Genomic DNA, 53,214 nt, shown 5'->3' with positions numbered 1-53,214 from the left:
ACCCCGACATGCCGTTCGACCCGGCCAAGGATTTCGCGCCGCTGTCGATGGTGTTCACCACGCCCAACGTGATCGCGGTGCGCAAGGATGCCGAGGCCCGGACCCTGCAGGACCTGTTCTCCCAGGCGCGCGCCAACAAGAACCGGCCCATCAGCTACGCCACGCCGGGCATCGGTTCTTCCGTGCACCTCACGGGCGCCTATCTGGAGCAGGCGGCCGGCATCCAGATGCTGCATGTGCCCTTCAAGGGCGTATCGGGGTCCATGCCCGCGCTGATCGGCGGCCAGGTCGACGTGCTGATGGACAACCTGCCCACCACGCTCAGCCAGCTCAAGGACGGCGCGCGGGTGCGCGCGCTGGCGGTCACGTCGGCCACCCGCTCGCCGGCGCTGCCCGACGTGCCCACGGTGGCCGAATCGGGCCTGAAGGGCTTCGACGTGACGGCCTGGTTCGCGCTGTATGCGCCGGCCGGCACGCCCGCCGACGTACAGGCCGCCCTCATCGACGCGGCCGGCAAGGCGCTGGCCACGCCCGCGGTCAAGGCGCAGCTGACCGCGCTGGGCGCCACGCCCGGCACGCTCTCGGGGCAGGCGCTGTCCGAGTTCGAGGCGCGCGAGCGCCAGCGCTGGAGCGCGCTCATCGCCGAGCGCCACATCTCGGCCAACTAGCCGCGGCGCCGGCCGGCCTCGCGAGGCCGGCCGCATCGCGCCCCGCCCGGCTTGCGGATCGCGGACGCCGATGCCTACTATCGGTGTCCGATCCGATCACCCCGCCGGGAGCAAGTCCGAATCATGCGCCGTATCCGAACGCCGAGCATGGCTGCGCTGAGCGCTTTCGAGGCTGCGGCGCGCCATGAAAGCTTCACGCTGGCCGCACGCGAACTCTCCGTCACCGAAAGCGCGATTTCGCGGCAGATCAGTCTGCTGGAGGAAAACCTCAACGTCTCGCTCTTCGTTCGGGTCAAGCAGAAAGTGGTGCTGACCCGGCCCGGGCGGCTCTACAGCGAGCAAGTGCGCGACGCGCTGCGCGCGCTGGAAAAGCACACCCTGGCCGTGGCCGCGCACGGCAGCGGCCGCGGCAGCCTGGAGCTGGCCGTGCTGCCGACCTTCGGCATGGAATGGCTGATTCCGCGCCTGCCGCGGTTCTACGAGAAATACCCCGCCATTCGCATCAATATGGGCGTGCGGACCAGCCCCTTTTCTTTCGAGGAGGAGCACTTCGACGCCGCCATCCACCACGGCAAGCCGATCTGGCCGCACGCCACCTCGGAATGCCTGTTCGGCGAGACGATGGTGACGGTGGCGCGCCGGGATCTGATCGGCCGCCAGCGGGAACGCGCCGCAGACCTGCTGCGCTATCCCTTGCTGTATTCGACCACCCGGCCGGAGTCGTGGAAACAGTGGTTCGCGGCCGCCGGCATGCCCGACAGCCTGGGCCAGGCGCAAAGCGCCGGCTTCGAACTGCAGGCCATGGTGGTGCGCGCGGCGGAATCGGGACTCGGCATTGCGCTGGTGCCGGAATTCTTCGTGCCCCGCGCGGCGTGGCGCGGCGGCCTCATCCGCGCCCATCCCCTGGCGATCCCGGGCGAGGATTCCTACCATCTCGTGTATCCCAGCAATATGCGCGCCAGCTATCCGCTGGAATGCTTCCGCGAGTGGATACTGGAAGAAGCGCGCCGCTTCGCCGGACAGGCCGGCCGCGCCGCATAGGCGGGGGCCGGGCTCAGTCCGCGGACGGGCCGGCGTCGTGGCGCTGCACGTAGATGGCGCTGATCGCCTCGCACAGCCGCGGCGGCGCCTCGAACAGGCGGGACACCGGCAGGCAGCCCTGGACGGTGGCGAACACCGCGCGGGCGGCGGGCTCCGCCTGCACTTCGGCGCGGCTCACCGTGCCGGCCCGGGCGCCGTCGCCGGCTGATAAAATTGCTTCCCATTTCCGGATCGGATTCCGATTTCCTATGCGTGCGCCTCGGGCTGCCCAGCGCCGGATCAGCTGGACACTGCTCTTCGCCTTTCTCTTTGCGACGCTGCTCCCGGTTCTGGGGCTGGCCAGCGGCGAGCCCGCTGCTGCGCGCAAGGTGCTGGTGCAGTTCTGCGGCGTTGGCGAACACGAGTTCGCGCTTGAGCTCCCGGCGGGCGACGCGCCGCAGAAAAAGGCCGGCGCCTCGCCGACGCATGCCGGCTTCTGCCTGCTGTGCGTCTCGCCGGCCACCCTGCCCGAGCTCGCCGCGCCCACTTTCATTCCGGGACTCTCCGGCCCTGTTTCGTGGGCCATGCCCGTCCCGTCCGCGCCGCGCGAGCCCGCATGCTGGAACGTCGCGCTCGCCCGGGCTCCGCCTCTGGTCTGACCGTCCCGCCGCCGGCCGATGCGCCGGCTCCAGACGCTTTTCCCGTTATTCCGCCGCCGTCCCGCGCGGCCGGGCCCGTGCGCGGCCTGGCCGCGCGGACGGCCGCGCACACAGGAACCCAGACCTCATGGCCATCTTCGCCAAGACGAGGAACGCGCGCGCGCTGGCCGCGCCGCGCCCCCTCTTTGCCCTTTTCCCGCTCGCGCTGGCGGCCGCGCCTGCCGCCGCGCCTGCCGCCGCGCAGCAGTCCGCACCCGCCGAACTCTCGCCCATCGTCGTGTCCGCCGGCGCGGAATCCCCGCTGAACCAGCCCGCCGCCACCGGCTCCAACCTCGGGCTCACGCCCATGCAGACGCCCGCCAGCGTCGACGTGATCTCGCGCGAACAGATCGAGTCGCGCGGCGACGCGAGCGTGCTGCAGGCCATCACGCGCGCGCCCGGCATATCGGCCATGCCCCATCCCGGCAACGGCAACAGCGCCCTGTCCTCGCGTGGCTTCACCGACAGCGCCTCGGTCATGCGCCTGTACGACGGGCTGCGCCAGTACGGCGGCGTGGGCGTGACCTTTCCGTTCGATACATGGTCGGTGCAGAGCATCGAAGTGCTGCGCGGCCCGGCGTCGGTGATCTACGGCGACGGCGCGATCGGCGGCGTGGTCAACGTCATCCCCAAGAAGCCCACGCGCGGCCCCATCGAAAACGAAATCCAGGCCACCCTCGGCACGCAGGACACCGCCCGGCTGGGGCTGGGCAGCGGCGGCGCGCTGAGCGACACCCTGTCGTACCGGCTCGACCTGAGCGGCAACTACACCGACGGCTGGGTGGACCGCGGCCAGTCGGGCGACGCCACGTTCTCCGGCGCGCTGCGCTGGGATCCCTCGCCGCAATGGACCACCACGCTCAGCTACGCCTATGGCTACCAGCGCCCCATGCGCTACTTCGGCACGCCGCTCATCGACGGCCGACAGCGCGATGCGGTCCGGCGCGAGAACTACAACGTCAGCGACAGCTTCATGCGCTTTCGCGACCAGTGGACCCAGCTCGATTCCACCTGGACGCCGAACGACGTCGCCACGGTGCGCGCGCGGCTCTACCACATCGACAGCCAGCGCGACTGGCGCAACGCGGAACGCTACGTCTACAACCCGGGCACCGGCCTCATCGACCGCTCCGACAATACCGCGATCACCCACGACCAGGACCAGACCGGCCTGACCATGGACGCGGCCTTCAAGGGCAAGCTGGCGGGCCTGGACAACACGCTGTCGATCGGCTTGGACGTCAACCACAGCACCTTCAGGCACACCAACAACACCTACACCGGCAGCTCCGGCCCGGTGGACCCGTATGACCCCGCGCACGGCCGCTTCGAAAGCGAGATTCCCACGATCCCGCGCTACCGCAACAAGGCCGACCAGTACGCGCTCTTCGCGGAGAACCGGCTGGCGCTGAACGCGCGCTGGTCGGTAATCGGCGGGCTGCGCTACGACCACGCCCGGATCGTGCGCGACGACCTCGTCACCGGCACGCGCGCGTTGTCCAAGACCTACGCCGACGCCGGCTGGCGCCTGGGCACGGTGTTCGACCTCACGCCGGACCTGGCGCTCTACGCGCAATACGCCGAGGCGGCCGACCCGGTCAGCGGCCTGCTCATGCTGAGCCCGGCCAACAGCGGCTTCGACCTGTCCAAGGGCAAGCAGATCGAAGTGGGGCTGAAACAGAACTTCTGGAGCGGCAAGGGCGCATGGACGCTGGCGGCCTATCACATCCGCAAGTCCGGCCTGCTCACGCGCGACCCCGACGATCCCAGCCTGCGCAAGCAGGTCGGCGAGCAGTCGTCGCGCGGCCTGGAAGCCTCGCTGGCGCTGGCCTTCGCGCCCGGCTGGAAGCTCGAAGCCAACGCGGCGATGCTGCGCGCGCGCTACGACGACTTCACCGAATCGGCCGGCTCGCCCGCCGTCGCCGTCTCGCGCGCAGGCAAGGTGCCGCCCAACGTGCCGCAGCGCCTGGCCAACCTGTGGATCAGCTGGAACTTCCTGCCGCGCTGGACCGCCATGGGCGGCCTGCAGTACGTGGGCAAGCGGTACGCCGACAGCGCCAACAGCCTCGAACTACCGTCCTACACCACGACCGATCTCGCCCTGCGCTGGGACGTGAACAAGAACACCACGATCACCGCCCGCGGCTACAACGTCTTCGACCGGGCCTACTTCGCTACCGCGTACTACACCAGCACGCAGTGGCTGTACGGGCCCAGCCGGCGGTTCGAGCTGACCCTGAACCACCGGTTCTGAACGGGAGACCGCCATGTCGATGCCTGCTCGCCTGCGGCGCCTGGCGTTCCTGGCGCACCGCTGGCTGGGAATCGGCGGGTGCGTGCTGATGCTGCTGTGGTTCGGCAGCGGCATCGTCATGCTCTACGTCGGCTACCCCAAGCTGACGCCCGCCGAACGCCTGGCCCGGCTGCCTCCGCTCGACCCCGCCGACTGCTGCGTCGGGCTGCGGGCGCTGCCGCCGCCGGCGGACGGCGCCGTTCTCACCTCGGTGCGCGGGCGCCCGGCCTACGTGCTGGGCACGCGCACCTACGCGGGCGACACCGGCGCGCCCGAACCCGCAACGTCGCCCGCGCTGGCGCTGGCCGCCGCGCGCGCGTTCTCGCCCGGCGCCAGCCCTAGGCTCGACGGCCGGATCGTGGAAGACCGCTGGACGCACTCGGGCGGCCTGAATCCGCACCGCCCGCTGTACCGCGTCCAGGTCGACGCGCCCGAGCCCGCCACGCTGTATGTATCTTCGGCCACCGGCCAGGTCGTGCTGGACGCGCCGCTGGCGCAGCAGCGCTGGAACTATGTGGGCGCCTGGCTGCACTGGCTGTACCTGTTCCGCAACCGGCCCGCCGATCCGGTCTGGACCTGGCTGGTCATTGCGCTGTCGGGCGCCTGCACCCTGGTCGCCGCCAGCGGCGTGCTGGTCGGCATCTGGCGCTGGCGCTTCCGCGGCCGCTACAAGTCCGGCAGCCGCAGCCCCTACCGCGAACCATGGATGCGCTGGCACCACATCCTGGGCCTGGTCTTCAGCCTGTGCACCTGCACCTGGATTTTCAGCGGCCTGATGTCCATGAACCCGGGCGGCGTGTTCGCCGCCCCCGCCCCGGCGCCCGACCGCGTGGCCTACGCCGGCCCCGCCGGCGACGCGCCGCGCCCGGACGATCCGCGGCCCGTGCTCGCAGCCTTGCGCGCCGCGGGCTTCGCCCCCGTGGAACTGCGCTGGCGGCGGCTCGGCGGCGAAAGCTACGTCCTGGCCTACGACGCGCACGGCGACAGCCGCATCGTGCGCGCCGGCCCGCGCGGGCCGCGCATCACACGCCACTGGCAGCCCGAAGAAGTCCTGCCCGCGGCGGCCGCGCTCTTTCCCGGCTGGCGCTGGCGGTCCACGGTGCTGACCGACTACGACGCCTACTACTATGGCCGGCACGAAGCCGCCATGAACGGCGGCGCGCCGCGCGGCCTGCCCGCCCTGCGCCTGGCGGGAGACAACGGCGTGCTCGCCTACATCGACCTGCGCTCGGGCGACCCGGTCCTGATCCTGTCGCCCTCGCAGCGCGTGGGCCGCTGGCTCTTCTACTTCCTGCACAGCTGGGACCTGCCGCCCCTGCTGCGCGCCGCCACGCTGCGCGACGTCCTGCTCATTCTGCTGAGCGCGGGCGGCATCCTGCTGTCGGCCACCGGCTGCGTCATCGGCTGGCGGCGGCTGCGCACCAAGGCCGCGGCACGGCACCCGCCCGGCCCGCGCCGCGCGTAGCGGACCGCCGCGCCGCAAAGCAAAAGCCCTGCCGCACGTTGCGGCAGGGCCTGTTTGCTGTGGCGGCGCGGGCCGTCGGAAGGGTCAGAACGGAATGTCGTCGTCCATGTCGGCCAGGTTGGCGCCGCTGCTGGCCGGGGCGGCCTGCGGGGCGGGGCGCTGCTGGGGCGCGGGACGCTGGGCCGGGGCGCGCTGCTGGCGCGGGGCCTCGTCGTAGCCGCCGCCATAGCCGCCACCGCCTTCGCCGCCGCTGTCGCGCCCGCCCAGCATCTGCATCTGGTCAGCCACGATTTCGGTGCTGTAGCGGTCGGCGCCGGTGTCCTTGTCTTGCCACTTGCGCGTCTTGAGGCGGCCCTCGATGTAGACCGAGCGGCCCTTCTTGAGGTATTCGCCGGCGATTTCGGCCAGGCGGTTGTACATGACGACGCGGTGCCATTCGGTTTCTTCGCGGCGCTCGCCCGTGGCCTTGTCCTTCCATTGGGAAGTGGTGGCCACGGACATGTTGCAGATGGCGGCCCCGTCGGGGCTGTAGCGGATCTCGGGGTCGCGGCCCAGATTGCCCACGAGGATGACTTTGTTAACCGATGCCATGATGTCCCTCTGTTGTTGACGGCCTGCGCCCGCGCGTTGCCGCGGGCACGCCGGCAACAACGTCAAAGCGTTGTTGAAGACGGGTTTCATGAAACTCGCCGGTCACCTTGACGATGACCGGCGAGCCTGTATGAAACCGCAATATGGTTCGTATTATCGACGAAAAGCCGGCGGCGCGCCAACGCCCCTGATGATGGAAGCGTCCCGCATATTGCCGGCATTTGGCCATATCTGGAGGCGATTGCGCCCAAACCGGCTCCGCCGGCGTGCGCTCAGGGCAGCGGCCGCAGCGCCCAGGTCACGGCCAGCCACAGCACGGCCAGCGCGGCCGCGCCCGCGAAGACGGCATGCGCGCCGGAATGGGACGCGAGCCAGCCGCCCAGCGCGCCGCCCGTGAACAGGCCGGCGGCCTGGGCGGTGTTGTAGAAGCCCAGGGCCAGCCCCTTGTAGGCCGGCGGCGCCACCCGCGACACCAGCGAGGGCTGCAGCGCCTCCAGCACGTTGAAGGCCACGAAGAAGGCGGTCAGCGCAATGGCCAGCGTATAGAAGCCCTGGCTGGCCGCGGGCAGCAGCGCACAGACGACCGCCAGCCAGGCCACCGAGGCACGCAGCGCGCCGCGGTGCGCGCGGCGCTTTTCCGCCAGGAACACCACCGGCACCATCAGCACGAACGACACCAGGATGACCGGCAGGTAGACCTTCCAGAGTTCGCGCGCGTCCAGCCCGCCCGCGTGCGCGAGCAGCGCGGGCACGACCACGAAGAGCGACACCTGGATCAGGTGCAGCGAGAACACGCCGAAATTCAGCCGCAGCAGGTCGCGGTGGGTGAGCACCTCGCGCGGGCGCACGCCCTGCAGGCTGCGCGCGTCGGTGCGCGGCGCGGCCGGCACGACCCAGCCGGCCACGCCCAGGCAGATCAGGCCCAGGCAGGCGATGGTCCAGAACAGCCCCGAAAGCCCCCACCAGCCGACCAGCACGGGCGACAGCACGAGCGAGACCGCGAAAGACAGGCCGATGGAGCCGCCGACCATCGCCATGGCGCGGGTGCGCACTTCGCTGCGGGTGGCGTCGGCCAGCCAGGCCGTGACGGCGGCGGATATCGCGCCCGCGCCCTGGATGGCGCGGCCGATGGTGATCCAGTACACGTCCGGGGCGCGCGCGCAGACGATGCTGCCGATGACGAACAGCAGCAGCCCGAACAGCACCACCGGGCGGCGCCCCCAGCGGTCGGATGCCAGGCCGAAGGGAATCTGCATGAAAGCCTGCGTGAGGCCGTACATGCCCAGCGCCAGGCCGACGCGGGCCGGGTCCTCGCCGCCGGGCAGGCCGCGCGCAGCCACGGCGAAGACCGGCAGCAGCAGGAACAGGCCCAGCATCCGCGCGGCGAACAGGCCGGACAGCGCCACACTGGCACGACGTTCGGAGGGAGTCAGCTTGAGTTTCGGTTCTGCCGGCATGCGGAGGGTCACCATGTCCAAAGCCGCGCGCCTCATGGGGGACGCGCGCATGATCCGAGCGCGCTGCGCGCGCCGCAACGGCGGCGCAACGCGAGGAGATTCGGCGCGCTATAGTACCAAGTTGGCCTTTGAAACGCCTGAAAAGAGCCCGCTTGGCGTGACCATACCGTGACCATACGCATTCGGGGTGCGCGCACCCACAATCTCAAGAACGTTTCCCTGGACCTCCCGCGCCACAAGCTCGTGGTGGTGACCGGCCTGTCCGGCTCGGGAAAGTCATCGCTGGCCTTCGACACGCTGTACGCGGAAGGGCAGCGGCGCTACGTAGAGAGCCTTTCGGCCTATGCGCGGCAGTTTCTGCAGCTGATGGACAAGCCCGATGTGGACCTCATCGAGGGGCTGTCGCCGGCGATCTCCATCGAGCAGAAGGCCGCGGGCCACAACCCGCGGTCCACCGTGGGCACGATTACCGAAATCCACGATTACCTGCGCCTGCTGTACGCGCGGGTCGGCACGCCCTACTGCCCCGACCACGGCCTGCCGCTGCAGGCGCAGAGCGTGAGCCAGATGGTCGACGCGGTGCAGTCCTGGCCGGCCGAGACGCGGCTGGCGGTGCTGGCGCCCATCGCGCGCGGCAAGAAGGGCAGCTTCGAGGACGAATGCGCCAGCCTGCAGGCGCAGGGCTACGTGCGCCTGCGCGTGGACGGCCAGATGCAGGAAATCGACGGCATGGCGCCGCTGAAGAAAACCGAGAAGCACGACATCGACGTCGTCATCGACCGCCTGCGCATCAGGCCGGAGAGCAAGCAGCGCCTGGCCGAGAGCTTCGAGACCGCGCTGCAGCTGGCCGAGGGCCGGGCGCTGGCGCTGGACATGGACAGCGGGCGCGAACAGGTGTTCTCCAGCCGCTACGCCTGCCCGGTGTGCAGCCACAGCCTGCCCGAACTGGAGCCGCGCCTGTTCAGCTTCAACAATCCCATGGGCGCCTGCCCGAGTTGCGACGGCATCGGGCACGTGGGTTTCTTCGACCCGAAGCGTGTGGTGGCGTTTCCGGAACTCAGCCTGGCGGCCGGCGCGATCCGCGGCTGGGACCGCCGCAACGCCTTCACGCACTCGCTGCTGGCCAGCCTGGCCGCCCATTACGAATTCGACATCGAGCAGCCTTTCGAGGAACTGCCCGACGCCATCCGCGACAAAGTGCTCTACGGGTCGGGCGAGGAGGAAATCTCCTTTCTCTACCTCAATGAAAAGGGCCGCAGCACCGTCAAGCGCCACACCTTCGAGGGCGTGATCCCCAACCTGGAGCGGCGCTGGCGCGAGACCGACTCGGCCACGGTGCGCGAAGAGCTGGGCAAGTACCGCAACGTCAAGGTGTGCCCGGATTGCGGCGGCTCGCGGCTGCGCGCCGAGGCGCGCAATGTGCTGATCGGCCCGGAGCCGCGCGGCGGCGAGCGTCGCGGCCAGGCCATTTACGAGGTCGAGGCCATGCCGCTGTCGACCTGCCTGGCGTGGTTCCGCGCGCTGACGCTCGGCGGCGCCAAGCAGGAGATCGCCCAGCGCATCGTGCGCGAGATCGAGGCGCGGCTCAGTTTCCTGAACAACGTCGGGCTGAACTACCTTTCGCTGGACCGCAGCGCCGACACCATCTCCGGCGGCGAGGCGCAGCGCATCCGGCTCGCCAGCCAGATCGGCTCGGGGCTGACGGGCGTGATGTATGTGCTGGACGAGCCGTCCATCGGCCTGCACCAGCGCGACAACGACCGCCTCATCGGCACGCTGCAGCACCTGCGCGACCTCGGCAACAGCGTCATCGTGGTCGAGCACGACGAAGACATGATCCGCATGGCCGACTGGGTGATCGACATGGGCCCGGGCGCCGGCGAGCACGGCGGCCAGGTCGTGGCCCAGGGCAGTCCCGAGGACGTGCAGCGCGACCCCGCCTCGCTCACCGGCCAGTATCTGAGCGGCCAGCGCGCCATCGCCATCCCGGCGCGGCGCGCCGTCACCGACGACCAGCCCTGGCTGGAACTCACCGGCGCCAGCGGCAACAACCTCAAGCACGTCGACCTGCGCATCCCGGCCGGCCGGCTGGTGTGCGTGACCGGCGTGTCCGGCTCGGGCAAGTCCACCCTGGTCAACGACACGCTCGCGGTGGCGGTGGCGCGCCAGCTGCACCACGCGCAGAGCGAGCCCGCGCCCTACACGGCCATGCACGGGCTGGAGAATTTCGACAAGATCATCAGCGTGGACCAGAGCCCCATCGGGCGCACGCCGCGCAGCAATCCGGCCACGTACACGGGCCTGTTCACGCCCATCCGCGAGCTGTTCGCCGGCGTGCCCGAGGCGCGCAGCCGCGGCTACGATCCGGGCCGCTTCAGCTTCAACGTCAAGGGCGGGCGCTGCGAGGCCTGCCAGGGCGACGGCGTGGTCAAGGTGGAGATGCACTTCCTGCCCGACATGTACGTGCCCTGCGACGTCTGCCACGGCAAGCGCTACAACCGCGAAACCCTGGAGATCCGCTACCGCGGCCGCAACATCAGCGAAGTGCTGGACCTCACGGTGGAGCAGGCGCTGGAATACTTCGACTCCGTGCCCGCCATCGCGCGCAAGCTGCATACCCTCATCGACGTGGGCCTGTCGTACATCCGGCTCGGCCAGAGCGCCACTACGTTGTCGGGCGGCGAGGCCCAACGCGTGAAGCTGTCGCAGGAACTGTCCCGGCGCAGCACCGGGCGCACCCTGTACATCCTGGACGAGCCCACCACCGGCCTGCACTTTCGCGACATCGAGCTGCTGCTGCAGGTGCTCAACCAGCTGGTCGACAGCGGCAACACCGTGCTCATCATCGAGCACAACCTGGACGTCATCAAGACCGCCGACTGGCTCATCGACATGGGCCCGGAAGGCGGCGACGGCGGCGGCCGGGTGGTGGCGCAGGGCACGCCCGAGGACGTGGCGGCCTGCGAAGCCAGCCACACCGGCCGCTATCTCGCCCGGCTGCTGAACCGGACGAACGCCTGCGCCGAAACCATGTTCGTGCCGCAGGACGAGCCCCACCGCAAGCACCGCTGAACGGCGCGGGTCAACCCATTTCGAACAGGCGGCGGTGCTCGCGGATGGCGTAGCGGTCGGTCATGCCGGCGATGTAGTCGGCGATGGCGCGGGCCTGCTCGTTGAAGCCCTCGCGCCGGTAGTCGGGCGGCAGCAGGCGCGGGTCGTCCAGGAAGGTGGAGAACAGCGCCTTGACGATGCGCCGCGCCTTGGCCGTCATGCGCAGCACGCGGTAGTGGCGGTACAGGTTGTCGAACAGGAAGCGCTTGAGTTCGTCGGCCTCGCGCCGCAGCGGCTCGGAAAACCCCGCCAGCGGCGGCGCGCGCCGCACGTCGTCGGCGCTGGCCGGCGCGTGTTCGCGGATGCGCGCCAGCGAGGTGCGGGTGAGGTCCACGATGAGGGAGTTGATCATGCGCCGTATGGTTTCCGACGTCGCGCGGCGCGGCGCCAGGCCGGGATACCGGCGCTGGACCTCGGCATAGTGCCGCTCGAAGATGGACACTTCCAGCAGTTGCTCCACGGTGATCAGGCCCGAGCGCAGCCCGTCGTCGATGTCGTGGTTGTTGTAGGCGATTTCGTCGGCCAGGTTCGCCACCTGGGCCTCCAGCGACGGCTGGCTGCGGTTCAGGAAGCGTTCGCCCACGTCTCCCAGCTGGCGCGCGTGCGCGGCCGAGCAATGCTTCAGGATGCCTTCGCGCGTCTCGAAGCAGAGGTTCAGGCCGTTGAATTCGGCGTAGCGTTCTTCGAGCTCGTCCACCACGCGCAGGCTCTGCAGGTTGTGCTCGAAGCCACCGGCCTCGGGCGCCATCGCGCGCATGCAGGCGTTGAGCTCGTCCTGTCCGGCGTGGCCGAAAGGCGTGTGGCCCAGGTCGTGCGCCAGCGAAATGGCCTCGGTGAGGTCTTCGGACAGCCCCAGGTTGCGGGCCAGCGTGCGCGCGATCTGCGCCACCTCCAGGCTGTGCGTGAGCCGGGTGCGAAAGAGGTCGCCCTCGTGGTTCACGAACACCTGCGTCTTGTACTCCAGACGCCTGAAGGCGCTGGAATGCACGATGCGGTCGCGGTCGCGCTGGAACTCGCTGCGGTTCTCGGGCGCGGGTTCGGCGTGGCGGCGTCCCCGGGTGCGGGACGGGTCCGATGCATAGGAAGCCAGTTCTTTCATCTGCAACGCCGTCCCTCTCCGTTCATCCGGTGGTGCGGGCCAGGACGGCGCGCACCGCAGCGTCGGGAACCGGCTGCGTGACGGCCTGCCCGATGCGGTTCATGAGCACATAGCGGATCTGCCCGCCCTCGGTTTTCTTGTCCACCTGCATCAGCGCCAGCCAGCGGTCCGCCCCCAGGTCGGGCGCCGTGACCGGGCAGCCGATGGCCTGGACCAGCGCGCGCACGCGCGCCGCGTCGGCCGCCGGAAAGTCCGCCACGTCGGCCGACAGCTCGGCCGCCTGGACCAGGCCGCAGCCTACCGCCTCGCCGTGCAGCCATTCGCCATAACCCAGGCCGGCCTCGATGGCATGGCCGAAAGTGTGGCCCAGGTTGAGGATGGCCCGCAGGCCCGATTCGCGCTCATCCTTGCCCACCACCTGCGCCTTCAGCTCGCAGGAGCGGCGGATGGCGTAGGCAATGGCCTGCGGGTCGAGCTGGCGCAGCCGCGCGGCGTTGTCCTCGCACCAGGCCCAGAAGTCCGCGTCCAGGATGAGGCCGTACTTGACGACCTCGGCCAGCCCGGCCGACACCTCGCGCGGCGGCAGCGTGGCCAGCACGTCGGTGTCTATCTCCACGGCCTGCGGCTGGTAGAACGCGCCGATCATGTTCTTGCCCAGCGGGTGGTTGATGGCGGTCTTGCCGCCCACCGAGGAATCGACCTGCGCCAGCAGCGTGGTGGGCACCTGCACGAAGCGCACGCCGCGCATGTACACCGCGGCCGCGAAGCCGGTCATGTCGCCGATGACGCCGCCGCCCAGCGCCACCAGCACGCAGCGGCGGTCCAGCCGGTTGCCCAGCAGGGCGTCGAAGATCAGGTTGAGCGATTCCCAGCCTTTGTGGGCTTCGCCGTCGGGCAGCTCGATGCGCAGCACGCGCTTGCCGGTGCGGGCCAGCGCCGCCTCGGCGCGCTCGCCGTACAGGGCCGCCACCGTGGGATTGGTGACCAGCGCGATGGCGGTGGCATCGGCCGGAATGGACTGGTCCAGGGCATCCATGCGGCCCGGCCCGATATTGATGGGATAGCGCCCACCCGGGGTATCGACCTCGACGACGTTCATAAGTGCTTCTCGAAAGCTTGCAGTTGTGGCAGCAGCCCCTTGACCAGGGTGTGGATGGAGGCGGAGCCCGTTTCCACCACCAGGTCGGCCACCTCTTTGTAGAGCGGTTCGCGCAGGGTCAGCAGGTCGCGCAGCGTGCCGCGCGGGTCAGCGGTGGCCAGCAGGGGCCGGTTGCGGTCGCGGCAGGTGCGGCGGAACAGTTCGTCCACGCTGGCGCGCAGGTACACCACGATGCCGCGCTCGCGCAGGCGGCGGCGGTTCTCCTCCGCCAGGATGGCTCCCCCGCCGGTGGCGAGAATTATGTTCCGACGTTGGGTACACTCTTCCAGTGCGGCGGATTCCCGGCGGCGAAAGCCGGCCTCGCCCTCGATTTCGAAGATTACCGGCACCCGTACGCCGCAACGTGCCTCCAGCTCATGATCCAGATCGATGAATTCGCGCCCCAGGGCGCGCGCCAAGCCGCGACCGATGGTCGTCTTGCCGGCGCCCATCATGCCCACCAGGAATACGGGCAGGTCATGCGGCAGGGTCGCAGTCCGGCCCGCGCAGGCCGGCGCGCCGCAGGAAGTATCGGGCGTTCCGCTGTCGGACGCCGCATCCGGACCGGCATCCGGACATGAAGAGGCGGAAAAGTTCATGCCGGCATTATCCCATTGCCGCCCGCCACCCGAGCGCCACGCCCTGAACGATCTTGTTACAGAAACCGGAGGCCCCTTCCCGGGCCGGCCCTGAGATACCCGTAAAATCGCCGCGATGAGTAAGCCCCAGAATTCCTCCAAGAAAGACAAGCCCGCCAAGAGCGGTTCGCCATTTCTGCGATTTTTCGTAAAGGCCGGCATTCTCTGTGTCGGCCTTGCGCTGTGCGGCGTGCTGCTGGCCGGCATGGCGCTGGCGCTGGCCTGGCCCAACCTGCCCGACCTGCACGCCATGACCGACTACCGGCCGCGCGTGCCGCTGCGCGTCTATACCGCCGACAAGGTCCTCATCGGCGAGTTCGGCGAAGAACGCCGCAACGTGCTGCGCTTCAACGAAATCCCGGACATCATGAAGTCGGCCGTGCTGGCCGCCGAGGACGACCGCTTCTACCAGCATGGGGGCATCGACTGGATGGGCGTGGTGCGCGCGGGGCTGGCCAACATCACCAGCATGTCCAAGTCCCAGGGCGCCAGCACCATCACCATGCAGGTGGCGCGCAACTTCTACCTGTCGTCCGAAAAAACCTACTCGCGCAAGTTCTACGAACTGCTGCTCACGTTCAAGATCGAGTCCCAGCTCACCAAGGACCAGATTCTTGAGCTCTACATGAACCAGATCTACCTGGGCCACCGCGCCTACGGCTTCGCGGCCGCCTCGCGCACCTATTTCGGCAAGCCGCTGTCCGAGATCACCCCCGCCGAGGCCGCCATGCTGGCCGGCATTCCCAAGGCCCCCTCGCGCTTCAACCCGATCGCCAACCGTCCCCGTGCCGAGCTGCGCCAGCGCTACGTGCTCAACCGCATGCACCAGCTCGGCTACCTCACCGACGCCGAATACCAGCAGGCGCTGGCCCAGCCCATCGTCATGAAGTCGGCCGAGGGCACGCCGGCCGGCGGCTACGCCATCCACGGCGAATACGTGGCCGAACTGGCGCGCCAGCTCCTGTACAACGTGTACCAGGACAACGTCTATTCGCGCGGCATCAATATCTACACCACGGTCCAGTCCAAGGAACAGGAGGCGGCCTACCGCGCCGTGCGCGAAGGCGTGCTCGACTACACCCGCCGCGCCCCCTACCCCGGCCCCGAGGAACAGCTCGACCTGCCCGCCGGCATCGAGAACAACGCACAGGCGCTGGACGACTTCCTGGACGGCGTGTTCGACAAGTTCAGCGACAGCGGCGACCTGCTCACCGCCGTGGTGCTCTCGGCCAGCCCCACCGAGGTCAGGCTGGCGCGCAGCTCGCGCGAGATCATCACCATCACCGACAAGAAGGTGCTGGGCGTGGTCGCACGCGCGCTGAACGACAAGGCCAAGCCCGAGAAGCGCATCAAGCGCGGCTCGGTGGTCTATATCCGCAAGTTCGGCGACAACTGGGAAATCATCAACCTGCCGGCGGTGCAGGCCGCGTTCGTGGCGCTCTCGCCGCAGGACGGCGCCATCCACGCCATGGTCGGCGGCTTCGACTTCTATCGCGGCAATTTCAACCGCGTCACGCAGGCATGGCGGCAGCCGGGCTCCAACATCAAGCCCTTCATCTACGCCGCCTCGCTGGAGCGCGGCCTCACGCCCGCCACGCAGATCTCCGACCAGCCCTTCATGCTCACGGCCGAGCAGACCGGCTCCAAAGCCTGGGCGCCCAAGAACTACGGCAACCAGTACGAGCCCATGCTGACGCTGCGCCAGGCGCTGTACAAGTCGAAGAACATGGTGTCGATCCGCATCCTGCAAGCCATCGGCCCGCAATACGCGCAGGACTACCTCACCCGCTTCGGCTTCGACAAGGCGCGCCAGCCGGCCGTGCTGCCGCTGGCGCTGGGCGCGGGCTCGGTCACGCCCCTGCAGCTCGCGGGCGCCTATGCGGTGTTCGCCAACGGCGGCTACCGTGTCACGCCCTACCTGATCGACCGCGTCACCGACAGCAGCGGCAAGGTCATCATGCAATCCAAGCCCGTGGTGGCCGGCGACGCCACGGCCCGGGCCATCGACCCGCGCACGGCCTGGGTCATGGACGACATCCTGCGCGGCGTGGCCACCTACGGCACGGCAGCCCGCGCCCGCGTGCTGCTCAAGCGCAGCGACATCGCCGGCAAGACCGGCACCACCAACGAATCGGTGGACGCCTGGTTCTCCGGCTACACCCCCAGCCTGGTGGCCACCGCCTGGTTGGGCTTCGACCAGCCCAGATCCCTGGGCTCGCGCGAAACCGGCGGCGGAGTGGCCATGCCGATCTGGGTGGACTTCATGAAAGAAGCGCTCAAGGGCGTGCCTGAAGACAAGCAGCGCCCGCGCCCCGACGGCCTGCTCGTGGAAAACGGCGAATACTATTTCTCGGAGTTCCCGCCCGGCCAGGCCGTCGCGCGCCTGGGCCTGCCGGAAGCCGACACGCTGGGCGAGTTCCTCAATGGCCTGACGAGCGGCGCCGGCAACGAGGACAACCGCATCAAGGTGGCGCCCGGGGCAAGAGTGGGCGGCGAAGCCTCTTCCTGGTCGCAGAAGATTCCGTTCTGAAGAAAAGGCGGCGCCGCAACCGTTTCCCGGTGACGGCGTTCCGGAAGGCGGATGCGCAAAGGCCGGTTCCCGGGAACCGGCCTTCGGCTTTGGAGGCGCCTGCCGGACGCCAGCAAGCGGGCGGCTACAGGCGCACGGTGACGGGGACGCCCGCGGCCTCGGAGCAGATCTGCGACAGCGCGTCCGGCAGCGGCGGGCCGCCGCGCGTGTCGTTCCAGTGCTTGCCGTCATAGCGGTAGTGAAAGCCGCCGCTGCGCGCCGCCACCCAGAGCTCCTGCACGGCTGCCTGGCTGTTCACCACGACGTGGGTACCGTCCTCGAATACCAGCGTCAGCACGTTGCCGCTGCGGCTGGTTTCCACATCGACGTCGAGCGAAGCCGCCCAGTCGTCGGCCTGGCTTTCGATGCTTTCCAGCACCTGGTCGATCAACGCAAGAAATTCGGATTCGGTCATAATCGAGCCTGCAAGAATTACGGAGTTCCCAGTGTCCCACATGGCATTTCGCCGCATGGCTCTTCGCATTGTAGCCACGCTTGCAACCGCTGGCATGGTCGCGGCTTGCGGGTATAAGGGCCCGTTGTACATGCCCACGCCCGACGGCAAGCCGCCGGCGCGCACCCAGCAGCACAAGACCACCAGCATTCCCCCCGCGCCGGTGCTGCCATGAATCCGCCCCTGGCAGCGCTGCCCCAGCCGGCGGGCTCTCCCTACTTCCAGTACCGCAACAGCGTTCTGTATGCGGAGGATGTCCCGCTGGACCACCTGGCCGCGCTGCTGGGAACCCCTCTCTACGTGTATTCGCGCGCCGCGCTCAAGGGCGCCTGGAACACCTACCGTTCGGCCATCGGCCCGCACAAGGTGCTGGTGTGCTACGGCATGAAGGCCAATTCCAACCTGGCCGTGCTCAAGGAATTCGTCCGGCTGGGCGCGGGCTTCGACATCGTCTCCGGCGGCGAGCTCGAGCGCGCGCTCGCCGTGGGGGCCGACCCCGCCCGCATCGTGTTCTCGGGCGTGGGCAAGCAGGCCTGGGAGATGCGCGCGGCCCTGGAAGCCGGCGTCAAAAGCTTCAATGTGGAATCCGAAGCCGAATTGCGGCGGCTCTCTGACGTGGCCTCGCACATGGGCCGCGTCGCGCCCGTGTCGCTGCGCGTGAATCCGGACGTGGATCCCCAGACCCACCCCTACATTTCCACCGGCCTGAAGGAAAACAAGTTCGGCATCGCCATCGGCCAGGCACGCGACGCCTACCGGCTGGCGCACGCCCTGCCCGGCCTGCGCATCGCGGGCGTGGACTGCCACATCGGCTCGCAGCTCACCGACATCAGCCCTTATCTCGACGCCCTGGACAAGCTGCTCGACCTGATCGACGCGCTGGCCGCCGACGGCATCCGCATCGGGCATCTCGACCTGGGGGGCGGGCTGGGCATCCGCTACTCGAACGAAACCCCGCCCTCGCCGCGCCACCTGCTGGCCCCGGTGCTCGACCGGCTGCGCGCGCGCGGGCTGGATCATCTGGAGCTGGTGCTCGAGCCCGGCCGTTCGCTCATCGGCAACGCCGGCGTGCTGCTGACCACCGTGCAATACCTCAAGCACGGCGAGGCGCGCAACTTCGCCATCGTGGACGCGGCCATGAACGACCTGCTGCGCCCGGCCCTCTACGAAGCCTGGCAAGGGGTGCTGCCGGTACGGCCCCGCCCGGGCGCCAAGGCGTGCAACCCATACGATCTGGTCGGCCCCGTGTGCGAAAGCGCCGACTGGCTTGCCCGCGGCCGGGTGCTCGACCTGCAGCAAGGCGACGTGCTGGCCATCGAATCGGCCGGCGCCTACGGCATGACCATGGCCAGCAACTACAACACGCGCGGCCGGCCCGCCGAGGTCATGGTCGACGACGGCAGGTTCTACCTGGTTCGCCAGCGCGAAACCCCGCGCGACCTGTACCGCGGCGAATCGACCCTGCCGTAGCCGGGGCCGCCGCCCCGGGGCCCGCGGTCAGAGCTGCCCGTAGGAGTGCAGCCCCGACAGGAACATGTTCACGCCCAGAAACGCAAAGCCGGTGATCAGCAGGCCCGTCAGCGCCCAATAAGCCGCCATGGCGCCTCGCAGCCCCTTGATGAGCCGCATGTGCAGCCAGGCGGCATAGTTCAGCCACACGATGAGCGCCCAGGTTTCCTTCGGATCCCATTGCCAGTAGGCGCCCCAGGCGTCGGCGGCCCACAGCGCGCCCAGGATGGTCGCCACGGTAAAGAACGCGAAACCGACCGCGATGGCGCGGTACATGATGTCGTCCAGCACTTCCAGCGAAGGCAGCGCGGCCGCGATGCGCCGGCGCCCCAGCAGGATGGCGCCCACGATCACCGCGCCGATGCCGAAATACAGCATCCACGTGGCCGAAAGGCCGTCGGTGCGGAACACCATGGGCTCGGCGCAAAGCAGCACGCCCAGCACGAACAGCGGCGCCAGCCGGGCCCAGGAAGCCGTATTGCCGTGCTGCTTGACCAGGTAGGCAAAGCCCACCATGGCGGCCAGCGAGAAGGTGCCGTAGCCGATGAAGTTGGCCGGCACGTGCAGCTTCATCCACCAGCTCTTGAGGGCGGGCACCAGGGGCTGGATCTGGCCCGCATCGCGCGTGAACGAATACCACAGCAGGAACACCACGGCCGAGGTCACCACCAGCAGCACGAAGCCGCCCAGCGCGCGCGTGGTGTACTTGCGCTCGTAGTAGAGGTAGAACAGCGCCGTGATCAGCGAAAACAGCACGAAAACTTCGTACAGGTTGCTTACGGGAATGTGGCCGAGATCCGGCCCCATGAGATGACCTTCGCGCCATCGCACCAGCAGCCCGGTCAGGCCCGCGAACACCGCCCCCCAGGTCAGCGCCGTGCCCAGCCAGGCCGCCGTGGGGCTGAACACGCCGATCCAGTAGCACACCGTAGCCAGCGCGAAGAGCGCGCTCATCCACAGAATGGCCGACTGCGACGAAAACAGGTATTTCAGGAAGAACACCTGTTCGGCGCGGCCCAGGTCATTGCCGTAGAGCATGACCGCCAGCCCCGCCGACAGCGCACAGGCGATCATGAGCCGGCGCAGCGGGCGCCACAGCCAACCCATCCAGGCCGCCACGGGCACGGCCGCGCAGAGAATCGTCTTCTCGTAGTAGTCCATGGCGCCGCTGTAATGGACCAGCGCGTAGCCCGCGCCCGCCGCCAGCAGCAGGAAGAAGACGAGATCCGTCCAGTCGGGCCGGCCGCGCCGCGCCCGGCCGTCGCCGGTTTCGGACAGGCCTTGCGGCCATTGGGATTCCGGTGTGGAAAACGAAGAGGTGGTGGTCGTGGACATAAATCAGCCTTCCGTCCGGTTCTGGCGCAGCAATGCCTGCTTGAAGCGCTCGAATTCTTGATTGAAGTCCAGTGTACGCTTCTGCGAAGTCATGGCCGCCAGGATGCCGCTGCCGCCGCCCTCGGGCCTGATCCACACCCAGACGCGCCGGTCCCGAATATAGAACATCGCAAACACGCCCAGCACCAGCAGCAGGCTGCCCAGGTACACCGCTTTCTTGCCCGGCGTGCGGCTGACCTGGAACACGCTGGCCTGCACGTGCTGGAAGTCGGCCAGCGACAGGAACACGGGCGCCGGATACACGGCCAGGTCCGACAGGGCCGCCACCGCCAGCCGCGACCACGTCGCCGCCTGGTCGGCCTGCGGCCCGGCATCGGGCACGGGCGGCAGGCCCGCGCGTTCGCGCTCGATGGCGCGGATTTCGTTCATGCTGGCGCCGATGAGGCGGATGACCACGTCGGCGGCGCGCTCCAGGTCGGCGGCCGGCGTATTGGCCTGCAGGAAAGCCGCCACCGCCTGCAACCCGCCCGAGGCAAAGGTTTCCAGCGCGCGTTCGGCCGCGGTCTGCAAGGGCTGGCGGTCCATGCCGGCCGGACTGTTGCGCTCGGCGAAACGGCGGGCCGCCTCGCGGCGCGCCGCCGGATCGGCCAGCGTGGCGCGCAGGCGCATGAACTCGGCCACGGAACCGTCGGCGTCGGCGGGTATGCGCAGGTAGCGGAAAGGCTCCGAGGCATTGTTGCGCACGCCGGCCAGGAACACCTGCGCGCCGTCCAGCTCCACGGGCAGCATGTAGTTCTGGAATTCGTGCGCCTGGCCCGCATCGTCGATCAGGCGGTACTCCACGCTGGGTCCCACGTTGCGCAGGTTTTCGTTCTTCTTGCCGGCCGCGCTGCCCGCCACGGAGGCCACGTGGTCGGCAAAGCTCTGGTTGCCGCCCTTGGGCGCGCCCCCGCTCAGATCCTCCACGTTGATGGGACGCAGCCCGGTGATTTCCACGCGCATGCTGCGCTGGCCGGCGGCGGTGCTGGCCGTGACCTCGCTGGTCTTGCCCACCGCGCCATCCACGCTGAAGGTCTGGCCGCCGCTGCCCACCAGCGGATAACCCAGCAGCTTCACGGTGCTGCCGCCGTCGTCGAAGCTGGACTGGTACACCGTCATGCCCTTGTACCGCAGCGGCTCGTTTACCTCGATGGTCGACGCGAAGGTTTTGCCCGTCTCCGGATCCGTCACCTCCACCTCGCTGGCGAAACGGCTGGGCATGCCGGTGGAGTAGTAATCGACGACGAACTTCTTGAGCTTGAGCAGGAACGGCAGCGGCTGCACCAGCGCGCCGTCGCCCACCATGACCACGGCGCTGCTCACCTGGCTGTTTTCGGGCACCAGCACGCTGGCGCGGAAGCTGGGGTTGTTCACCGACAGCCGGCCGCTTTCGGGCACCTCGGAAATCAGCATGTTCTCCACGATGGGCCGCTTCCCGCCGAACATCACCTGCAGCCGCACGGGCAGCTCGCTGTCGAGCAGCCCGCCGATGCAGATGATGACCAGCGCCGAGTGGGCGAAGATGTAGCCCAGCCGGTTGGCGCTGCCCTTCTTGGCGGCGAGCATCACGCCGTTCTCGTCCCTGCGCTCGCGCACCGCGTAGCCCATGCGCGCCAGCAGGCCCTTGAGCCCGGCGACGGTTTCGGGCACCGTCCCCGGCACGCTGGTCTGCACGCGGTGCGGAAAAGCGCCCAGGCTGCTCGCGCGCACGTGCTCGCGAAACGACTTCGCGTCGCGCAGCATCTTGGGCGCATTGCGGATCAGGCACACCGAGGTGGACACCACCAGGAAGCCCATGATGAGCAGGAACCACCAGCTGTTGTAGACGTGCCAGATGGAGAACTTGTCGAACACTTCGTACCAGAACGGGCCGAACTGGTCGATGTAACTGCTGCTGGCGCGGTTTTGCGGCAATACCGTCCCGACCAGGCTGGCCAGGCAGATGAAGACGAGCAGGCTGACGGCAAAGCGCATCGACCCCAGCAGCTCGAAGAAATCGTGGGGCAGCGTGCGCAGGGAGAGGCGGGAAGATGTGTGGGTCGAATTCATGAAAAAAGGGGGGCCGCGCCATCGGCTTCCCCCCTCGTAGACAGCGCGCGGGCCCGGCGGGTTCCTTGCGCCCCGGTAAGTGGACGCGGCCCGGCCGCGCGCGTTGCGGACATGCGCCTAGCGCAGGCCGGCCGCGTAATCGGCCACGGCCTTGATGTCGGCGTCCGACATGCGATCGGCGATATCGTGCATGGGCGCGCTGTTGGCCCGGTCTCCGCTGCGGAACAGCTTGAGCTGCTCTTCGATATAGGCGGGGAACTGGCCCGCCAGGCGGGGATATTGGCCCGGAATGCCGGCGCCATTGGCAGAATGGCATGCCGCACAGGCGGGCACATTGCGTTCGGGCAAGCCGCCGCGCCAGATCTTTTGACCCAGGTCAACCAGCTTCTCGTAGCCGGCGGAGGCCGGCTCCTTCAGCGGCTGCTGGGCCAGGTACAGGGCAACGTTCTGGATGTCGGCGGGCGTGAGATTCTGCGCCATGGCCGTCATGGGAGTGGGATTGCCTTCCGGGCCGTTGCGCAGCGGCGTCTTGGCGCCCTGCTTGAGCTGGAAATCGGTGAGCTGCTTGGCCAGGTATTCGTGCGACTGGGCCGCAAGATTGGGATTGGCCGGAATGGTGCTGCTGCCCCCGGCGCCATGACAGGACGCACAGGCGACTATCCCGCGCGAAGCGTCTCCCTGCTCGAACAATTGACCGCCCTTGGCGGCATCCGGTTTGGCCGGGCCGGGCGGCGCGTCGGCGGCAAAACCGGGGGAAAGGGCAGCAGCGCCGAGCAACAGCCCGCTCGCTATCAACATCCGGGACAGCACACGCTTCATGTATACCTCGACGAACGCATCGATCAAGGCGCAAAAAGGCGCCCATGCCTGCCCGCACACCCTGGAAAGCCGTAACGAACCTGCTGCAGCTGCCTTGCCCGCAAGGCCGTCGGCGGGAGCCCTCCCGCAATCCAGGCGCTTGCCACGCGACAAAACAGACGGCTCCGCGCACGGGGACCACTGTTGCAAACGCCGGATTATACAATAGGGCTCGAAACCAACCGTATCCGAAGCCCTCCGTGTCCCTCCTGCACCGCGCCTCTTTCCTCACTTCCGCTGCCCGCCTGGACCAGCTTCCGGCCCCCGGCGCGCCGGAAGTCTGCTTCGTGGGCCGCTCCAACGCCGGCAAGTCCACGGCCATCAACGTGCTGTGCAACCAGCGCCGTCTCGCCTTCTCCAGCAAGACGCCGGGGCGCACGCGGCTGATCAACATGTTCAGCCTGCCCGACCCGCTCGACCCGCAGGCCGCGCTGGGCTACCTGGTCGACCTGCCGGGCTACGGCTACGCGTCCGTCGCGCGCGACGAAAAAGAAAAATGGGCCGACATCCTGGGCGGCTATCTGCGCGACCGCGCGTCGCTGGCCGGCGTGGTGCTGCTCATCGACATCCGCCGCGGCGTCACCGAGCTCGACCGCCGCCTGGCCAACTTCATCGCCCCCACCGGCCGCCCGGTGCTGGCCCTGCTCACCAAGGCCGACAAGCTGCCCTACGGCCAGCGCGTGCGCGCCATCTACGCCGTCCGCAAGGAACTCGCGGACATCGGCGCGCTGCACACCGTGCCGTTCTCGGCCACCGAGCGCATCGGCCTCGAAGAGGCCGCCAACCATATCGAGAACTGGATATCCCCGAAGGTCGTACCATGAACCCGCAGATCATCACTCCCGAATTCCCGGTTTCCCGCCCGCGCCGCCTGCGCCGCGACGCCTTCACCCGCCGGCTGGTGCGCGAGAATGCGCTCTCGGTGGACGATCTGATCTACCCCGTCTTCGTGGCCGAGGGTACGGGCCTGCGCCAGCCGGTGCCGTCGCTGCCCGGCGTGGTGCGCTACTCGCCCGACACCCTCATGGCGGTCGCCGAGGAATGCGTGTCGCTGGGCATTCCGGTACTGGCGCTGTTCCCCGCCATCGAGCCCTCGCTCAAGACGCCGGACGGCATCGAAGCCACCAACCCCGAGGGGCTGATCCCGCGGGTGGTCCGCGAACTCAAGCAGCGCTTTCCCGAGCTGGGCGTGCTGTGCGACGTGGCGCTGGACCCCTACACCAGCCACGGCCAGGACGGCGTCATCGACGACAACGGCTACGTGATCAACGAACCCACGGTCGAGATCCTGGTCAAGCAGGCCCTGGTGCAAGCGGCCGCCGGTGTGGACATGGTCGCCCCCAGCGACATGATGGACGGCCGCATCGGCGCGATCCGCCAGGCGCTCGAGGAAAACGGCCACATCCACACCCGCATCATGGCCTACTCCGCCAAGTACGCCAGCGCGTTCTACGGCCCCTTCCGCGATGCCGTCGGCTCCGCCGCCAACCTGGGCAAGTCCAACAAAATGGCCTACCAGATGGATCCGGGCAACCTCGACGAGGCGCTGCGCGAAGTGGCGGCCGACCTCCAGGAAGGCGCGGACATGGTCATGGTCAAGCCGGGCATGCCCTACCTGGACGTTCTGCGCCGCGTGAAAGACGCTTTCCGCGTGCCCACCTTCGCCTACCAGGTCAGCGGCGAATACGCCATGATCAAGGCCGCCGCCGCCAACGGCTGGCTGGACCATGACAAGGTCATGATGGAAGCGCTGCTCGCCTTCAAGCGCGCGGGCGCGGACGGCATCCTCACCTATTTCGCCATCGAGGCCGCCAAGCTGTTGAAGCAGCCGCGCTGAGATACTGAGGCGCCGAGCCGCGGCGGCGCGCCAGACCCGAGCCTGACCGGCGTCCGGCGCGCCGCTTGCCGCGCCAGCCCGGGCGGCGCTACCGCGCCAGCGCGCGATCCAGCGTCGCGGCGAACCGCCGTGCGTCCTGGAAACCGATCACGCGGGCGTCAGCGATCTCCTTGCCACCCGGCTCGAAAAACATGATGCCCGGCGGGCCGAACAGCCGGAAGCGCCTGAGCAATTCGCGGTCTTCCGCATTGTTGGCCGTGACATCGGCCTGCAGCAGCAGCAGGCCCGCCATGCGCTGCGCCACGCCCGGATCCGAGAACGTGAAACGCTCCATCTCGCGGCAGGACACGCACCAGTCCGCATAAAAATCCAGCATCGCCGGACGGTCGCTGGCGGCAAGCGCCGCATCGAGCTCTGCCACGTTGCGCACGCGCTTGAAGCGCACCGCCTGCGCCGCGCCCGGCGCCGCGGCGTCTGCGCCGCGCGCGGCCAGGTGCGCCAGCGGCTGCAGCACATCGCGCCCGCCGCTGGCGGCGCCCGCCAGCCAGGCGGCCGCCGCCAGCGCCAGCAGCAGGCCCAGGCCCTTGCCGAACATGCGGGCCGCGCCGGCTTCCGCCGGCAGCGCATCGAAGGCGCGCAGCATCACGGCGGCCACGATGGCCAGGAACGCCCAGCCGCACATCTGCACCCACACGGGCACCACCGGAATCAGCATCCACCACGCCGTCGCCAGCAGCAGCATGCCGAACAGGCGCTTTACGCCCTCCATCCACGGACCGGCCCTGGGCAGCAGCGCGCCGGACGACGCCCCCACGAGCAAGAGGGGCACGCCCATGCCCCAGGCCAGCGCGAACAGCGCCGCCGCGCCCAGCACCACGTCGCCGGTCTGCGAGATATACAGCAGCGCCCCGGCCAGCGGAGCGGCCACGCAAGGCCCCACGATGAGCGCCGACAGCGCGCCCATGAGCAGCGCGCCGGTATGGCGCCCGCCGGGAATGCGCGAAGACGTCCGCGCAAGCCGGGCCTGCACCGCGGCCGGCATCTGGAACGTGAAGGCGTCGAACATGGCCAGCGCCAGGATGGCCAGCAACGCCGCGAACAGGCCGAGTATCCAGGGCGTCTGCAGCCATGCGGCCAGCCCGGCGCCGCTCAGGCCCGCCGCCACGCCCAGGGCGGTATAGACCACCGACATTCCGAGCACATAGGCGGCCGCCAGCCCGAAACCGCGCCAGCGCGAGGGCCGCGCGGCCGCATCGCCCACGACGATGGTGGAAAGAATGGGAATCATGGGCAGCACGCAGGGCGTGAACGCCAGCAGCACGCCCAGCACCAGGAACACGCCAGCGGTCTTGGCCCAGCCCATGCCCGCAAGCGCGGCGGCCAGCCCCGTGTCGCCCGCCTCCGCCAGCGCGCCCAGCCCGGGCCCGGCGCCCGAGGCCGGCGCGGCGCCATCGGCCAGCGCGTAGCCCCCGGCGGCCGGCGTCAGCCGCACGCTGTGGTCCTGCGGCGGATAGCACAGGCCCGCGTCGGCGCAGCCCTGGCTCGTCACGGTCATCGTGAACGCCTGGCCGCCCGGCATCAGCGGCACGCGCACCGCCACGTCCCGGTGGTAGACCTCCATGTCCTTCTCGAACGTGGGATCGTATTTCACCTCGCCCTGGGGATATGCCGGCTCTCCCAGCCGCGCCGCGCCCGCCGGGCTGATGGTGATGCCGAAACGTTCGCGGTACAGGTAATACCCCGGCGCGACGCGGTAATGCAGCTCCAGCGCGTCCGGGGCGGCCATCGAGGCGCTGAACGCAAAGGCCTTGTCGGGCTCCAGGAACTCCTGCTCGGCGCGGACCGGCGCGGCGCAGGCCAGCAGCAGCATCAACAGCGCCAGCGCGGCGGGCAATCCGGAACGGATGCGAGCGGCCATCGCGACGATCCCGGCAGAAACGCCGGGCATACCAACGGGTTGCGGCATCAGTCTCTCTGTTGCGGCCTGTCGGCCGTTTGTTCACGCACCCAATCCAGGTAAGGCGCGGCGCCGCCGATGACAGGCAGCACGATGATCTCGGGCACTTCGTAAGGGTGCATCTGCGCCAGCCGCGCCACGGCCGCCGCATGGCGTCCGTGCGTGGTCTTGATGTGCATGGGGATTTCCTCCGCCCCTTCCACCGTGCCCTTCCACTCGTAGATGGACAGGCAGGGCGCGCCGAGGTTCACGCACGCCGCCAGGCCTTCCTCGACCAGCACATGCGCGATGCGCTTGGCGAGAAGCAGGTCGGGCGCATTGCTGACCATCAGCACAACGTCGTCATCTCGCAACATGTCGCCTCCCGGATATGGCCGCGCAGGATGTAACTGGGAGTATTTTATCGGTATTGCCGCCCTGCCTTGCGCCGCCGGGCGAGGCCGTTTCTTTCATCATGCCGAGGCCCGCATGTCCGATACCTGTCTGTTCTGCCGCATGGCACGCCACGAGCTGGACGTCCACATGATCCACGAAGACGACCGGCTCATGGCGTTTCTCGACATCCACCCGGTGCGCCCGGGCCACGCGCTCATCATTCCCAAGCAGCACTATCCCTATTTCGAGGACATGCCCGCCGACCTCGCGGGCCGCATCGTCAATCTCGGACAGCGGCTGGCGCGCCACATGAAGCGTCTCTACCAGGTCGAGCGCGTGGGCTTTGCCTTCACGGGCATCCACGTGGCCCATGCTCACGCCCACGTGATCCCCATGCACCATCCGCAGGACGTCACCTCGACCCAGTACATCGTGCAGAAGGACCTCACGTTCACCATGCCGCCCCAGCCCGACGCCGAGACGCTTGCGCGCACCGCCCAGGCGCTGCGCGAGGAACTGCACGCGTCCTGAACCCGCGCGCCCGGGCCATGGCGGCGGCCGCCGTCCGGCGCAGCGCCCGGCCCGCCTGGCGAAAAAAAGGCGGGCCCGAAGGCCCGCCCTTTTGCTTATCTCGCTGCGAGTCTTACTCGGCGGCGCTGTCCTCAGCGGCTTCATCGACTTCCGGGCGGTCGACCAGCTCCATGAAAGCCATGGGAGCGTTGTCGCCCTGGCGGAAGCCCATCTTCAGCACGCGGGTGTAGCCGCCGTTGCGGTTCGCATAGCGCGGACCGATTTCGGCAAACAGCTTCACCACGGCGTCGCGGTCGCGCAGGCGGGCAAACGCCAGGCGCTTGTTCGCAACGGTGGGCTCCTTGCCCAGCGTGATCAGGGGTTCGATGACGCGGCGCAGTTCCTTCGCCTTCGGCAGCGTGGTCTTTATCGCTTCGTGGGTAATCAGCGAAACGGCCATGTTGCGGAACATGGCGAGACGGTGGCTGCTGGTGCGGTTGAGCTTGCGCAAGCCATTACGGTGACGCATGATAAGTTTCCTTTGAATCTAAGGACGGCGTTTCCGCCATCGGGTTGCCGGCTCTTCTATCGGCCTGGAAAAGGCCGCGGTCCGGTGAAAAAACGGTGCATTTTACGACGGTTTCGCCTTGCCGGGCGGCACGCGCCCGGCAAGGCGGGAAGCGCGCGAACGCGCCCCCCGCATGCCTTACGGACGCTCCAGGCCCAGGGGCGGCCAGTTTTCCAGCTTCATGCCCAGGGTCAGGCCGCGCGCGGCCAGCACTTCCTTGATTTCGTTGAGCGACTTGCGGCCCAGGTTCGGAGTCTTGAGCAGCTCGTTCTCGGTACGCTGGATCAGGTCGCCGATGTAGTAGATGTTCTCGGCCTTCAGGCAGTTGGCCGAACGCACCGTCAGCTCCAGGTCGTCGACCGGGCGCAGCAGCACCGGATCGATCTGCGGCGTGCCGCGCACCGGGGCTTCGTACGAGTCGCCGGCGCCTTCCAGGGCAGCGAAGACCGAGATCTGGTCCATCAGGATGCGGGCCGACTGGCGCACCGCTTCCTCGGGCGAGATCACGCCGTTGGTTTCGATGTCCAGCACCAGCTTGTCCAGGTCGGTGCGCTGTTCCACGCGCGCGCTTTCCACGGCGTAGCTCACGCGGCGGACCGGGCTGAACGAGGCGTCCAGCACGATGCGGCCGATAGTGTGGGTGCGGTCTTCCGACAGCGCGCGCACGTTGCCCGGCACGTAGCCGCGGCCCTTCTCGACCTTGATCTGCATTTCCACCTTGCCGGCGTCGGTCAGGTTGCAGATGGCGTGGTTGGGGTTGATGATCTCGACGTCGTGCGGCAGCTCGATGTCGCTGGCCAGCACGGTGCCGGCGCCGCTCTTGCGCAGGACCAGGGTCACTTCGTCGCGGTTGTGCAGCTTGAAGACCACGCCCTTCAGGTTCAGCAGGATGTCCACGACATCTTCGCGCACGCCCGGGATGGTCGAATACTCGTGCACCACGCCGGTCATCTGCACTTCGGTCGGCGCGTAGCCGGTCATCGAAGACAGCAGGATGCGGCGCAGGGCGTTGCCCAACGTATGGCCGTAGCCACGCTCGAAGGGCTCCATCACGATCTTGGCATGGTGCGTGCCGATCGGTTCGACTTCAATGGAGCGCGGCTTCAGAAAACCTTGAGTGGACATGTACTGTGTTCCTTTTCAATACCCTCGGCTCGTTACACCGATAAGGCTGATGGACAGGTAAAGCGGGAAAAGCGCGGCGCGCGGCGCCATGAGAGCAACACCGCCGCCACGAACCGCAAAGCCCGCTCCGCCGTACTGGCGCGGAAGCGGGCTGCTGCGGGACTTGCAAATGCGGACTCGGAAGCCGCCGCCCGGAAAAACGCCTTGCGGCGCGCCGCCGGGGACGGCTCCACGTCGATCAACGCGAGTACAGTTCGACGACCATCGATTCGTTGATGTCGCGGGCGACGTCAGCGCGGTCGGGAGCCGACTTGAAGGTGCCGGTCATCTTGGCCGCGTCGACTTCCACCCATTGGGGGATGCCGATGCTGGCGGCCAGGTCGAGCGATTCCTTGATGCGGGCCTGCTTCTTGGCCTTTTCGCGGACCGAGATCACGTCGCCGGCCTTGACCAGGATCGAGGCGATGTCGGCGGTGTGGCCATTCAGCTCGATGGCGCGGTGGCTCACAAGCTGGCGGGCTTCGGCGCGCGTGGAGCCGAAGCCCATGCGGTAGACGACGTTGTCCAGGCGCGATTCCAGCAGCTGGATCAGGGTCTCGCCGGTGTTGCCGCGACGGCGCTCGGCTTCGGCGAAGTACTTGCGGAACTGCTTTTCCAGCACGCCGTACATACGCTTGAGCTTCTGCTTTTCACGCAGCTGCAGGCCGTAGTCGGAGGTGCGGGCGCCCGAAGTGCGGCCGTGCTGGCCGGGCTTGGAATCCAGCTTGCACTTGGAGTCCAGCGAACGGCGGGCGCTCTTCAGGAACAGGTCGGTGCCCTCGCGGCGCGAGAGCTTGCATTTGGGTCCAATATAACGTGCCATGTGGATTCCCTTTAGATACGACGACGCTTCGGCGGACGGCAGCCGTTGTGCGGCACCGGCGTGATGTCGGCAATGCTCGAGATCTTGATGCCGAGGGCATTCAGGGCGCGCACCGACGATTCGCGGCCGGGGCCGGGGCCCTTGATGCGCACTTCCAGCGTCTTGATGCCGTACTCGAGCGCAACGCGGCCGGCCGTTTCAGCGGCGACCTGCGCGGCGAACGGGGTCGACTTGCGCGAACCCTTGAAGCCAGCACCGCCCGACGTGGCCCACGACAGGGCGTTGCCTTGACGGTCGGTGATGGTGATGATGGTGTTGTTGAACGAAGCGTGAACGTGCGCGATGCCGTCCGAGACGTTCTTCTTGACCTTTTTGCGCACGCGCGAAGCGCCGCTGGTGGAAGCTTTCGCCATAATCCAGTTCCTCGATTATTTCTTCAGGGACGCAGCAGCACGACGCGGGCCCTTGCGGGTGCGGGCGTTGGTGCGGGTACGCTGGCCGCGCACGGGCAGACCGCGCTTGTGACGCATGCCGCGGTAGGTTCCCAGGTCGATCAAACGCTTGATCGAGAGCTGCACTTCACGACGAAGATCGCCTTCGACCGTGAACACACCGACATGTTCGCGGACGCGTTCCAGTTCAGCGTCGCTCAGATCCTTGACCTTCTTGTCAAAGGGTACGTTTGCCGCTTCGCAGATCTTGCGAGCGCGCGTACGACCGATGCCAAAAATGGCGGTCAGGCCGATCTCGGCGTGCTGATGCGGCGGAATGTTAATGCCAGCAATACGGGCCATGACTGTTCCTTGAATAAATCCGTTGCGTAGTCGCTAACCCGGGTTAGCCTTGACGCTGCTTGTGACGCGGGTCGGTGCAGATGACGCGCACCACGCCGTGACGTTTGATAACTTTGCAGTTGCGGCAGATCCGCTTAACCGATGCCATTACTTTCATGGTTGACTCCTAATTTTCCGTAATCCGGTTTCCACTCACTTGGAGCGGAACACAATCCTCGCTCGCGTCAGGTCATAGGGCGTGAGCTCCACTGTGACCTTGTCACCCGGCAGGATCCGGATGTAATGCATACGCATCTTGCCGGAAATATGGCCCAACACCACGTGGCCGTTTTCGAGCTTGACGCGAAATGTCGCGTTGGGGAGGTTCTCCAGAACCTCGCCTTGCATCTGAATGACGTCGTCCTTGGACATTCTTTTGCTTACCGCATCGGCAAACCCGCGCCCTTGAAGTTCGCCTTCTTGAGCAGCGAGTCATACTGGTGAGACATCATGTAGGCCTGGACCTGCGCCATGAAATCCATCGTCACCACCACAATAATCAACAGAGACGTGCCACCGAAGTAGAACGGAACGTTCCAGCGCATCACCAAGAATTCCGGCAGCAGGCACACCAGCGTGATGTAGATGGCGCCCGCGAGCGTCAAACGCATCAGGATCTTGTCGATGTAGCGCGCGGTCTGCTCGCCCGGGCGGATGCCCGGAACGAACGCCCCGCTCTTCTTCAGGTTGTCTGCGGTTTCGCGGCTGTTGAACACCAGAGCCGTGTAGAAAAAGCAGAAGAAGATGATCGCGACCGAATACAGCGTGATGTAGAGCGGTTGACGAGGCGACAGGGCCGCGGCCAGGTCGCTCAGCCAGCGCATGCTCTCGCCGCTGGAGAACCAGCTCGTGACCGTGGCCGGGAACAGGATGATCGACGACGCGAAGATCGGCGGAATCACCCCGGCCATGTTCAGCTTCAGCGGCAGGTGCGAGCTCTGGCCACCGTAGATCTTGTTGCCGACCTGGCGCTTGGCGTAGTTCACCGTGATCTTGCGCTGTCCGCGTTCCACGAACACCACAAAAGCGGTAACCAGCACCACCAGAGCCACGATGAACAGTGCCGACAGCACGGACATCGCGTTGGTGCGCACCAGATCCAGCAGCGCAGCCAGCGCCGCGGGCAGGCCCGCGACGATACCCGCGAAGATCAGGATGGAGATCCCGTTGCCCAGACCGCGCTCCGTGATCTGCTCGCCCAGCCACATGACGAACATGGTGCCGGTGACCAGGGTCACGACGGTCGTGAAGCGGAACAGCATGCCCGGATCGATCACCAGTCCCTGCTGGGACTCAAGCGCAACCGAAATGCCCACGGCCTGCACCAGCGCCAGCACCACGGTGCCGTAGCGGGTGTATTGGGTAATCTTGCGCCGGCCGGCCTCGCCCTCTTTCTTGAGCGATTCCAGCGAAGGCACCACCACCGACATCAGCTGCATGATGATGGATGCCGAAATGTACGGCATGATCCCCAGGGCAAAGATCGAGAAGCGCGAGAGCGCCCCGCCCGAGAACATGTTGAACAGGCCGAGGATTCCGCCCTGGTTCTGGCGGAACAGGTCCGCCAGCGCATCTGGGTTGATACCCGGTACGGGAATATGAGTACCCAAACGGTAAACCACCAGGGCGAGCACCAGGAACACGAGGCGGCGCTTCAGATCGCCGTACCGTGCCCCGGATTTGCCCAATGCCTGTGCGTTAGCCACTCGTCACCTCGTGATCAAGCGAGCGAGCCGCCCGCGGCTTCGATGGCGGCGCGCGCGCCGGCCGTCGCCGTGATGCCCTTCAGCACCACTTTGCGCGAGAGTTCACCCGACTTGATGACCTTGGCGTAGCGAACCGCCTGGCCAATCACGCCAGCGGCCTTGAGCACTTGCACGTCGATTTCGTCGACGGGCACGGCTTGCAGGTCCGACAGACGGACTTCGGCGTACAGGTGCTGGCCCAGCGGCGTGAAGCCGCGCTTGGGCAGGCGACGCTGCAGCGGCATCTGGCCGCCTTCGAAGCCAACCTTATGGAAACCGCCCGAACGCGACTTCTGGCCCTTGTGGCCACGGCCCGCGGTCTTGCCCAGACCCGAACCGATGCCACGGCCGACGCGGCGCTTGGCGTGCTTGCTGCCCTCGGCGGGCTTCAGCGTATTGAGTTGCATATCCGACATGGTGATTCCTTAGGCTTCCGAGACGGAAACGAGATAATCCACCTTACGGATCATCCCACGCACCTCGGGCGTATCGACCAGCACGCGGCTGCTGTTCACACGGCCCAAGCCCAGGCCGCGCACAGTGGCGCGGTGCGATTGCTTGGTACCGATCACGGAGCGCACGAGGGTCACTTTGATCTGCTTCTGAGCCATGATTTACCCCAGGATTTCTTCGACGGTCTTGCCGCGCTTGGCAGCAACTTCCGCCGGGGTCAGGGAGGCGCGCAGGCCGTTCAACGTGGCGCGAACCATGTTGTACGGGTTGCTCGAGCCGAGGCTCTTGGCCACCACGTTGCGCACACCCATCACTTCGAAAATGGCGCGCATCGGGCCGCCGGCGATCACGCCGGTACCTTCAGCGGCCGGCGAGATCAGCACCGTGGAGGCGCCGTGCTTGCCCACCACCGTGTGGTGCAGCGTGCCGTTCTTGAGCGCAACCTTGAACATGCCGCGGCGGGCCTGTTCCATCGCCTTCTGGACCGAGACCGGCACTTCGCGCGCCTTGCCCTTGCCCATGCCGATGCGGCCGTCGCCGTCGCCGACCACGGTCAGCGCGGCGAAGCTCATGGTGCGACCACCCTTCACGACCTTGCTGACGCGGTTGACCGCGATCATCTTCTCGCGCAGGCCGTCATCATTCTCTTTTTCCGCGGCGTTCTTGCCTTGTACTTTAGCCATTTGACAGATCCTCGCTTAGAACTTCAGGCCGGCTTCACGCGCGGCATCGGCCAGCGCCTTCACGCGGCCATGGTAACGAAAGCCCGAGCGATCGAAGGCAACCAGTTCGATGCCGGCGGCCTTGGCCTTCTCGGCAACGCGCTTGCCCACCAGCGTCGCGGCGGCCTTGTTGCCGCCCTGGCCGGACTGGCCGGCCAGCTGGGCGCGCACCTCGGCTTCCACCGTGGAGGCGCTGACCAGAACGCGATCGCCTTCCGGCGAAATGATGTTGGCGTAGATGTGCTGGTTCGAGCGGAAAATCGAGAGGCGATGAACGCGCAGCTCGCTGATCTTCCGGCGGGTCGGAACCGCACGACGCAAACGGGAAACTTTTTTGTCCATGATTCGTCCTTGCGTGCGCCGTTATTTCTTCTTGGTTTCTTTGATGACGACGCGTTCGTCCGCGTAGCGCACGCCCTTGCCCTTGTAGGGTTCGGGTTCGCGGTACGCACGGATTTCAGCGGCCACCTGACCGACGACTTGCTTGTTGAAGCCCTTGATGACGATTTCCGTCTGGGTGGGGCATTCGGCCTTGATGCCGGCCGGCAACTTGTGCACGACGTCGTGCGAGAAACCGAGCTGCAGCTTAACGGCATCGCCTTGGACCGAGGCGCGGTAACCCACGCCGACCAGGGTCAGCTTGCGCTCGAAGCCCTTGCTCACGCCGGTGACCATGTTGGCCACCAGCGCGCGCACGGTACCCGACATGGCGTTGGCGTGGCGCGATTCGTTGGCGGCGGCAAACGTCAGCTTGCCGTTGTCCAGCGCGATCGAGACGTCGCCGGTCAGGGCTTGGGTCAGGGTGCCCAGCGGGCCCTTGACGGTGATCTGATCCTGCTGGATGCTGGCTTCGACACCCTTGGGCAGTTCGACCGGATATTTAGCGATACGTGACATTCGAATTTCTCCTTAGGCCACGTAGCACAGCACTTCGCCGCCCACGCCGTTGGCGCGGGCCTTGCGGTCGGTCATCACGCCGCGCGAGGTCGATACGATAGCCACGCCCAGGCCGTTCATGACCTGGGGAATACTGGTACGGCCCTTGTAGATGCGCAGGCCGGGACGCGAAACGCGTTCGATGCGCTCGATAACCGGGCGGCCAGCGTAGTACTTCAGGGCGATCTCGAGCTCAGGCTTGGCCTGGGTGCCCTTGATCTCGAAACCGTCGATGTAGCCTTCGTCCTTCAGCACGGTGGCGATGGCCACCTTCAGCTTCGAGGAGGGCATGCTCACCGTGGCTTTGTCTACTTGCTGCGCATTGCGAATGCGGGTCAGCATATCGGCGATGGGATCGCTCATGCTCATAATTCTTTCTCCTACCAGCTGGCCTTGGTGATGCCGGGGATTTCGCCCTTCATCGCCATTTCACGCAGTTTGTGGCGCGTCAGGCCGAACTTGCGGAAGACACCGCGCGGACGGCCGGTGACCACGCAACGGTTACGTTGACGCGTCGGGTTGGCATTGCGCGGCAGCTGTTGCAGCTTGAGCCGAGCCTGGTAACGTTCTTCGTCGGTCTTCGACTGGTCGTCGATGATCGCCTTCAGTTCGGCGCGCTTGGCGGCGAACTTGTCGGCCAGCTTGGCGCGCTTGATGTCGCGATTGATGAGGGAAAGTTTAGCCACGTCATCAGCCCCTTAGTTACGGAACGGGAAGCTGAAGGCGGTCAGCAGCGCCTTGGCTTCTTCGTCGGTCTTCGCGGTGGTGGTGATGCTGATATTCAGCCCACGCAGCGCGTCGATCTTGTCGTATTCGATTTCGGGGAAAATGATCTGCTCTTTCACCCCGATGTTGTAGTTGCCACGGCCGTCGAACGCACGACCCGAGATACCGCGGAAGTCGCGCACGCGCGGCAGCGCGACCGCAACCAGGCGATCCAGGAATTCGTACATGCGTTCGCCACGCAGGGTGACCATGCAGCCGATCGGGTAGTTTTCGCGGATCTTGAACCCGGCGATGGCCTTGCGGGTCTTGGTCACGACGGGTTTCTGACCGGCGATCTTCGTCAGGTCGGAAACGGCGTGCTCGATGACCTTCTTGTCGGCCACGGCTTCCGAGACACCCATGTTCAGGGTGACCTTGGTGATGCGCGGCACTTCCATCACGCTCTTGTAGCCAAACTTGGCTTGCAGGTCGGCGACGACCTTGTTCTTGTAGAAATCTTGCAAACGAGACATGTCTTTCGCCCCTTACGCCTTGGCGCCGACGACGGCGCCATTGGAACGGAACACGCGAACCTTGCGGCCGTCGACTTCCTTGACGCCGACGCGGTCGCCACGACCGGTAGCGGGGTTGAAGAGCGCCACGTTGGACACGTGGATGGGCATGGTCTTCTCGACGATGCCACCCGGGTTGTTGGCCATGGGATTGGCCTTCATGTGCTTCTTGACGACGTTGACGCCTTCGACCAGCACGTGCTCGGCGCCGACGCGGGCCAGCACGGTGCCGCGACGCTTCTTGTCGCGGCCGGTCAGGACGATGACTTCGTCGCCTTTACGAATGTTCTGCATCGTGGGCTCCTTACAGCACTTCCGGGGCCAGCGACACGATCTTCATGAACTTCTCGGTACGCAGTTCGCGCGTCACGGGTCCGAAGATGCGGGTGCCGATGGGCTCCAGCTTGGCGTTGAGCAACACGGCGGCATTGCCGCCGAAACGAATCAGCGAACCGTCCTTACGGCGCACGCCCTTGGCGGTACGAACCACCACGGCATTGTAGATTTCGCCTTTCTTGACGCGTCCGCGCGGAGCCGCATCTTTGACGCTCACCTTGATGATGTCGCCGATACCGGCATAACGGCGCTTGGAGCCACCGAGCACCTTAATGCACATGACGTGACGCGCACCAGTGTTATCGGCCACGTCCAGCGTGGTCTGCATTTGGATCATGATTTTTCCTGTTCCAACTTAACTGGAAATACGGTTTTCCCCACCAAGGGAACACTGCAATTCCTGCCAGTTTTGGTCCCGTCAGGTCAGCCGCCCTGCTTGTTTGCCGCGGCGCTGGGCTGCTTGGCAGCGCAACTTGCGGCGGGTTGGCAACGCAACGACCCTGGGTTGAAATCCTGCGGGTATTCCCCCAACGTGCCGATCGGCTTCGTTTGCCTTTGCACCACGCTTTGCGCGGCAAAGACGCCCTTATACCCAACCGACAATCTGGGAAAGCTGTTGATTCTATCCCGCCCGCCCATGAAACGCAAGGGCTTTTGCTGAAAAATTAAGCAGATACGCCACAGCCGGCAGCGCCCGCAATGCGTCCCTAGTTCTTGGGCTGGTAGTAACGCCGCTCCCAGGCAGCCTGGTTGGCTTTGCCGCGGCGGATTTCGTCGGTGAAGGGCGCGGCCAGCAGGACCAGGCGGTTCAGCCAGCGCACCGGCGCCCGGCACGGCCGCTCGAAATCCACGAACAGCACCGCGCGCAGCCCGTCGGTGTCGTTGTGGACCTGGTGCGGATACAGGTCGTCGAACACCACTGCCTCGTTTTCCTTCCAGCTGTAGCGCTGCCCGCCCACCTCGATCCAGCAGCGCTCCGACGGCTGCGGGACCACCAGCCCCAGGTGCAGGCGCAGCACGCCGTTGTATGGGCCGGTATGCAGGGGAATGCGCTTGCCCGGCTCCAGGATGGAGAAGAACGCGGTGCGCACCCCCGGAATGCGGCGCAGCGCCCGCGCCGTGGCGGGGCAACGCGCCAGGTTGCGCTCGGAACGCAGGCCGTAGCCCAGGAAGACGAAGGTCTTCCATTGGTCGTCCGACGTGATCATGCCCACGTCGGGCGAGATCTCGTGAAAGGAGGGAAGGTTCTGGCGCTCGGCCAGCAGGCTGTCGAGTTCGGCCCGGATGGCGGGCGCCTGCGCCTCCAGGTCCCGGACCCAGGGAAACTGGTTGTTATCGAAAATAGGACGATCGCCGACCAGGGATGCCTGCGCGATCCGGTGGTGCAACCAATCGATGAAACGAAAGACGATTCTGCTGTACAGGCTGGGCTTGACGGGCGGATTCTGGTCTATGGGTTGCACAGCGCTTCAAGGTCCGAAAACGGGGCGACGCGCTACATTGTGTCGGCCACCGCCCGGCCGCGCAAGGCTCCGGCCCCCGCATTGGCCCCAGGCTCGCGGCGCGCAATGGATCTCCCCTCGTCATACAACCTGGTTTAGACTGGCGTGGGCGACGCGTTCGCGACCTTTGCTATCCAACCCCTATTTCGCAAGGAAAGACAGGCATGTATGAACAGTTGGCGCTGTATATCGACGGCGAATTCATCGCCGGCGAGGGCAGGCGCACCCAGGACGTCATCAACCCGGCCACGCTCGAAGTGCTGGGCCAGCTGCCTCACGCAACCGAAGCCGATCTGGACCGCGCCCTGGCGGCCGCCCAGCGCGCCTTCGAATCCTGGAAGAAAACCTCTCCCATGGAACGCTCGGCCATCCTGCGCAAGGTAGGCCAGCTTTCGCGCGAGCGCGCCCAGGAAATCGGCCGCAACATGACGCTGGACCAGGGCAAGCCCCTGGCCGAGGCCGTGGGCGAAGTCGCCTCGTGCTCCGAGCACGCCGACTGGCACGCCGAGGAATGCCGCCGCATCTACGGGCGCGTCATCCCGCCCCGCAACCCCGACGTGCGCCAGATCGTGGTGCGCGAGCCCATCGGCGTGTGCGCGGCGTTCACGCCCTGGAACTTCCCGTACAACCAGGCCATCCGCAAGATCGCGGCGGCGCTGGGCGCCGGTTGCACGGTCGTGCTGAAGGGTCCCGAAGATTCGCCATCCGCCGTCATGGCCATCGCCCGCATGTTCCACGAGGCCGGCCTGCCCAAGGGCTGCCTGAACATCGTCTGGGGCGAGCCCGCCAAGATCTCCGACTACCTGATCCGTTCGCCCATCGTGCGCAAGGTGTCGTTCACCGGCTCGGTGCCGGTGGGCAAGCAGCTGGCGGCGCTGGCCGGCGCACACATGAAGCGCGTCACCATGGAGCTGGGCGGCCACTCGCCGGTACTGGTGTTCGACGACGCCGACATCGACCGCGCGGCCCAGATGCTGGCCAAGTTCAAGATCCGCAACGCCGGCCAGGTGTGCGTCTCGCCCACCCGCTTCTACGTGCAGAACGGCGCCTACGAGCAGTTCCTGGCCCGCTTCACCGAAGTGCTCAAGAACATCAAGGTGGGCGACGGCCTCGAACAGGGCACCGAAATGGGCCCGCTGGCGCACGAGCGCCGCGTGCCGGCCATGACCACCTTCGTGGACGACGCCGCGAAGCACGGCGGCAAGGTCGTGCTGGGCGGCGGGCCGCTGGACCGCAAGGGCTTCTTCTTCGCGCCCACCGTCATCACCGACCTGCCCGACAACTCCATGCTGATGACGGAAGAGCCGTTCGGCCCGGTCGCGCCGGTCGTGCGCTTCACCGACACCGAAGAAGTCCTCAAGCGGGCCAACAGCCTGCCCTTCGGCCTCTCGTCATACGTGTTCACCAATTCGCTGCAGACGGCCACCAAGGTGTCCAACGGCCTGGAAGCCGGCATGGTGAACATCAACCACTTCGGCAGCGCCCTGGCCGAGACGCCGTTCGGCGGCATCAAGGACAGCGGCATCGGCAGCGAAGGCGGCCTCGAAACCTTCGACGGCTACCTGGTCACGAAATTCATCACGCACATCTGACCCTGCCGCAGCGCAATACCCGGGCCCCGGACGTCGCCGTCCGGGGCTTTTTTGTCGGCGGCCGCGCGCTCAGTCCGGCCGACCGTCCCCCGCGGCCCGCAGGTCGCGCGGCGTCATGCCGAAACGGCGCTTGAACAGGCGGCTGAAATGCGAGGGATGCGCAAAGCCCGCCTGGTAGGCCAGCTCCGCGATGCTGCGATGGCGATGCCGCGGACTCAGCAGCAGCTCTCGGCACCTCTCGAGCCGCTGCTCGAAAATGAAGGACTCCGCCGTCAGGCCGCCCGCGCGCAGGATGCGGTGCAGATACGCCACGGACACGCCGCAGCCCTGCGCCACGCGCTGCGGCGAGAGCGCCGGGTCCGCCAGGTGCTGGCGGATGTAGGCCAGCGCCCGCTGCCGGTGCGCCACGGTCACGCTGCTGTCGGCCTCCGACGCCTGCCCCTGCCCCGGCTGCACCAGGAAAAGCACGATCAGGTCGATCAGCCGCTCGCCGAGTTCCGCGACCTCGGCATCCGACCAGCTTCCGATGCCGCTGAACAGATGCTCCATGTAGCTGGCCAGCAGCGCGCCGCGCGGCGAGCCGTCGTCCACGCGCAGCTTGTGGAATGCGCCGACGCGGGAGTCCCGCTGCGCCAGCGCGCTGCGCGGAAACGACACGCTCAGGCTGCGGTAGCCCGCGGCGCCCTGCGCCGTGGCCTGGTAGGGCAGGCTCTGGTTCATCAGGTACACGCAGCCCGGCTCGACCTGGAATTCCCGCCCCCGCTGCCGCACCGCCAGGGGTCCGGCCAGCGGCAGGCCGAAGGTGTAGAACTCCTGGTCCAGCCGCGACACGTTGCCCGCGGTGCGCTCGAGTTTCTGTCCCTGGTAGTGGAGATCGTTGAACTGGAGGCTGGCGCGGCGCACGTAGCGCAGATGCCCCGCGAAATCTCCCGCATCGCCGTGATGCACCTCGAACGGGCCGAACGCATCCGACAGCGCGGCGCGCCACGCGGCGCGCCGGCCGGGGCCGGCGCCGGCCGAAATGGCGAATTCCGTATCGGGCATGGCGCGGTCTCCTTGGACGCGGGTATCGGCGCCGGGCGCTCGTGATCCTGCGTCTACATATTCTTGACTCACCCTGCTCTGGGGCGTCGCGCGCCTTGTAGGCGCGCCTGGCGCAAGTCTATATTCAGCCCGATAAGCACACAACCTGGACAACCCGGGAGGAGACCCATGGCGAACGCGCCCGTGCCGGCTTCGCGCTACCTGCGTTGCGAGGGCCGCGAGCTGCACTATATGGAATGGGGCGCGGCCGACGCCCCGGCCGTCATCATGTGGCACGGCCTGGCCCGCACGGGACGCGATTTCGACGAACTGGCCCGGGCGCTGGCCGACAGCTACCGCGTCATCTGCCCCGACACGATCGGCCGCGGCCTGTCGCAATGGAGCCCCGACCCGGTCGCCGAATACCGGCTGGACTTCTATGCCGCGCTGGCCCGCGCCCTGCTCGACGGCCTGTCGCTGACACGCGTGCGCTGGGTGGGCACGTCGATGGGCGGCGCGACGGGCATGCACGCCGCCGCGACCACGCTGCGCGGCCGGATCTCGCACCTGGTGGTCAACGACATCGGCCCCGAGCTGCCGCAAGCCGCGGTCCGCCGCATCCTGGACTACGCCGGCGCCCCGCCGGCCTTCGACACGGTCACCGAGCTCGAGGCCTGGCTGCGCGCCGCCTACAAGCCCTATGGCTGGCAAAGCGACGAGCAATGGCGCAGGATGGCCGAGACCTCCATGCGCCGCCTGCCCGACGGGCGCGTCACCGCCCACTACGACCCGGCCATCGTCGGGCAGTTCAGCCACCACCCCGCCGACTACGACCGCTGGGACGGATACGACTCGCTGCGCTTGCCCGTCCTGCTGCTGCGCGGCGTCGACTCGGACCTGCTGCCGCCCGAGGTCGCCGACGCCATGACCCGGCGCGGCCCGCGCGCGCAGCGCATCGACTTCCCCGATTGCGGCCACGCGCCCGCCCTGAACGTGGCGCCCCAGATCGACGCCGTGGGCCGGTTCCTGGCCACGCCGGAAGACGCGGCGGCCATCCGCCACTGATACAGGAGACCCCCATGAAACGCATTCTGCTCGCCGCGCTGGCCGGCCTGTGCATGAGTTCCGCCGCGGCGGCCAAGGATTTCGTCGTGGCCCACGTCTATGACAAGACGGGCCCGCTGGAAGCCTACGCCAGGCAGACCCAGAACGGCCTCATGCTCGGCCTGGAGTACGCGACCCACGGCACCATGACGGTCGCTGGCCGCAAGATCCGCGTCATCGAGAAAGACAACCAGGGCAAGCCCGACGTGGCGCGCGCGCAGCTGGCCTCGGCCTACGCCGACGACGGCGCCGACATCGCGGTCGGCCCCACCTCTTCCGGCGTCGCGCTGGCCATGCTGCCGATCGCCGAGGAATACGAGAAGATCCTGCTGGTGGAACCGGCCGTGGCCGACTCGATCACCGGCGACAAGTGGAACCGGTACATCTTCCGCACCGGCCGCAATTCCTCGCAGGACGCCATCGCCAACGCGGTCGCGTTCGACCAGCCGGGCACCTCGATCGGCATGCTGACGCAGGACTACGCCTTCGGCCGCGACGGCGTGAAGGCGTTCAAGAGCGCGCTGAAACACGCCAGGATCGTGCATGAAGAGTATCTGCCCGCCAACGCCACCGACTTCACCGCGGGCGGACAGCGGCTGTTCGACGCCCTGAAGAACCAGCCAGGCCGCAAGATCATCTTCATTCTCTGGGCGGGCGCGGGCAACCCGTTCAAGATCGCCGACCTCGACCCCAAGCGCTTCGGCATCGAAATCGCCACGGGGGGCAACACGCTGGCGGCCATGACGCCGCTGAAATCGCTGGCCGGCATGGAAGGCGCGACCTATTACTACTACGGCATCCCGAAGAATCCGGTCAACGACTGGCTGGTAGCGGAACACCAGAAGCGCTACGGCCAGCCGCCCGACTTCTTCACCGCGGGCGGCATGTCCGCCGGCATCGCGATCGTGCAGGCGCTGGCCAAGACCGGCGGCAACGCCGATACCGACACGCTGATCAAGGCCATGGAAGGCATGAGCTTCGACACGCCCAAGGGCAAGATGACGTTCCGGCCCGAGGATCACCAGGCCATGCAGTCCATGTACCACTTCCGCATCAAGAACGATCCGTCGGTGCCCTGGGCCGTGCAGGACCTGGTCAGGGAAATCACGCCGGACCAGATGTCGGTGCCGATCCAGAACAAGCGCTGAATCCGCGCCCGCCCCATGCTGGAAACCCGATCGCTCACCGTCCGTTTCGGCGGGCACGTGGCCGTCAACGATGTCAGTTGCAGCTACGCGCCTGGCACCCTGACCGCCATCGTCGGCCCGAACGGCGCGGGCAAGACCACCTACTTCAATCTCATTTCGGGCCAGTTGCGCGCCAGCTCCGGCACGGTGCGGCTGGAGGGGCGCGATCTCACGCCGCTGGGCGCCGCCGCGCGCATGCACGCCGGCCTGGGCCGCGCCTTCCAGTTGACGCAGCTGTTTCCGCGCCTGAGCGTGCACGAGAACGTGCGGCTGGCGCTGCAGTCGCGCCGGCAGGGCACGGGATGGCGCCAGATCCGGTTCTGGCGCACCTGGAATGCCGACCGCGGCCTGATCGAGCGCGCCGACATGCTGCTCGCGCGCACCCGCCTGTCCGCCCGCCGCGACCAGCATGCTGCCGACCTGCCCCACGGCGACCAGCGCAAGCTGGAGATCGCGATGCTGGTGGCGCTGGAGCCCCGGGTGTTCATGTTCGACGAGCCCACGGCCGGCATGAGCGTGGACGACGTGCCCGTCGTGCTGGAACTGATCCGCGAGATCAAGTCCGATCCGTCGAAGACCATCCTGCTCGTGGAACACAAGATGGACGTGGTGCGCGAACTCGCCGACCGCATCGTGGTACTGCACAACGGCAGGCTGATGGCCGACGGCGAACCCGCGGCGGTCATCGCCTCGCCAATCGTGCAGCAGGCCTACCTGGGCCTCGGCCCGGCGGAGACGGCGGCATGACGCGCCCTCTGCTCGAACTGCGGGACGTGCATACGCACATCGGCGCCTACCACATCCTGCAGGGCGTGGACCTCGCCGTGCCGCCGGCGGCCGTGACCATGCTGCTGGGACGCAACGGCGCCGGCAAGACCACCACGCTGCGCACGATCATGGGGCTGTGGCGCGCGTCGCAAGGCCGGGTGAGCTTCGACGGAGCGCCGGTGGGCGGCCCGGGCACGCGCGCCTCGCCGCCCGACATGGCGCGCATGGGCCTGGCCTACGTGCCGGAGAACATGGGCATCTTCGCCGACCTCTCCGTCAAGGAGAACATGGTGCTCGCGGCGCGCCGGGCCAGGAACGCCAGCCAGCTGGACACGGCCCGGCTGGAGTGGATTTTCGGCTTCTTCCCCGCGCTGAAGAAGTTCTGGCTGCATCCCGCCGGCAAGCTGTCCGGCGGGCAGAAGCAGATGCTGGCGGTGGCGCGCGCCATCATCGAGCCGCGCCGGTTGCTGCTGGTGGATGAACCCAGCAAGGGCCTCGCCCCGGCCATCGTACAGAACATGATCGACGCCTTCATCGAACTGAAGCAGGCCTCCACCACCATCCTGCTGGTCGAGCAGAACTTCAACTTCGCCCGCCTCGTGGGCGATCATGTCGCCGTGATGGACAACGGCCGCGTCGTCCATGCCGGCAGCATGGCGCAACTGGCGGCCGACGACGAACTGCAGACACGCCTGCTGGGCCTGTCGCTGGGAAGCCACCAATGAGCACGCTCGAACTCGACATCCCGCTGCCGCGGGCGCGCGCGGACCTGCGCCCCGTCCTGCTGGTGCTGGCCCTGGCCGGCATCGCCCTGCCGCTGGTGGGGTCCCTGTCCACCTGGGCGACGCTCACCGTGGCCGGGCTGGCCATGGGCATGATCATTTTCATCGTGGCCTCGGGCATGACGCTCGTTTTCGGCCTGATGGACGTGCTGAATTTCGGACACGGCCTGTTCATCGCCATCGGCGCGTACATGGCGGCCACGGTACTGGGCGCCATGGCCGACTGGACGCAGTCCGGCAGCCTGTGGGCGAACCTGGGCGCGGTGCTGCCGGCCATGATTGTGGGCATGCTGGTGGCGGGCGCCGTCGGCCTGGCGTTCGAACGCGTGATCGTGCGGCCGGTGTACGGGCAGCACCTGAAGCAGATCCTCATCACCATGGGCGGCATGATCATCGGCGAGGAAATCATCAAGATGCTCTGGGGCCCGCAGACCGTTGCGCTGCCGCTGCCCGAAGCAATGCGCGGCGCATTCCTCGTGGGCGACGCCGCCATCGAAAAATTCCGCATCGTCGCGCTGGGGGTCGGTCTGCTCGTGCTGTTCGGCATGCTGTGGGTGCTCAACCGCAGCAAGCTGGGCCTGCTGATCCGGGCGGGCGTGGAAGACCGCGAAATGGTGGAAAGCCTGGGCTACCGCATCCACCATCTTTTCGTGGGCGTATTCGTCGCCGGCTCGATGCTGGCCGGGCTGGGCGGCGTGCTCTGGGGCATGTACCAGCAATCGGTCGTCCCGCAGCTCGGCGCGCAGGTGAACGTGCTGATTTTCATCGTCATCATGATCGGCGGCCTGGGCTCGACCGTGGGGTGCCTGATCGGCGCGCTGCTGGTGGGGCTGATGGCCAACTACACCGGCTTCCTGCTGCCCAAGGCCGCCCTGTTCTCCAATATCGCACTGATGGTCGCCATCTTGTTGTGGCGTCCGCAGGGCGTGTACCCGGTCACGAACCGCTAGGGCGCCGACATGTCTATCCGCCCGCTATCCGGCGATCCCCCCCGCAGCGCCGTGCTGGCGCTTCTGCTCATCGCGATCGTGGCCGGGCTGGCCGCCGCGCCGTTTCTGTTTCCGGGCCCCAAGTCGCTGGCCGTGGCGGCGAAGATCCTGGTGTTCGTGATCCTCGTGGCCAGCTACGACCTGCTGCTCGGCTATACGGGCATCGTCAGTTTCGCGCATACGATGTTCTTCGGCATCGGCGCCTATGGCGTGGCCATCGCCAGCGTGCGCCTGGAGCCGGGCTGGACGGCCGTGCTCGCGGGCACGGCGGCCGGCCTGGCGGTATCGCTGGCCTTCGCCCTGCTGATCGGACTGGCCAGCCTGCGCGTGCGCGCCATTTTCTACGCCATGATCACGCTCGCCGTCGCGGCCGCGTTCCAGACCCTGGTATCGCAGTTGTCCAACCTGACGGGCGGCGAGGACGGGCTGAACTTCAAGGTGCCGCAGATGCTGCGGCCAGCCTTCCGGCCATTCGCCGAGCCGGTCTTCGGCGTCACGGTCGACGGCCGCATCATTACGTACTACCTGATAGCCGCGGCCTGCCTGGCGCTCTTCCTGCTGCTGCTGCGCATCGTGAATTCGCCCTTCGGCCGCGTGCTGCAGGCGATCCGCGAGAATCCTTTCCGCGCCGAAGCCATCGGCTACCGCACGGTGCTTTACCGCAGCCTGTCCAATCTCCTGGCGGCCGCCTTCGCCACGCTGGCCGGCGCGATGTACGCGCTCTGGCTGCGCTACAACGGTCCCGACACCTCGCTGTCGTTCGAGATCATGCTCAATATCCTGCTGATGCTGGTGATCGGCGGCATGGGCACCATGTACGGCGCTGTGGTGGGCGCGAGCCTCTTCGTCTTCGCACAGAGCTATCTGCAGGACGGCCTGCACCACATCCACGAACGGGCTTCGGGCATCCCACCCCTGGCGCTGCTGTTCGAGCCGGACCGCTGGCTGCTGTGGCTGGGCATTCTGTTCGTGGTGTCCGTGTACTACTTCCCGACCGGAATCGCCGGGCGGCTGCGCGAACTGGCGCAGAAGCGCCGGCCCGCAAGTGCCGCCGCGCGCCGCTGATGCGGCCGGCGCGGGGCTAGCGGGCGCGCTGGCGCAACGCGTCGGCCTCGCGCCGCAGGCCGTCCACCCGGCGCTGCATCTCGTCCATGCTGCGCCGGATTCCGCTCCCGCCGTCGTCCAGCTTCGAGCCAGCCTGCGCCGGCGTCAGGCGCGGCATGCCGGCAACGCCTGCATCGAGCGGAATCATGGCCGGCGGTTGCGGATCGGCACGGGCCGGCCGGCTGTCCAGGATGCGCTCCAGCAGCCCGAGCTGATTGCGCTGCGCCTCGAGCGCGCGCTCCTGTTCCATCAGGGCGAGTTCGTCCTCGTCGTCGGTGCCGAAAATCGCGGCATGGTCGCGCGACCCCTGGGGCAGGCGCACGCGCGGCTCCGGCCCCGCCGTCAAGGCGTTCCGGCCCGCCGTCGCTTCGGCCGCGGCGGTCGCCCCGTCCGCTTGCGGCGGGCCGCCCCCGCTCTGCCGCCCCCAGGCCGGCAGCACCGCCGCCGCCAGCAGGCAGAGCACGAACCGACGGGCCTGCGCCCGCTTGCATGAACCTCGCATCCGGCCTCCGGGCCCGGGGTAACGCGCTCATCCGGCGGAAGAGCGCAAAAAAAAACGGCAAGGGATCGAACCCTTGCCGTTTTATATCAGAACGGCTTGCCTGGACGGCGGCCGTTCCGGGGTGCTGCTGGCTTAGATGACGCGAGCGGCTTCAACCAGGCGCACCACGCGCCACGACTTCGAGCGCGAAATGGGGCGGCCTTCGGCGATTTCAACCGTATCGCCTTCGTTGTACTGGTTCGATTCATCGTGCGCCTTGTACTTCGCGGAACGCATGATGATCTTGCCGAAGATGGGGTGCTTGACGCGGCGTTCGACCAGAACGACCACCGTCTTGTCCATCTTGTTGCTCACGACCTTGCCGACCAGCGTGCGCTGGCGCTTGGCCACTTGGGTGTTTTGAGTTTCGCTCATCTTTATTTCCCTGCCTTCTCGGTCAGCAAGGTACGCACGCGCGCGATGTCGCGGCGCACGTTACGAAGCTGGGCGGTGTTGGCAAGCTGCTGCGTGGCCTTCTGCATACGCAGACCGAATTGCGCCTTCAGCAGGCTCTCGAGCTCTTTGCCGAGCTCAGCGGCGTCTTTCGAACGGAGTTCGCTAGCTTTCATCTCAGTACTCCTTAAGCACCAATGTGACGCGCGACGAACGTGGTCGAAATCGGCAGCTTGGCGGCAGCCAGGCGGAACGCCTCGCGCGCCAGCTCCTCGTTGACGCCTTCCATTTCGTACAGCACCTTGCCGGGCTGGATCTCGGCGACCCAGTATTCCGGGTTGCCCTTGCCGTTACCCATACGGACTTCGGCAGGCTTCTGCGAAATCGGCTTGTCCGGGAACACACGGATCCAGATGCGGCCGCCACGCTTGATGTGACGGTTGATGGCGCGACGGGCGGCTTCGATCTGGCGAGCCGTCAGGCGGCCGCGGCCAGTGGCCTTCAGGCCGAACTCGCCGAACGACACGTGGGTGCCGCGGGTCGCCAGGCCAGTGTTGCGGCCCTTTTGCTCTTTGCGATACTTTCTGCGAGAGGGTTGCAGCATGGTTATTCTCCTTCAGGCGCCGGGGCCGCGTCCGCCTTGCGGGGACCACGGCCACGACCACCCGGACGACCGGTGCGAGCACCGTCCGGACGATCGCCACGCGGAGCGCGGCGCGGACGACGTTCTTCTTCGCGCGGGGCGGCGGTTTCCGGCGGCAGTTCGCCGTTGGCCAGCATGTCGCCCTTGTAGACCCACACCTTGATGCCGATCACACCGTAGGTGGTGTGGGCTTCGGAGGTGCCGTAGTCGATGTTGGCCTTCAGGGTGTGCAGGGGCACACGGCCTTCGCGATACCACTCGGTGCGAGCGATTTCGATACCGTTCAGGCGGCCCGAGCTCATGATCTTGATGCCCTGGGCGCCCAGGCGCATGGCGTTCTGCATGGCGCGCTTCATGGCGCGGCGGAACATGATGCGCTTTTCGAGCTGCTGGGCGATCGAGTCGGCGATCAGCTGGGCGTCGGTTTCCGGCTTGCGGATTTCCTCGATGTTGACGTGCACGGGCACGCCCATCAGACGCTGCAGATCGGCCTTCAGGCTCTCGATGTCTTCGCCGCGCTTGCCGATCACCACGCCCGGACGAGCCGAGTAGACGGTGATGCGCGCATTCTTGGCGGGACGCTCGATGACCACGCGGCCAACGGAGGCGCTCTTGAGCTTCTTCTTCAGGTACTCGCGCACGCGAATGTCTTCGGCCAGCATGGGACCGAAGGCCTTGTCGTCGGCGAACCAACGCGAGGACCAGTTACGGGTGACCGCGAGACGGAACCCAGTGGGGTGAATTTTCTGACCCATCGTGACTCCTTAGGCTCCGACCTTGACCGTGATGTGGCAGGTCTGCTTCTCGATACGGTTGCCGCGACCCTTGGCGCGAGCCGAGAAGCGCTTCATCGACTGGGCCTTGTCCACGTAGATCGTGGTGATCTTCAGCTCGTCGATATCGGCGCCGTCGTTGTGCTCGGCGTTGGCGATGGCGGACTCGACCGCCTTCTTCAGGATGCCGGCGGCCTTCTTGGGCGAGAAGGTGAGGATGTTCAGCGCCTGAGCGACCGACTTGCCGCGGATCAGGTCCGCGACCAGACGGGTCTTCTGAGCGGAGATGTGAACTCCACGGATAATGGCAGTAGTTTCCATCGCTTACCTCTTGGCCTTCTTGTCCGCGGCGTGACCCTTGAACGTACGGGTCAGCGCGAACTCGCCCAGCTTGTGACCGACCATGTTCTCGTTGATGTAGACGGGAACATGCTGCTTGCCGTTGTGCACAGCGATCGTCAGGCCGATGAACTCGGGCAGGATCGTGGAACGGCGCGACCAGGTCTTGATCGGCTTCTTGTCTTTGCCCGCGACGGCCGCGTCCACCTTCTTGATGAGGTGAGCGTCGACAAACGGGCCTTTCTTGATCGAACGTGACATAGTGTTCGCCTCTTACTTGCGCTTGCGCCGTTGGACGATCATGTTGCTCGTCCGCTTGTTGCGACGGGTCTTGTAACCCTTCGTCGGAGTGCCCCACGGGCTCACCGGCTCGCGAGCTTCGCCGGTGCGGCCTTCGCCGCCGCCGTGCGGGTGGTCGACCGGGTTCATGGCAACGCCACGAACGGTCGGACGCACACCGCGCCAACGCATGGCGCCGGCCTTGCCGATCTGGCGCAGGCTGTGTTCTTCGTTACCGACTTCACCGATGGTGGCGCGGCATTCGATGTGCACGCGGCGGACTTCGCCGGAGCGCAGGCGGACCTGGGCGTACGTGCCTTCGCGGGCCAGCAGCACGGCCGAAGCGCCGGCCGAGCGGGCCATCTGGGCGCCCTTGCCGGGGATCATTTCCACGCAGTGGATCGTCGTGCCCACCGGGATGTTGCGAATCGGCAGCGTGTTGCCGGCGCGGATCGGGGCTTCGATGCCCGAGACCAGCGTGGCGCCCACTTCCAGGCCGCGCGGAGCGATGATGTAGCGACGCTCGCCGTCGGCGTAGCACAACAGGGCGATGTGCGCGGTACGGTTGGGGTCGTACTCCAGGCGCTCGACCTTGGCGGGAATGCCGTCCTTGTCGCGACGGAAGTCGACGACGCGGTAGTGCTGCTTGTGGCCGCCGCCACGATGGCGCACGGTGATGTGGCCGTTGTTGTTGCGGCCCGAACCACGGGTCTTCTTCTCGAGCAGCGGCGCGTAGGGCGCGCCCTTGTGCAGGTTGGCGCTAACCACCTTCACCATGCCACGACGGCCAGCCGAAGTCGGCTTAACTTTCACGAGGGCCATTTACTTCACCTCCGCAAAGTCGATTTCCTGGCCATCCTTGAGCGAAACGTAGGCCTTGCGCTCATTGCGGCGGCGGCCGACGAAACGGCCAAAGCGCTTGACTTTGCCCTTACGGTTGAGGACCTGCACGGACTCGACCTGCACCTTGAAGAGCAGTTCGACGGCAGCCTTGATTTCCGGCTTGGTAGCGTCAGCCACGACACGGAAAGCGATTTGCTGATTCTTCTCGGCGACGAAGGTGGCCTTTTCGGTCACGATCGGGGCCAGAATGACTTGCATCAAGCGTTCAGCGTTCATCCCAGCATCTCCTCGAGTTGAGCGATGGCCGGCTTGGTGATCAGCACTTTCTTGTAGTGGACCAGCGACAACGGATCGGCATAACGGGGCTCGACCACGGCAACGTGCGGCAGGTTGCGGGTGGCGAGGTAAACATTTTCATCGACGTTGTCGGTGATGATCAGGACCGAATCCAGGCCCAGGCTCTTCAGCTTGGCGGCAGCCAGCTTGGTCTTGGGCGATTCGAGATCAAACGACTCGACCACGGCGATGCGGTCTTCGCGGGCCAGCTGCGACAGGATCGAGCGGATCCCGGCGCGGTACATCTTCTTGTTGACCTTCTGGCTGAAGTTCTCTTCGGGCGAGTTCGGGAAAATCCGGCCACCCCCACGCCACAGCGGCGACGAGGTCATACCGGCGCGAGCGCGGCCGGTACCCTTCTGGCGCCAGGGCTTCTTGGTGGTGTGCTTGACTTCGGAACGGTCCTTCTGGGCACGGTTGCCGGAGCGGGCATTGGCCTGGAAGGCCACCACGATCTGGTGAATCAGCGCTTCGTTGAAGTCGCGGCCGAAGATGGTGTCGGGCGCGCTGAACGTAGCGGCCTGACCTTGGTCGTTCAGGAGCTTGAGATCCATTTACTTACGCTCCCTTCTTGGCCGGGGCCTTGATGGCCGGACGCACGACGATGTCGGAGCCGGCGTGGCCGGGGACAGCGCCCTTGACCAGCAGCAGGCCGCGCTCGGCGTCGACGCGAACGATGTCCAGGTTTTGAACGGTGCGGGTGACGTCACCCAGGTGGCCAGCCATGCGCTTGCCCGGGAAGATGCGGCCCGGATCCTGCGCCTGACCGATCGAGCCCGGGACGCGGTGCGAACGGGAGTTACCGTGCGAGGCGCGTTGCGAGCCGAAGTTGTGGCGCTTGATCGTGCCGGCGAAACCCTTACCGATGGTGGTGCCCGTCACGTCGACCTGTTGGCCGGCTTCGAACACGGATTCCACGGCGATGACGGCGCCAGCCGAAAATTCGGCGGCACGGGCGGGGTCGAGGCGGAACTCTTTGAGGATGCTGCCGGCTTCAACGCCAGCTTTGGCGTAGTGGCCGGTTTGCGACTTGGCCACACGCGAGGCACGGCGGGTGCCGTAAGCCACCTGGATGGCGGCGTAGCCGTCGGTTTCCAGCGACTTAACTTGGGTCACGCGGTTGTTCGACACGTCCAGCACGGTCACCGGGATGGATTCGCCTTCCTCGGTGAAAATGCGGGTCATGCCGACCTTGCGACCCACCAGACCCAGCCGGTGAGCGGCGGGCGTGGGTGTCGAATTCGACATCGTTTTCTCCATTCCCGACTGCGATTGGTCGGGGCTAATCGGGCAAAGGGTAACGGCCTTCGCCCTACGACTATGTTCAACGCTGGGCCCCGAAAGCGCCCCACCCGTGGCAGCGCCGGGTCAATAACCTGGCAACCGGCGGGCAAAAACGCAAGGCAAGGCCCAAAGTCAGACTTGCCACAAAATGGCAAGCTTCGCATATTAGCACGTTTTTTCCAGGCGGCACAAGCACTTAGCCTGTGGGGCGTACGCGACGCCCCTTGTCGCGGCGCCAACGCGGACGCCGAGGCGCCGGAAGCGGCAATGGCGCCGCACGCCGCGTTCCCGCGCGGGCCGTCTCTGGCCCGACGGAAGGCAATACCCGGGCGGGATGCCAAGACAAAGACAAAACGGCCGCATTCTTGCGAATGCGGCCGTTTCTTTCCGGACCGCGCCGATGGCGCGGGACCAGGAACGCCTTACTGCAGTGCGATTTCGACGTCGACGCCAGCCGGCAGGTCCAGACGCATCAGGGCGTCAACGGTCTTGTCGGTGGGATCCACGATGTCCATCAGGCGCTGATGGGTGCGGATCTCGAACTGGTCGCGCGAGGTCTTGTTGACGTGCGGCGAACGCAGCACGTCGTAGCGGCGGATGCGCGTGGGCAGCGGCACGGGACCACGGACGACGGCGCCGGTACGCTTGGCGGTATCGACGATTTCCGCAGCAGACTGATCGATCAGCTTGTAATCGAAGGCTTTCAGACGGATGCGGATCTTTTGGTTTTTCATGGCGTTTCCTAAAGAACGAAAAACGAAGGCGGCCGGGGAGGACAGAGCCGCCTTCGCTCAGGGGTGCAACTTAGGCGATGATCTTGGCGACCACGCCGGCGCCGACGGTACGGCCGCCTTCACGGATGGCGAAGCGCAGACCTTCTTCCATGGCGATCGGCGACAGCAGCTTGACCGTCATCGTCACGTTGTCGCCCGGCAGCACCATCTCCTTGTCCTTGGGCAGATCGATCGTGCCCGTCACGTCCGTCGTGCGGAAGTAGAACTGCGGACGGTAGCCGTTGAAGAACGGCGTGTGGCGCCCACCCTCTTCCTTGGACAGAATGTACACCTCCGAGGTGAAGTCCGTGTGCGGCGTGATCGAACCCGGCTTGGCCAGCACCTGGCCGCGCTCGACGTCTTCACGCTTGGTGCCGCGCAGCAGAATGCCCACGTTGTCGCCCGCCTGGCCTTGGTCCAGCAGCTTGCGGA

General features: G+C 67.1%; 64 protein-coding genes (1 of these 64 only partly in view). 19 read left to right on the top strand and 45 right to left on the bottom strand.

Annotated elements, in window-relative coordinates; all coding sequences use genetic code 11:
• Window positions 1-668: the 3' portion of a Bug family tripartite tricarboxylate transporter substrate binding protein gene (locus tag NGJ44_RS13905; RefSeq protein ID WP_251864268.1), read on the top strand. It extends 313 nt beyond the left edge of the window; only the last 668 of its 981 coding nucleotides appear in the window; its start codon lies off the left edge, out of view; the stop codon is at window positions 666-668.
• A gap of 123 nt (window positions 669-791) precedes the next feature.
• A complete protein-coding gene (locus NGJ44_RS13900; RefSeq protein ID WP_251864267.1) occupies window positions 792-1,709 on the top strand; it encodes a LysR substrate-binding domain-containing protein in 918 nt (305 codons plus the stop codon).
• Between the two features lie 13 nt (window positions 1,710-1,722).
• Here the strand turns inward: NGJ44_RS13900 and NGJ44_RS13895 are convergent, their stop codons facing one another.
• A complete protein-coding gene (locus NGJ44_RS13895) occupies window positions 1,723-1,887 on the bottom strand; it encodes a hypothetical protein (protein ID WP_251864266.1) in 165 nt (54 codons plus the stop codon).
• A 70-nt stretch (window positions 1,888-1,957) separates the two neighbouring features.
• Here NGJ44_RS13895 and NGJ44_RS13890 point away from each other — a divergent pair, with 70 nt between their 5' ends.
• The 3 genes from NGJ44_RS13890 to NGJ44_RS13880 all read left to right on the top strand — a co-directional run bounded on the left by NGJ44_RS13890 (window position 1,958) and on the right by NGJ44_RS13880 (window position 6,144).
• Window positions 1,958-2,347: a DUF2946 family protein gene (locus NGJ44_RS13890; protein WP_251864265.1), complete on the top strand. Its 390-nt coding sequence runs from the start codon at window positions 1,958-1,960 to the stop codon at window positions 2,345-2,347.
• 127 nt (window positions 2,348-2,474) lie between these two features.
• Window positions 2,475-4,640, top strand: coding sequence for a TonB-dependent receptor (locus NGJ44_RS13885; RefSeq protein WP_251864263.1), 2,166 nt, complete (start codon window positions 2,475-2,477; stop codon window positions 4,638-4,640).
• A 13-nt stretch (window positions 4,641-4,653) separates the two neighbouring features.
• Complete coding sequence (locus tag NGJ44_RS13880; RefSeq protein ID WP_251864262.1) at window positions 4,654-6,144, top strand: PepSY domain-containing protein; 1,491 nt, start codon at window positions 4,654-4,656, stop codon at window positions 6,142-6,144.
• An 84-nt stretch (window positions 6,145-6,228) separates the two neighbouring features.
• Here the strand turns inward: NGJ44_RS13880 and ssb are convergent, their stop codons facing one another.
• Both ssb and NGJ44_RS13870 read right to left on the bottom strand, forming a co-directional pair.
• Complete coding sequence (gene ssb / locus NGJ44_RS13875; protein WP_251864260.1) at window positions 6,229-6,735, bottom strand: single-stranded DNA-binding protein; 507 nt, start codon at window positions 6,733-6,735, stop codon at window positions 6,229-6,231.
• A gap of 272 nt (window positions 6,736-7,007) precedes the next feature.
• Window positions 7,008-8,192 (bottom strand): MFS transporter, encoded by a 1,185-nt coding sequence (locus NGJ44_RS13870; protein ID WP_251864259.1) that lies wholly within the window; start codon window positions 8,190-8,192, stop codon window positions 7,008-7,010.
• Between the two features lie 168 nt (window positions 8,193-8,360).
• On the opposite strand from NGJ44_RS13870, the gene uvrA reads away from it, so the two are divergent.
• The gene (gene uvrA, locus NGJ44_RS13865; protein ID WP_251864258.1) at window positions 8,361-11,264 is read left to right on the top strand and encodes an excinuclease ABC subunit UvrA; all 2,904 of its coding nucleotides are present in this window, start codon (window positions 8,361-8,363) and stop codon (window positions 11,262-11,264) included.
• A gap of 10 nt (window positions 11,265-11,274) precedes the next feature.
• On the opposite strand, the gene NGJ44_RS13860 is transcribed toward uvrA, so the two are convergent.
• Genes NGJ44_RS13860 through NGJ44_RS13850 form a run of 3 tightly spaced genes read right to left on the bottom strand, consistent with a single transcriptional unit; the run spans window position 11,275 to window position 14,139 of the window.
• Entirely contained in the window at window positions 11,275-12,402 is a 1,128-nt protein-coding gene (locus tag NGJ44_RS13860; RefSeq protein WP_251864257.1) for a deoxyguanosinetriphosphate triphosphohydrolase, read from the bottom strand.
• 22 nt (window positions 12,403-12,424) lie between these two features.
• Complete coding sequence (aroB, locus tag NGJ44_RS13855; RefSeq protein ID WP_251864256.1) at window positions 12,425-13,501, bottom strand: 3-dehydroquinate synthase; 1,077 nt, start codon at window positions 13,499-13,501, stop codon at window positions 12,425-12,427.
• On the bottom strand, window positions 13,498-14,139 hold the full coding sequence (locus NGJ44_RS13850) for a shikimate kinase (RefSeq protein ID WP_286012365.1): 642 nt from the start codon (window positions 14,137-14,139) through the stop codon (window positions 13,498-13,500). The genes aroB and NGJ44_RS13850 overlap by 4 nt, the downstream gene beginning before the upstream one ends.
• A gap of 115 nt (window positions 14,140-14,254) precedes the next feature.
• On the opposite strand from NGJ44_RS13850, the gene NGJ44_RS13845 reads away from it, so the two are divergent.
• A complete protein-coding gene (locus NGJ44_RS13845; RefSeq protein ID WP_053244306.1) occupies window positions 14,255-16,708 on the top strand; it encodes a penicillin-binding protein 1A in 2,454 nt (817 codons plus the stop codon).
• Window positions 16,709-16,832: 124 nt separating this feature from the next.
• On the opposite strand, the gene cyaY is transcribed toward NGJ44_RS13845, so the two are convergent.
• Window positions 16,833-17,162, bottom strand: coding sequence for an iron donor protein CyaY (gene cyaY, locus NGJ44_RS13840; protein WP_053244305.1), 330 nt, complete (start codon window positions 17,160-17,162; stop codon window positions 16,833-16,835).
• A 55-nt stretch (window positions 17,163-17,217) separates the two neighbouring features.
• Between cyaY and lptM the strand changes: the two genes are divergently transcribed.
• Together lptM and lysA are read left to right on the top strand one after the other, a co-directional pair.
• Entirely contained in the window at window positions 17,218-17,376 is a 159-nt protein-coding gene (gene lptM, locus NGJ44_RS13835; RefSeq protein WP_235489062.1) for an LPS translocon maturation chaperone LptM, read from the top strand.
• Window positions 17,373-18,671 (top strand): diaminopimelate decarboxylase, encoded by a 1,299-nt coding sequence (gene lysA, locus NGJ44_RS13830; protein ID WP_251864255.1) that lies wholly within the window; start codon window positions 17,373-17,375, stop codon window positions 18,669-18,671. Before lptM ends, lysA begins: the two co-directional genes overlap by 4 nt.
• A gap of 27 nt (window positions 18,672-18,698) precedes the next feature.
• Here the strand turns inward: lysA and ccsB are convergent, their stop codons facing one another.
• The 3 genes from ccsB to NGJ44_RS13815 form a co-directional block, all read right to left on the bottom strand.
• Window positions 18,699-20,045 (bottom strand): c-type cytochrome biogenesis protein CcsB, encoded by a 1,347-nt coding sequence (ccsB, locus tag NGJ44_RS13825; RefSeq protein ID WP_251864254.1) that lies wholly within the window; start codon window positions 20,043-20,045, stop codon window positions 18,699-18,701.
• Window positions 20,046-20,048: 3 nt separating this feature from the next.
• The gene (locus tag NGJ44_RS13820) at window positions 20,049-22,133 is read right to left on the bottom strand and encodes a cytochrome c biogenesis protein ResB (protein ID WP_251864253.1); all 2,085 of its coding nucleotides are present in this window, start codon (window positions 22,131-22,133) and stop codon (window positions 20,049-20,051) included.
• Between the two features lie 117 nt (window positions 22,134-22,250).
• Window positions 22,251-22,952 (bottom strand): c-type cytochrome, encoded by a 702-nt coding sequence (locus tag NGJ44_RS13815; RefSeq protein WP_152967980.1) that lies wholly within the window; start codon window positions 22,950-22,952, stop codon window positions 22,251-22,253.
• A 239-nt stretch (window positions 22,953-23,191) separates the two neighbouring features.
• On the opposite strand from NGJ44_RS13815, the gene yihA reads away from it, so the two are divergent.
• Together yihA and hemB are read left to right on the top strand one after the other, a co-directional pair.
• The gene (gene yihA / locus NGJ44_RS13810) at window positions 23,192-23,815 is read left to right on the top strand and encodes a ribosome biogenesis GTP-binding protein YihA/YsxC (RefSeq protein WP_053244300.1); all 624 of its coding nucleotides are present in this window, start codon (window positions 23,192-23,194) and stop codon (window positions 23,813-23,815) included.
• The gene (gene hemB / locus NGJ44_RS13805) at window positions 23,812-24,828 is read left to right on the top strand and encodes a porphobilinogen synthase (RefSeq protein WP_053244301.1); all 1,017 of its coding nucleotides are present in this window, start codon (window positions 23,812-23,814) and stop codon (window positions 24,826-24,828) included. Before yihA ends, hemB begins: the two co-directional genes overlap by 4 nt.
• An 88-nt stretch (window positions 24,829-24,916) precedes the next feature.
• Here the strand turns inward: hemB and dsbD are convergent, their stop codons facing one another.
• Together dsbD and cutA are read right to left on the bottom strand one after the other, a co-directional pair.
• On the bottom strand, window positions 24,917-26,746 hold the full coding sequence (gene dsbD, locus NGJ44_RS13800) for a protein-disulfide reductase DsbD (protein ID WP_251864252.1): 1,830 nt from the start codon (window positions 26,744-26,746) through the stop codon (window positions 24,917-24,919).
• Window positions 26,747-26,793: 47 nt separating this feature from the next.
• Complete coding sequence (cutA, locus tag NGJ44_RS13795; RefSeq protein WP_053244298.1) at window positions 26,794-27,141, bottom strand: divalent-cation tolerance protein CutA; 348 nt, start codon at window positions 27,139-27,141, stop codon at window positions 26,794-26,796.
• 112 nt (window positions 27,142-27,253) lie between these two features.
• On the opposite strand from cutA, the gene NGJ44_RS13790 reads away from it, so the two are divergent.
• Window positions 27,254-27,691, top strand: a complete 438-nt coding sequence (locus NGJ44_RS13790; RefSeq protein WP_053244297.1) for an HIT family protein — start codon at window positions 27,254-27,256, stop codon at window positions 27,689-27,691.
• A gap of 112 nt (window positions 27,692-27,803) precedes the next feature.
• On the opposite strand, the gene rplQ is transcribed toward NGJ44_RS13790, so the two are convergent.
• From rplQ to NGJ44_RS13695, 19 genes are all read right to left on the bottom strand, one after another.
• Entirely contained in the window at window positions 27,804-28,199 is a 396-nt protein-coding gene (gene rplQ / locus NGJ44_RS13785) for a 50S ribosomal protein L17 (protein WP_053244296.1), read from the bottom strand.
• A gap of 177 nt (window positions 28,200-28,376) precedes the next feature.
• Window positions 28,377-29,363, bottom strand: coding sequence for a DNA-directed RNA polymerase subunit alpha (locus NGJ44_RS13780; RefSeq protein WP_053244295.1), 987 nt, complete (start codon window positions 29,361-29,363; stop codon window positions 28,377-28,379).
• A gap of 238 nt (window positions 29,364-29,601) precedes the next feature.
• Window positions 29,602-30,225, bottom strand: a complete 624-nt coding sequence (gene rpsD / locus NGJ44_RS13775; RefSeq protein ID WP_053244294.1) for a 30S ribosomal protein S4 — start codon at window positions 30,223-30,225, stop codon at window positions 29,602-29,604.
• Window positions 30,226-30,236: 11 nt separating this feature from the next.
• Window positions 30,237-30,638 carry a 30S ribosomal protein S11 gene (rpsK, locus tag NGJ44_RS13770; protein ID WP_006216516.1) on the bottom strand — a complete coding sequence of 134 codons (402 nt, stop codon included), beginning with the start codon at window positions 30,636-30,638 and terminating at the stop codon, window positions 30,237-30,239.
• A 15-nt stretch (window positions 30,639-30,653) separates the two neighbouring features.
• The gene (gene rpsM, locus NGJ44_RS13765) at window positions 30,654-31,019 is read right to left on the bottom strand and encodes a 30S ribosomal protein S13 (RefSeq protein ID WP_006389632.1); all 366 of its coding nucleotides are present in this window, start codon (window positions 31,017-31,019) and stop codon (window positions 30,654-30,656) included.
• Between the two features lie 43 nt (window positions 31,020-31,062).
• Entirely contained in the window at window positions 31,063-31,176 is a 114-nt protein-coding gene (rpmJ, locus tag NGJ44_RS13760; protein ID WP_003806928.1) for a 50S ribosomal protein L36, read from the bottom strand.
• A gap of 35 nt (window positions 31,177-31,211) precedes the next feature.
• Entirely contained in the window at window positions 31,212-31,430 is a 219-nt protein-coding gene (gene infA, locus NGJ44_RS13755; protein ID WP_003806927.1) for a translation initiation factor IF-1, read from the bottom strand.
• A gap of 8 nt (window positions 31,431-31,438) precedes the next feature.
• The gene (gene secY / locus NGJ44_RS13750; protein ID WP_053244293.1) at window positions 31,439-32,764 is read right to left on the bottom strand and encodes a preprotein translocase subunit SecY; all 1,326 of its coding nucleotides are present in this window, start codon (window positions 32,762-32,764) and stop codon (window positions 31,439-31,441) included.
• A 14-nt stretch (window positions 32,765-32,778) separates the two neighbouring features.
• Window positions 32,779-33,219 carry a 50S ribosomal protein L15 gene (gene rplO / locus NGJ44_RS13745; protein WP_020925824.1) on the bottom strand — a complete coding sequence of 147 codons (441 nt, stop codon included), beginning with the start codon at window positions 33,217-33,219 and terminating at the stop codon, window positions 32,779-32,781.
• A 9-nt stretch (window positions 33,220-33,228) separates the two neighbouring features.
• Window positions 33,229-33,414 carry a 50S ribosomal protein L30 gene (rpmD, locus tag NGJ44_RS13740; RefSeq protein ID WP_053244292.1) on the bottom strand — a complete coding sequence of 62 codons (186 nt, stop codon included), beginning with the start codon at window positions 33,412-33,414 and terminating at the stop codon, window positions 33,229-33,231.
• A gap of 3 nt (window positions 33,415-33,417) precedes the next feature.
• Window positions 33,418-33,939, bottom strand: coding sequence for a 30S ribosomal protein S5 (rpsE, locus tag NGJ44_RS13735; RefSeq protein ID WP_053244291.1), 522 nt, complete (start codon window positions 33,937-33,939; stop codon window positions 33,418-33,420).
• A gap of 15 nt (window positions 33,940-33,954) precedes the next feature.
• A complete protein-coding gene (gene rplR / locus NGJ44_RS13730; protein WP_053244290.1) occupies window positions 33,955-34,320 on the bottom strand; it encodes a 50S ribosomal protein L18 in 366 nt (121 codons plus the stop codon).
• Between the two features lie 21 nt (window positions 34,321-34,341).
• The gene (gene rplF, locus NGJ44_RS13725; protein WP_053244289.1) at window positions 34,342-34,875 is read right to left on the bottom strand and encodes a 50S ribosomal protein L6; all 534 of its coding nucleotides are present in this window, start codon (window positions 34,873-34,875) and stop codon (window positions 34,342-34,344) included.
• 12 nt (window positions 34,876-34,887) lie between these two features.
• Window positions 34,888-35,283, bottom strand: a complete 396-nt coding sequence (rpsH, locus tag NGJ44_RS13720) for a 30S ribosomal protein S8 (RefSeq protein WP_053244288.1) — start codon at window positions 35,281-35,283, stop codon at window positions 34,888-34,890.
• A gap of 11 nt (window positions 35,284-35,294) precedes the next feature.
• A complete protein-coding gene (gene rpsN, locus NGJ44_RS13715; RefSeq protein ID WP_006216527.1) occupies window positions 35,295-35,600 on the bottom strand; it encodes a 30S ribosomal protein S14 in 306 nt (101 codons plus the stop codon).
• A 12-nt stretch (window positions 35,601-35,612) separates the two neighbouring features.
• A complete protein-coding gene (gene rplE, locus NGJ44_RS13710; protein ID WP_053244287.1) occupies window positions 35,613-36,152 on the bottom strand; it encodes a 50S ribosomal protein L5 in 540 nt (179 codons plus the stop codon).
• A gap of 12 nt (window positions 36,153-36,164) precedes the next feature.
• Window positions 36,165-36,485, bottom strand: a complete 321-nt coding sequence (gene rplX, locus NGJ44_RS13705; protein ID WP_053244286.1) for a 50S ribosomal protein L24 — start codon at window positions 36,483-36,485, stop codon at window positions 36,165-36,167.
• Window positions 36,486-36,495: 10 nt separating this feature from the next.
• Entirely contained in the window at window positions 36,496-36,864 is a 369-nt protein-coding gene (rplN, locus tag NGJ44_RS13700; protein WP_006216531.1) for a 50S ribosomal protein L14, read from the bottom strand.
• Window positions 36,865-37,234: 370 nt separating this feature from the next.
• Window positions 37,235-37,990 carry an aspartyl/asparaginyl beta-hydroxylase domain-containing protein gene (locus NGJ44_RS13695; RefSeq protein WP_053244285.1) on the bottom strand — a complete coding sequence of 252 codons (756 nt, stop codon included), beginning with the start codon at window positions 37,988-37,990 and terminating at the stop codon, window positions 37,235-37,237.
• A 203-nt stretch (window positions 37,991-38,193) separates the two neighbouring features.
• Between NGJ44_RS13695 and NGJ44_RS13690 the strand changes: the two genes are divergently transcribed.
• The gene (locus NGJ44_RS13690) at window positions 38,194-39,621 is read left to right on the top strand and encodes an NAD-dependent succinate-semialdehyde dehydrogenase (protein WP_053244284.1); all 1,428 of its coding nucleotides are present in this window, start codon (window positions 38,194-38,196) and stop codon (window positions 39,619-39,621) included.
• A gap of 69 nt (window positions 39,622-39,690) precedes the next feature.
• On the opposite strand, the gene NGJ44_RS13685 is transcribed toward NGJ44_RS13690, so the two are convergent.
• Entirely contained in the window at window positions 39,691-40,665 is a 975-nt protein-coding gene (locus NGJ44_RS13685) for an AraC-like ligand-binding domain-containing protein (protein WP_251864251.1), read from the bottom strand.
• A 168-nt stretch (window positions 40,666-40,833) separates the two neighbouring features.
• Between NGJ44_RS13685 and NGJ44_RS13680 the strand changes: the two genes are divergently transcribed.
• From NGJ44_RS13680 to NGJ44_RS13655, 6 genes are read left to right on the top strand one after another with little or no spacing between them, the layout of a single operon-like run.
• Window positions 40,834-41,709 (top strand): alpha/beta fold hydrolase, encoded by an 876-nt coding sequence (locus NGJ44_RS13680; protein ID WP_251864250.1) that lies wholly within the window; start codon window positions 40,834-40,836, stop codon window positions 41,707-41,709.
• A 14-nt stretch (window positions 41,710-41,723) separates the two neighbouring features.
• Window positions 41,724-42,896 carry a substrate-binding domain-containing protein gene (locus NGJ44_RS13675; RefSeq protein ID WP_251864249.1) on the top strand — a complete coding sequence of 391 codons (1,173 nt, stop codon included), beginning with the start codon at window positions 41,724-41,726 and terminating at the stop codon, window positions 42,894-42,896.
• Window positions 42,897-42,911: 15 nt separating this feature from the next.
• Window positions 42,912-43,682, top strand: a complete 771-nt coding sequence (locus NGJ44_RS13670; protein ID WP_053244282.1) for an ABC transporter ATP-binding protein — start codon at window positions 42,912-42,914, stop codon at window positions 43,680-43,682.
• Window positions 43,679-44,428 carry an ABC transporter ATP-binding protein gene (locus NGJ44_RS13665; protein WP_053244281.1) on the top strand — a complete coding sequence of 250 codons (750 nt, stop codon included), beginning with the start codon at window positions 43,679-43,681 and terminating at the stop codon, window positions 44,426-44,428. Before NGJ44_RS13670 ends, NGJ44_RS13665 begins: the two co-directional genes overlap by 4 nt.
• Window positions 44,425-45,435: a branched-chain amino acid ABC transporter permease gene (locus NGJ44_RS13660; protein ID WP_251864248.1), complete on the top strand. Its 1,011-nt coding sequence runs from the start codon at window positions 44,425-44,427 to the stop codon at window positions 45,433-45,435. Before NGJ44_RS13665 ends, NGJ44_RS13660 begins: the two co-directional genes overlap by 4 nt.
• Before the next feature lie 9 nt (window positions 45,436-45,444).
• Complete coding sequence (locus tag NGJ44_RS13655; protein WP_251864247.1) at window positions 45,445-46,539, top strand: branched-chain amino acid ABC transporter permease; 1,095 nt, start codon at window positions 45,445-45,447, stop codon at window positions 46,537-46,539.
• A 16-nt stretch (window positions 46,540-46,555) separates the two neighbouring features.
• Here NGJ44_RS13655 and NGJ44_RS13650 read toward each other — a convergent pair whose 3' ends face one another.
• The 13 genes from NGJ44_RS13650 to NGJ44_RS13590 form a co-directional block, all read right to left on the bottom strand.
• Window positions 46,556-47,080, bottom strand: a complete 525-nt coding sequence (locus tag NGJ44_RS13650; protein WP_251864246.1) for a hypothetical protein — start codon at window positions 47,078-47,080, stop codon at window positions 46,556-46,558.
• Window positions 47,081-47,212: 132 nt separating this feature from the next.
• A complete protein-coding gene (gene rpsQ, locus NGJ44_RS13645) occupies window positions 47,213-47,494 on the bottom strand; it encodes a 30S ribosomal protein S17 (RefSeq protein ID WP_053244278.1) in 282 nt (93 codons plus the stop codon).
• 2 nt (window positions 47,495-47,496) lie between these two features.
• On the bottom strand, window positions 47,497-47,688 hold the full coding sequence (gene rpmC / locus NGJ44_RS13640; RefSeq protein ID WP_053244277.1) for a 50S ribosomal protein L29: 192 nt from the start codon (window positions 47,686-47,688) through the stop codon (window positions 47,497-47,499).
• 11 nt (window positions 47,689-47,699) lie between these two features.
• Window positions 47,700-48,116 (bottom strand): 50S ribosomal protein L16, encoded by a 417-nt coding sequence (gene rplP / locus NGJ44_RS13635; protein WP_053244276.1) that lies wholly within the window; start codon window positions 48,114-48,116, stop codon window positions 47,700-47,702.
• A 2-nt stretch (window positions 48,117-48,118) separates the two neighbouring features.
• Entirely contained in the window at window positions 48,119-48,910 is a 792-nt protein-coding gene (gene rpsC, locus NGJ44_RS13630) for a 30S ribosomal protein S3 (protein ID WP_053244275.1), read from the bottom strand.
• 9 nt (window positions 48,911-48,919) lie between these two features.
• Window positions 48,920-49,249, bottom strand: a complete 330-nt coding sequence (rplV, locus tag NGJ44_RS13625) for a 50S ribosomal protein L22 (protein WP_053244274.1) — start codon at window positions 49,247-49,249, stop codon at window positions 48,920-48,922.
• Between the two features lie 3 nt (window positions 49,250-49,252).
• On the bottom strand, window positions 49,253-49,528 hold the full coding sequence (gene rpsS / locus NGJ44_RS13620) for a 30S ribosomal protein S19 (protein ID WP_053244273.1): 276 nt from the start codon (window positions 49,526-49,528) through the stop codon (window positions 49,253-49,255).
• 12 nt (window positions 49,529-49,540) lie between these two features.
• Window positions 49,541-50,368, bottom strand: a complete 828-nt coding sequence (gene rplB / locus NGJ44_RS13615) for a 50S ribosomal protein L2 (protein ID WP_053244272.1) — start codon at window positions 50,366-50,368, stop codon at window positions 49,541-49,543.
• Entirely contained in the window at window positions 50,369-50,665 is a 297-nt protein-coding gene (rplW, locus tag NGJ44_RS13610) for a 50S ribosomal protein L23 (protein ID WP_053244271.1), read from the bottom strand.
• Window positions 50,662-51,279 (bottom strand): 50S ribosomal protein L4, encoded by a 618-nt coding sequence (gene rplD, locus NGJ44_RS13605; RefSeq protein ID WP_053244270.1) that lies wholly within the window; start codon window positions 51,277-51,279, stop codon window positions 50,662-50,664. The genes rplW and rplD overlap by 4 nt, the downstream gene beginning before the upstream one ends.
• Before the next feature lie 4 nt (window positions 51,280-51,283).
• Window positions 51,284-51,973 carry a 50S ribosomal protein L3 gene (gene rplC, locus NGJ44_RS13600; protein WP_053244269.1) on the bottom strand — a complete coding sequence of 230 codons (690 nt, stop codon included), beginning with the start codon at window positions 51,971-51,973 and terminating at the stop codon, window positions 51,284-51,286.
• Between the two features lie 458 nt (window positions 51,974-52,431).
• A complete protein-coding gene (gene rpsJ / locus NGJ44_RS13595) occupies window positions 52,432-52,743 on the bottom strand; it encodes a 30S ribosomal protein S10 (protein ID WP_003806903.1) in 312 nt (103 codons plus the stop codon).
• A gap of 70 nt (window positions 52,744-52,813) precedes the next feature.
• The coding region (locus NGJ44_RS13590; protein WP_251864245.1) for an EF-Tu C-terminal domain-related protein at window positions 52,814-53,214 on the bottom strand (401 nt) is incomplete at its 5' end.

It is taken from the genome of Achromobacter sp. Marseille-Q4962, from assembly GCF_943737005.1.
GTDB lineage: Bacteria > Pseudomonadota > Gammaproteobacteria > Burkholderiales > Burkholderiaceae_B > Achromobacter.
Note: the sequence above shows the minus strand (reverse complement) of the source record. Positions and strands in the feature narration are given on the sequence as shown.

Coding starts and splice junctions, on each gene's coding strand:
- NGJ44_RS13900 (WP_251864267.1), top strand. CDS start 792: ATGCGCCGTATCCGAACGCCGAGCATGGCTGCGCTGAGCGCTTTCGAG.
- NGJ44_RS13890 (WP_251864265.1), top strand. CDS start 1,958: ATGCGTGCGCCTCGGGCTGCCCAGCGCCGGATCAGCTGGACACTGCTC.
- NGJ44_RS13885 (WP_251864263.1), top strand. CDS start 2,475: ATGGCCATCTTCGCCAAGACGAGGAACGCGCGCGCGCTGGCCGCGCCG.
- NGJ44_RS13880 (WP_251864262.1), top strand. CDS start 4,654: ATGTCGATGCCTGCTCGCCTGCGGCGCCTGGCGTTCCTGGCGCACCGC.
- ssb (WP_251864260.1), bottom strand. CDS start 6,735: ATGGCATCGGTTAACAAAGTCATCCTCGTGGGCAATCTGGGCCGCGAC.
- NGJ44_RS13870 (WP_251864259.1), bottom strand. CDS start 8,192: ATGCCGGCAGAACCGAAACTCAAGCTGACTCCCTCCGAACGTCGTGCC.
- NGJ44_RS13860 (WP_251864257.1), bottom strand. CDS start 12,402: ATGAAAGAACTGGCTTCCTATGCATCGGACCCGTCCCGCACCCGGGGA.
- aroB (WP_251864256.1), bottom strand. CDS start 13,501: ATGAACGTCGTCGAGGTCGATACCCCGGGTGGGCGCTATCCCATCAAT.
- NGJ44_RS13850 (WP_286012365.1), bottom strand. CDS start 14,139: ATGAACTTTTCCGCCTCTTCATGTCCGGATGCCGGTCCGGATGCGGCG.
- NGJ44_RS13845 (WP_053244306.1), top strand. CDS start 14,255: ATGAGTAAGCCCCAGAATTCCTCCAAGAAAGACAAGCCCGCCAAGAGC.
- cyaY (WP_053244305.1), bottom strand. CDS start 17,162: ATGACCGAATCCGAATTTCTTGCGTTGATCGACCAGGTGCTGGAAAGC.
- lptM (WP_235489062.1), top strand. CDS start 17,218: ATGGCTCTTCGCATTGTAGCCACGCTTGCAACCGCTGGCATGGTCGCG.
- lysA (WP_251864255.1), top strand. CDS start 17,373: ATGAATCCGCCCCTGGCAGCGCTGCCCCAGCCGGCGGGCTCTCCCTAC.
- ccsB (WP_251864254.1), bottom strand. CDS start 20,045: ATGTCCACGACCACCACCTCTTCGTTTTCCACACCGGAATCCCAATGG.
- NGJ44_RS13820 (WP_251864253.1), bottom strand. CDS start 22,133: ATGAATTCGACCCACACATCTTCCCGCCTCTCCCTGCGCACGCTGCCC.
- NGJ44_RS13815 (WP_152967980.1), bottom strand. CDS start 22,952: ATGAAGCGTGTGCTGTCCCGGATGTTGATAGCGAGCGGGCTGTTGCTC.
- hemB (WP_053244301.1), top strand. CDS start 23,812: ATGAACCCGCAGATCATCACTCCCGAATTCCCGGTTTCCCGCCCGCGC.
- dsbD (WP_251864252.1), bottom strand. CDS start 26,746: ATGGCCGCTCGCATCCGTTCCGGATTGCCCGCCGCGCTGGCGCTGTTG.
- cutA (WP_053244298.1), bottom strand. CDS start 27,141: ATGTTGCGAGATGACGACGTTGTGCTGATGGTCAGCAATGCGCCCGAC.
- NGJ44_RS13790 (WP_053244297.1), top strand. CDS start 27,254: ATGTCCGATACCTGTCTGTTCTGCCGCATGGCACGCCACGAGCTGGAC.
- rplQ (WP_053244296.1), bottom strand. CDS start 28,199: ATGCGTCACCGTAATGGCTTGCGCAAGCTCAACCGCACCAGCAGCCAC.
- NGJ44_RS13780 (WP_053244295.1), bottom strand. CDS start 29,363: ATGTCCACTCAAGGTTTTCTGAAGCCGCGCTCCATTGAAGTCGAACCG.
- rpsD (WP_053244294.1), bottom strand. CDS start 30,225: ATGGCACGTTATATTGGACCCAAATGCAAGCTCTCGCGCCGCGAGGGC.
- rpsK (WP_006216516.1), bottom strand. CDS start 30,638: ATGGCGAAAGCTTCCACCAGCGGCGCTTCGCGCGTGCGCAAAAAGGTC.
- rpsM (WP_006389632.1), bottom strand. CDS start 31,019: ATGGCCCGTATTGCTGGCATTAACATTCCGCCGCATCAGCACGCCGAG.
- rpmJ (WP_003806928.1), bottom strand. CDS start 31,176: ATGAAAGTAATGGCATCGGTTAAGCGGATCTGCCGCAACTGCAAAGTT.
- infA (WP_003806927.1), bottom strand. CDS start 31,430: ATGTCCAAGGACGACGTCATTCAGATGCAAGGCGAGGTTCTGGAGAAC.
- rplO (WP_020925824.1), bottom strand. CDS start 33,219: ATGTCGGATATGCAACTCAATACGCTGAAGCCCGCCGAGGGCAGCAAG.
- rpmD (WP_053244292.1), bottom strand. CDS start 33,414: ATGGCTCAGAAGCAGATCAAAGTGACCCTCGTGCGCTCCGTGATCGGT.
- rpsE (WP_053244291.1), bottom strand. CDS start 33,939: ATGGCTAAAGTACAAGGCAAGAACGCCGCGGAAAAAGAGAATGATGAC.
- rplR (WP_053244290.1), bottom strand. CDS start 34,320: ATGGACAAAAAAGTTTCCCGTTTGCGTCGTGCGGTTCCGACCCGCCGG.
- rplF (WP_053244289.1), bottom strand. CDS start 34,875: ATGTCACGTATCGCTAAATATCCGGTCGAACTGCCCAAGGGTGTCGAA.
- rpsH (WP_053244288.1), bottom strand. CDS start 35,283: ATGAGCATGAGCGATCCCATCGCCGATATGCTGACCCGCATTCGCAAT.
- rplE (WP_053244287.1), bottom strand. CDS start 36,152: ATGTCTCGTTTGCAAGATTTCTACAAGAACAAGGTCGTCGCCGACCTG.
- rplX (WP_053244286.1), bottom strand. CDS start 36,485: ATGCAGAACATTCGTAAAGGCGACGAAGTCATCGTCCTGACCGGCCGC.
- rplN (WP_006216531.1), bottom strand. CDS start 36,864: ATGATCCAAATGCAGACCACGCTGGACGTGGCCGATAACACTGGTGCG.
- NGJ44_RS13690 (WP_053244284.1), top strand. CDS start 38,194: ATGTATGAACAGTTGGCGCTGTATATCGACGGCGAATTCATCGCCGGC.
- NGJ44_RS13685 (WP_251864251.1), bottom strand. CDS start 40,665: ATGCCCGATACGGAATTCGCCATTTCGGCCGGCGCCGGCCCCGGCCGG.
- NGJ44_RS13680 (WP_251864250.1), top strand. CDS start 40,834: ATGGCGAACGCGCCCGTGCCGGCTTCGCGCTACCTGCGTTGCGAGGGC.
- NGJ44_RS13675 (WP_251864249.1), top strand. CDS start 41,724: ATGAAACGCATTCTGCTCGCCGCGCTGGCCGGCCTGTGCATGAGTTCC.
- NGJ44_RS13670 (WP_053244282.1), top strand. CDS start 42,912: ATGCTGGAAACCCGATCGCTCACCGTCCGTTTCGGCGGGCACGTGGCC.
- NGJ44_RS13665 (WP_053244281.1), top strand. CDS start 43,679: ATGACGCGCCCTCTGCTCGAACTGCGGGACGTGCATACGCACATCGGC.
- NGJ44_RS13660 (WP_251864248.1), top strand. CDS start 44,425: ATGAGCACGCTCGAACTCGACATCCCGCTGCCGCGGGCGCGCGCGGAC.
- NGJ44_RS13655 (WP_251864247.1), top strand. CDS start 45,445: ATGTCTATCCGCCCGCTATCCGGCGATCCCCCCCGCAGCGCCGTGCTG.
- NGJ44_RS13650 (WP_251864246.1), bottom strand. CDS start 47,080: ATGCGAGGTTCATGCAAGCGGGCGCAGGCCCGTCGGTTCGTGCTCTGC.
- rpsQ (WP_053244278.1), bottom strand. CDS start 47,494: ATGAGCGAAACTCAAAACACCCAAGTGGCCAAGCGCCAGCGCACGCTG.
- rpmC (WP_053244277.1), bottom strand. CDS start 47,688: ATGAAAGCTAGCGAACTCCGTTCGAAAGACGCCGCTGAGCTCGGCAAA.
- rplP (WP_053244276.1), bottom strand. CDS start 48,116: ATGCTGCAACCCTCTCGCAGAAAGTATCGCAAAGAGCAAAAGGGCCGC.
- rpsC (WP_053244275.1), bottom strand. CDS start 48,910: ATGGGTCAGAAAATTCACCCCACTGGGTTCCGTCTCGCGGTCACCCGT.
- rplV (WP_053244274.1), bottom strand. CDS start 49,249: ATGGAAACTACTGCCATTATCCGTGGAGTTCACATCTCCGCTCAGAAG.
- rpsS (WP_053244273.1), bottom strand. CDS start 49,528: ATGTCACGTTCGATCAAGAAAGGCCCGTTTGTCGACGCTCACCTCATC.
- rplB (WP_053244272.1), bottom strand. CDS start 50,368: ATGGCCCTCGTGAAAGTTAAGCCGACTTCGGCTGGCCGTCGTGGCATG.
- rplW (WP_053244271.1), bottom strand. CDS start 50,665: ATGAACGCTGAACGCTTGATGCAAGTCATTCTGGCCCCGATCGTGACC.
- rplD (WP_053244270.1), bottom strand. CDS start 51,279: ATGGATCTCAAGCTCCTGAACGACCAAGGTCAGGCCGCTACGTTCAGC.
- rplC (WP_053244269.1), bottom strand. CDS start 51,973: ATGTCGAATTCGACACCCACGCCCGCCGCTCACCGGCTGGGTCTGGTG.
- rpsJ (WP_003806903.1), bottom strand. CDS start 52,743: ATGAAAAACCAAAAGATCCGCATCCGTCTGAAAGCCTTCGATTACAAG.